Annotated in this window: 44 protein-coding genes, 1 other RNA gene and 1 CRISPR repeat array (1 of these 46 running past the window's edge); of the genes, 29 read left to right on the forward strand and 16 right to left on the reverse strand. The window is 31.5% G+C overall.

Annotated features, from left to right (window positions below):
- The 6 genes from PP176A_RS10860 to PP176A_RS10885 all read left to right on the forward strand — a co-directional run.
- A protein-coding gene (locus tag PP176A_RS10860) for an NUDIX hydrolase (RefSeq protein ID WP_071140498.1) crosses the window boundary here: on the forward strand, positions 1-182 show its end. It extends 322 nt beyond the left edge of the window; only the last 182 of its 504 coding nucleotides appear in the window; its start codon lies off the left edge, out of view; it ends in the stop codon at positions 180-182.
- A gap of 102 nt (positions 183-284) precedes the next feature.
- Positions 285-998: a GNAT family N-acetyltransferase gene (locus PP176A_RS10865; protein ID WP_071140542.1), complete on the forward strand. Its 714-nt coding sequence runs from the start codon at positions 285-287 to the stop codon at positions 996-998.
- A gap of 444 nt (positions 999-1,442) precedes the next feature.
- Positions 1,443-3,122, forward strand: a complete 1,680-nt coding sequence (gene abc-f / locus PP176A_RS10870; RefSeq protein WP_071140499.1) for a ribosomal protection-like ABC-F family protein — start codon at positions 1,443-1,445, stop codon at positions 3,120-3,122.
- A gap of 47 nt (positions 3,123-3,169) precedes the next feature.
- A complete protein-coding gene (locus PP176A_RS10875) occupies positions 3,170-3,412 on the forward strand; it encodes a hypothetical protein (protein WP_071140500.1) in 243 nt (80 codons plus the stop codon).
- A 59-nt stretch (positions 3,413-3,471) separates the two neighbouring features.
- The gene (locus PP176A_RS10880) at positions 3,472-3,954 is read left to right on the forward strand and encodes a peroxiredoxin (RefSeq protein ID WP_071140501.1); all 483 of its coding nucleotides are present in this window, start codon (positions 3,472-3,474) and stop codon (positions 3,952-3,954) included.
- Between the two features lie 102 nt (positions 3,955-4,056).
- On the forward strand, positions 4,057-4,605 hold the full coding sequence (locus PP176A_RS10885) for a hydrolase (RefSeq protein WP_071140502.1): 549 nt from the start codon (positions 4,057-4,059) through the stop codon (positions 4,603-4,605).
- Between the two features lie 20 nt (positions 4,606-4,625).
- Here the strand turns inward: PP176A_RS10885 and PP176A_RS16255 are convergent, their stop codons facing one another.
- The gene (locus tag PP176A_RS16255) at positions 4,626-4,793 is read right to left on the reverse strand and encodes a hypothetical protein (RefSeq protein ID WP_159429062.1); all 168 of its coding nucleotides are present in this window, start codon (positions 4,791-4,793) and stop codon (positions 4,626-4,628) included.
- A 204-nt stretch (positions 4,794-4,997) separates the two neighbouring features.
- Between PP176A_RS16255 and PP176A_RS10890 the strand changes: the two genes are divergently transcribed.
- The 10 genes from PP176A_RS10890 (at position 4,998) to PP176A_RS10935 (ending at position 16,514) form a co-directional block, all read left to right on the forward strand.
- The gene (locus PP176A_RS10890; RefSeq protein ID WP_071140503.1) at positions 4,998-5,471 is read left to right on the forward strand and encodes a GNAT family N-acetyltransferase; all 474 of its coding nucleotides are present in this window, start codon (positions 4,998-5,000) and stop codon (positions 5,469-5,471) included.
- Positions 5,472-5,872: 401 nt separating this feature from the next.
- Positions 5,873-6,568 carry a CRISPR-associated endoribonuclease Cas6 gene (locus PP176A_RS10895; protein ID WP_071140504.1) on the forward strand — a complete coding sequence of 232 codons (696 nt, stop codon included), beginning with the start codon at positions 5,873-5,875 and terminating at the stop codon, positions 6,566-6,568.
- An 18-nt stretch (positions 6,569-6,586) separates the two neighbouring features.
- Positions 6,587-8,332 carry a type I-B CRISPR-associated protein Cas8b/Csh1 gene (gene cas8b, locus PP176A_RS10900; protein ID WP_071140505.1) on the forward strand — a complete coding sequence of 582 codons (1,746 nt, stop codon included), beginning with the start codon at positions 6,587-6,589 and terminating at the stop codon, positions 8,330-8,332.
- A complete protein-coding gene (locus PP176A_RS10905; protein ID WP_234958910.1) occupies positions 8,310-9,275 on the forward strand; it encodes a type I CRISPR-associated protein Cas7 in 966 nt (321 codons plus the stop codon). The genes cas8b and PP176A_RS10905 overlap by 23 nt, the downstream gene beginning before the upstream one ends.
- Before the next feature lie 4 nt (positions 9,276-9,279).
- Positions 9,280-10,035 (forward strand): type I-B CRISPR-associated protein Cas5b, encoded by a 756-nt coding sequence (gene cas5b / locus PP176A_RS10910; protein WP_071140506.1) that lies wholly within the window; start codon positions 9,280-9,282, stop codon positions 10,033-10,035.
- Between the two features lie 55 nt (positions 10,036-10,090).
- Positions 10,091-12,685, forward strand: a complete 2,595-nt coding sequence (locus PP176A_RS10915; protein ID WP_071140507.1) for a CRISPR-associated helicase/endonuclease Cas3 — start codon at positions 10,091-10,093, stop codon at positions 12,683-12,685.
- 15 nt (positions 12,686-12,700) lie between these two features.
- Complete coding sequence (gene cas4 / locus PP176A_RS10920) at positions 12,701-13,195, forward strand: CRISPR-associated protein Cas4 (RefSeq protein ID WP_071140508.1); 495 nt, start codon at positions 12,701-12,703, stop codon at positions 13,193-13,195.
- A gap of 24 nt (positions 13,196-13,219) precedes the next feature.
- Positions 13,220-14,221 carry a type I-B CRISPR-associated endonuclease Cas1b gene (gene cas1b / locus PP176A_RS10925; RefSeq protein WP_071140509.1) on the forward strand — a complete coding sequence of 334 codons (1,002 nt, stop codon included), beginning with the start codon at positions 13,220-13,222 and terminating at the stop codon, positions 14,219-14,221.
- 3 nt (positions 14,222-14,224) lie between these two features.
- Positions 14,225-14,509 (forward strand): CRISPR-associated endonuclease Cas2, encoded by a 285-nt coding sequence (gene cas2, locus PP176A_RS10930; protein WP_071140510.1) that lies wholly within the window; start codon positions 14,225-14,227, stop codon positions 14,507-14,509.
- 179 nt (positions 14,510-14,688) lie between these two features.
- Positions 14,689-15,571: a CRISPR direct-repeat array (repeat unit 30 nt; unit sequence GTTGAACCTTAACATAAGATGTATTGAAAT).
- 25 nt (positions 15,572-15,596) lie between these two features.
- Complete coding sequence (locus PP176A_RS10935; RefSeq protein WP_083381920.1) at positions 15,597-16,514, forward strand: ketopantoate reductase family protein; 918 nt, start codon at positions 15,597-15,599, stop codon at positions 16,512-16,514.
- Between the two features lie 266 nt (positions 16,515-16,780).
- On the opposite strand, the gene PP176A_RS10940 is transcribed toward PP176A_RS10935, so the two are convergent.
- The 7 genes from PP176A_RS10940 to PP176A_RS10970 all read right to left on the reverse strand — a co-directional run bounded on the left by PP176A_RS10940 (position 16,781) and on the right by PP176A_RS10970 (position 26,732).
- Positions 16,781-17,830, reverse strand: coding sequence for a flavodoxin family protein (locus tag PP176A_RS10940; protein ID WP_071140511.1), 1,050 nt, complete (start codon positions 17,828-17,830; stop codon positions 16,781-16,783).
- Complete coding sequence (locus PP176A_RS10945; protein ID WP_071140512.1) at positions 17,827-19,077, reverse strand: lactate dehydrogenase; 1,251 nt, start codon at positions 19,075-19,077, stop codon at positions 17,827-17,829. Before PP176A_RS10945 ends, PP176A_RS10940 begins: the two co-directional genes overlap by 4 nt.
- Before the next feature lie 9 nt (positions 19,078-19,086).
- Positions 19,087-23,910 carry a cytidyltransferase gene (locus PP176A_RS10950; protein WP_083381921.1) on the reverse strand — a complete coding sequence of 1,608 codons (4,824 nt, stop codon included), beginning with the start codon at positions 23,908-23,910 and terminating at the stop codon, positions 19,087-19,089.
- Positions 23,911-23,915: 5 nt separating this feature from the next.
- Positions 23,916-24,782 (reverse strand): L-serine ammonia-lyase, iron-sulfur-dependent, subunit alpha, encoded by an 867-nt coding sequence (sdaAA, locus tag PP176A_RS10955; RefSeq protein ID WP_071140514.1) that lies wholly within the window; start codon positions 24,780-24,782, stop codon positions 23,916-23,918.
- A 4-nt stretch (positions 24,783-24,786) separates the two neighbouring features.
- The gene (gene sdaAB, locus PP176A_RS10960; RefSeq protein ID WP_071140515.1) at positions 24,787-25,455 is read right to left on the reverse strand and encodes an L-serine ammonia-lyase, iron-sulfur-dependent subunit beta; all 669 of its coding nucleotides are present in this window, start codon (positions 25,453-25,455) and stop codon (positions 24,787-24,789) included.
- A gap of 72 nt (positions 25,456-25,527) precedes the next feature.
- Positions 25,528-26,172, reverse strand: a complete 645-nt coding sequence (uppS, locus tag PP176A_RS10965) for a polyprenyl diphosphate synthase (RefSeq protein WP_071140516.1) — start codon at positions 26,170-26,172, stop codon at positions 25,528-25,530.
- A gap of 161 nt (positions 26,173-26,333) precedes the next feature.
- Entirely contained in the window at positions 26,334-26,732 is a 399-nt protein-coding gene (locus tag PP176A_RS10970; RefSeq protein WP_071140517.1) for a PspC domain-containing protein, read from the reverse strand.
- 153 nt (positions 26,733-26,885) lie between these two features.
- Here PP176A_RS10970 and PP176A_RS10975 point away from each other — a divergent pair, with 153 nt between their 5' ends.
- From PP176A_RS10975 to PP176A_RS10995, 5 genes are all read left to right on the forward strand, one after another.
- Positions 26,886-27,317, forward strand: coding sequence for an FHA domain-containing protein (locus PP176A_RS10975; RefSeq protein WP_071140518.1), 432 nt, complete (start codon positions 26,886-26,888; stop codon positions 27,315-27,317).
- 13 nt (positions 27,318-27,330) lie between these two features.
- A complete protein-coding gene (locus PP176A_RS10980) occupies positions 27,331-28,578 on the forward strand; it encodes an FtsW/RodA/SpoVE family cell cycle protein (protein ID WP_071140519.1) in 1,248 nt (415 codons plus the stop codon).
- Positions 28,562-29,971, forward strand: coding sequence for a peptidoglycan D,D-transpeptidase FtsI family protein (locus PP176A_RS10985; protein ID WP_071140520.1), 1,410 nt, complete (start codon positions 28,562-28,564; stop codon positions 29,969-29,971). Before PP176A_RS10980 ends, PP176A_RS10985 begins: the two co-directional genes overlap by 17 nt.
- A gap of 40 nt (positions 29,972-30,011) precedes the next feature.
- A complete protein-coding gene (pepF, locus tag PP176A_RS10990) occupies positions 30,012-31,808 on the forward strand; it encodes an oligoendopeptidase F (protein ID WP_071140521.1) in 1,797 nt (598 codons plus the stop codon).
- A gap of 294 nt (positions 31,809-32,102) precedes the next feature.
- Positions 32,103-32,936 carry a polysaccharide deacetylase family protein gene (locus PP176A_RS10995; RefSeq protein ID WP_071140522.1) on the forward strand — a complete coding sequence of 278 codons (834 nt, stop codon included), beginning with the start codon at positions 32,103-32,105 and terminating at the stop codon, positions 32,934-32,936.
- 86 nt (positions 32,937-33,022) lie between these two features.
- Here the strand turns inward: PP176A_RS10995 and PP176A_RS11000 are convergent, their stop codons facing one another.
- The gene (locus PP176A_RS11000; protein WP_071140523.1) at positions 33,023-33,838 is read right to left on the reverse strand and encodes an NAD(+)/NADH kinase; all 816 of its coding nucleotides are present in this window, start codon (positions 33,836-33,838) and stop codon (positions 33,023-33,025) included.
- Positions 33,839-33,944: 106 nt separating this feature from the next.
- On the opposite strand from PP176A_RS11000, the gene PP176A_RS11005 reads away from it, so the two are divergent.
- Positions 33,945-34,844, forward strand: coding sequence for an RluA family pseudouridine synthase (locus PP176A_RS11005; protein WP_071140524.1), 900 nt, complete (start codon positions 33,945-33,947; stop codon positions 34,842-34,844).
- 12 nt (positions 34,845-34,856) lie between these two features.
- Here PP176A_RS11005 and PP176A_RS11010 read toward each other — a convergent pair whose 3' ends face one another.
- Positions 34,857-35,453, reverse strand: coding sequence for a hypothetical protein (locus tag PP176A_RS11010; protein ID WP_071140525.1), 597 nt, complete (start codon positions 35,451-35,453; stop codon positions 34,857-34,859).
- Positions 35,454-35,589: 136 nt separating this feature from the next.
- Here PP176A_RS11010 and PP176A_RS11015 point away from each other — a divergent pair, with 136 nt between their 5' ends.
- Positions 35,590-35,880 carry a hypothetical protein gene (locus PP176A_RS11015; RefSeq protein ID WP_071140526.1) on the forward strand — a complete coding sequence of 97 codons (291 nt, stop codon included), beginning with the start codon at positions 35,590-35,592 and terminating at the stop codon, positions 35,878-35,880.
- Between the two features lie 73 nt (positions 35,881-35,953).
- Here PP176A_RS11015 and PP176A_RS11020 read toward each other — a convergent pair whose 3' ends face one another.
- Positions 35,954-37,678 (reverse strand): carbon starvation CstA family protein, encoded by a 1,725-nt coding sequence (locus PP176A_RS11020; protein ID WP_071140527.1) that lies wholly within the window; start codon positions 37,676-37,678, stop codon positions 35,954-35,956.
- Between the two features lie 838 nt (positions 37,679-38,516).
- On the opposite strand from PP176A_RS11020, the gene ftsH reads away from it, so the two are divergent.
- Together ftsH and ssrS are read left to right on the forward strand one after the other, a co-directional pair.
- The gene (gene ftsH, locus PP176A_RS11025) at positions 38,517-40,271 is read left to right on the forward strand and encodes an ATP-dependent zinc metalloprotease FtsH (RefSeq protein ID WP_114219307.1); all 1,755 of its coding nucleotides are present in this window, start codon (positions 38,517-38,519) and stop codon (positions 40,269-40,271) included.
- 84 nt (positions 40,272-40,355) lie between these two features.
- Positions 40,356-40,532: non-coding RNA, 6S RNA (gene ssrS, locus PP176A_RS11030), on the forward strand.
- A gap of 186 nt (positions 40,533-40,718) precedes the next feature.
- On the opposite strand, the gene ltaE is transcribed toward ssrS, so the two are convergent.
- Entirely contained in the window at positions 40,719-41,762 is a 1,044-nt protein-coding gene (ltaE, locus tag PP176A_RS11035; RefSeq protein ID WP_071140529.1) for a low-specificity L-threonine aldolase, read from the reverse strand.
- Positions 41,763-41,956: 194 nt separating this feature from the next.
- Here ltaE and PP176A_RS11040 point away from each other — a divergent pair, with 194 nt between their 5' ends.
- The 4 genes from PP176A_RS11040 (at position 41,957) to PP176A_RS11055 (ending at position 45,317) form a co-directional block, all read left to right on the forward strand.
- On the forward strand, positions 41,957-42,631 hold the full coding sequence (locus PP176A_RS11040) for an NAD(P)H-hydrate epimerase (RefSeq protein ID WP_071140530.1): 675 nt from the start codon (positions 41,957-41,959) through the stop codon (positions 42,629-42,631).
- A gap of 90 nt (positions 42,632-42,721) precedes the next feature.
- Positions 42,722-43,420 carry a response regulator transcription factor gene (locus tag PP176A_RS11045; RefSeq protein WP_071140531.1) on the forward strand — a complete coding sequence of 233 codons (699 nt, stop codon included), beginning with the start codon at positions 42,722-42,724 and terminating at the stop codon, positions 43,418-43,420.
- A complete protein-coding gene (locus PP176A_RS11050; RefSeq protein ID WP_234958912.1) occupies positions 43,417-44,490 on the forward strand; it encodes a sensor histidine kinase in 1,074 nt (357 codons plus the stop codon). Before PP176A_RS11045 ends, PP176A_RS11050 begins: the two co-directional genes overlap by 4 nt.
- A gap of 155 nt (positions 44,491-44,645) precedes the next feature.
- Positions 44,646-45,317: an ABC transporter ATP-binding protein gene (locus PP176A_RS11055; RefSeq protein ID WP_071140532.1), complete on the forward strand. Its 672-nt coding sequence runs from the start codon at positions 44,646-44,648 to the stop codon at positions 45,315-45,317.
- 61 nt (positions 45,318-45,378) lie between these two features.
- On the opposite strand, the gene PP176A_RS11060 is transcribed toward PP176A_RS11055, so the two are convergent.
- The 4 genes from PP176A_RS11060 to PP176A_RS11075 all read right to left on the reverse strand — a co-directional run bounded on the left by PP176A_RS11060 (position 45,379) and on the right by PP176A_RS11075 (position 49,407).
- Entirely contained in the window at positions 45,379-46,623 is a 1,245-nt protein-coding gene (locus PP176A_RS11060; RefSeq protein ID WP_071140533.1) for an adenosylhomocysteinase, read from the reverse strand.
- Between the two features lie 75 nt (positions 46,624-46,698).
- Complete coding sequence (cysK, locus tag PP176A_RS11065) at positions 46,699-47,610, reverse strand: cysteine synthase A (protein WP_071140534.1); 912 nt, start codon at positions 47,608-47,610, stop codon at positions 46,699-46,701.
- Between the two features lie 3 nt (positions 47,611-47,613).
- A complete protein-coding gene (locus tag PP176A_RS11070; protein ID WP_071140535.1) occupies positions 47,614-48,762 on the reverse strand; it encodes a bifunctional cystathionine gamma-lyase/homocysteine desulfhydrase in 1,149 nt (382 codons plus the stop codon).
- Positions 48,763-48,783: 21 nt separating this feature from the next.
- Positions 48,784-49,407: a class I SAM-dependent methyltransferase gene (locus PP176A_RS11075; RefSeq protein WP_071140536.1), complete on the reverse strand. Its 624-nt coding sequence runs from the start codon at positions 49,405-49,407 to the stop codon at positions 48,784-48,786.
- Between the last annotated feature and the right edge of the window lie 112 nt (positions 49,408-49,519).

A 49,519-nucleotide genomic window follows, 5' to 3' on the forward strand; every position in this document is an offset into this window, starting at 1 on the left:
TATGGGATTTATATCTTGTCAGAATAGATATGAGTACTGAAAATTTTGTACTTCAGAAAGATGAAGTAGATGAGGTAAAATGGGTTACTTCCGCTGAATTTAAGCAAATGTTGAAAAGCGGGATTTTGTTTGAATATCCCGAGATATATGAAGTGTTTTCATATGTGTGTCAAATAAATTGAGGGGAGTTGTGAGAAATTATTTTTGGATTATCAATCTTGGAGAAATTGAACAGACTTTTAAAATAAAATTTGATTAGATTAAGAAAGAAGAGTGCATATGATATGGAAAATATAAATAATATTTTGAATTATTTACAAAAGGATTTAGTTAAAAATATAAATATGATAAATTTTATGAATGATTACCCTGTTTTTTATATTGAAAGAGTAGGGAATTCCGTTATTGCTAAGGGAAGAAGCGATAGAAATTGGGTTTATATAAGTTCCGATTCAAAGGAAGAATTGGAAGCCGTAAAAGAAAAATTAAAGATTGACGATAAATGCTTTGCAATAATAGAGGACTGGATGATTCCTATTTTAACTAAAGGAAGTAAAATCAAATGGGAATTATCTACTACGAGATTTTTTGTTCCGGAAGATATATTGTTGCCGGATATTAAACATGTTACATCTGATTTAAAAACAGATGATGCGGATTTTATTTATCAAAATTCCGATTACAAGGAATACATATCAGTTGAATATGTTAAGGATAGAATTAAAAAAGGATTAAGCTCGGGGATACACAGTTCCGGAAAGTTAGCAGCTTGGTGTATAACTCAGGATGACGGAGCGGTAGGCTTTTTACATGTTCTTCCCGAATACAGAAAAAAAGGTTATGGAAAATCTGTAACTTTGGATGTTATCAAGAAAATAAGGAATGAAGGTAAATTACCCTTTGCCCATATTGAACAGGAAAACGAAAATTCTATAAAGCTTGCCAAGTCCTTAGGATTTAAAGAGGACAGAATTGTAAATTGGTTTGAGATAGAATAAGAGCAAAATGGTTTAATTTATTGATTTATTATTAAAATCATGATAACATAAAGTTATAAATATAGGAGGTACAAATCGGTGAGAATACATATAAGCGTTATATATTATGAAAACTCAATAAGATGTTTTTATATATAAGGTTTATATGTCCGTTTCTGTATGATATATATATTAGATATTGAAAAGAGGACTATGAACTTGTGTGTTCATAGTTTTTACATTTTTTGTAAAAAAGTTTCTATCGAGGTATAAACAAATTAAGGAATCTTTTTAAAACTCATTAGGTCAAATATATATTAGGGAAAATGAAACTTTCTTATGGGTTATAAAAAAGGGTTTCTATGAAAGTGTTAATTGAGGGAAAGTAAGATTTTTATATTAGTTACAAAATACAGTTATAGATTGTGAATCTATAACTGTATTTTTTTGGGAGGAGATAAATATATGTTATTGGAGATAAAAAATGTATCAAAGTCAATTGGAGACAGAGAATTGTTAAAGGATATTTCCTTTAAATTATATAAAAACGACAAGGTTGGATTAATAGGCAAAAACGGAGTTGGCAAGACTACACTTTTGAAGATAATTACTTCTCAAACAGAAAAGGATTCGGGAAGTGTTAAAATTAACGGAAGATGGGGATACTTGCCTCAGAATCTTTTTTTACGGAACGATAAGAATTTTGAATATGTTAATCAGATTGTCAATAAAAGTGAAAACTATGGAAGGCTTCTTGAATTGCTTAGAAAATTTGAATTGAATGGTGCTGAAAATCGTCCTATAGAAACTTTGAGCGGAGGAGAAAAAACTAAATTATATATTATAAAGCTTCTTCTTCAGAACCCCGACATACTTATAATGGATGAACCTACAAACCATTTGGATTATGAAACAATTCAATGGCTTGAAAATTTTATCAAAAACTTCAAAGGGGCAGTTTTCATAGTGACTCATGATAGGTATTTCCTCGATAATACCGTTTCAAAAATATTTGAATTAGAAAATAAAACCATAAAAAAATATAGTGGAAATTATACTTTCTATTATAATCAAAAAAAAGAGGAAACGGAGAGAATAAAACTTGAATATCATCAATATATAAATAAAAGAAAAGAGTTGGAGAAAGCGGCAAGGAAACATATGGAAAAATCCAAGAGATACAATAATATGTCCCAAAATGATTTCCAAAGGCATAAGTCTGCTAAGGTTGCTAAAAGATCAAAAGCTATAATATCAAGAATTAAAAATATGGAGGAAAAAGAAAAGCCCTTCGTACCTAAAAATATTAATGTCAAGTTCAAAAGGGGTGAAGAAAAAACCGGAGATATTTTAATTAAAGGGAGAAAGTTGTCAAAATCCTACGATAAGGTACTGTTTAAAGATATAAACTTTGATTTGTATAAGAATAAAAAAGTAGCTGTTATAGGGAAAAACGGAGTGGGAAAGAGTACTTTTCTTAAAGGAATAATAGGAAAAATAAAAATTGATGGGGAAATTTATATATCCCCGTCGGCAAAGATAGGATATTTTTCTCAGGAACTTGAAAATTTGGATATGGACATGACAGTATTAGATAATTTGAAGAAGATTTCCTTCGATGAAAGTTCAATAAGAAATATTTTAGGAAGTTTACTTTTTAAAGGAGACGATATCTATAAGAAACTTTGGGATTTGAGTTACGGAGAAAAAGTCAAAGTTTCCTTTGCCGAAATACTTCTTGAGAAAACCAATGTTCTTATTCTCGACGAACCTACAAATTTTCTTGACATTCCTACAAAGGAAATAATAGAAGATGCCCTTTCGAGATATGACGGAGCAATATTATTTGTTTCTCATGACAGATATTTTATAAATAAAATGGCTCAGGAAATATGGGAAATGAGCAATAAAGGATTTACTAAATATGACGGAGGATATAATTACTATATTGATAAAAAAAGTCGGCTGAATACCAGTAATAGTGATATTAATAAAAAAGAAGAACTTTTCAAACTGGAAATGGAACTTTCTTATATTTCTTTTAAAATCAGCAGTTGTAAAGAAGAGGAGAAGACTGAACTGGAAAGAAAATATTTTGATGTTGTAAAAAAGATGAAAGATATTAAAGATGATTTAAATAAATGAAATTATTCCATGTGTTTTCCCAATGAATCAGAGGGAGTGGATCAAAGGTGACGATAAGAAGGATATTTGATTTTGCGTTAATAAATGTTTCGGTTCCTGTTTTGGCTGTCTGCATTATTTTATTTATCATAGGGATAATAGTTATCAAAACGAGGTACAATAAAATGCCTATTTGGTGGAAGACAGTTGTTGTGGCTATTGTAGGCTTCACAGCATCCATATTGATAGTAGTCATGATATTGATAATAAGTTTTTATTCAATTGGGCTATCTGCATTTTTACCTTCTTAATATTTAAGTTTTATTTACCTCAAAACAGGGTAATAGTTTAATGAAATGAGGTGAATTTTATGGATGAAAATATTAAAACTGTTGTGGGAGAGAAAGCTCTGGATTTCACTTTTAAATCAAAAAATAATGATGATATGAAACTTTCTGATTTTATCGGCAAGAAGAATGTGATCCTTTATTTTTATCCTAAGGATAATACTCCAGGCTGTACTCTTGAAGCTATGGATTTTACGGATTTATATCCTGAATTTGAATCAGCGGATACTGAGATTTTAGGAATAAGCAGAGACAGTGCAAAATCTCATGAAGGTTTTTGCAACGATTTAGGCATTCCATTTCCATTGATTAGTGATGAAAGCGGGGAAATACACAAACTATATGGTGTACTTAAGCCAAAGGGTGGTAAGGAAGAAAACGGCTTTTCAACTGAAAGAAGTACATTTATAATAGACAAAAAAGGAATATTGGTAAAGGAATACAGGAAAGTAAAAGTAGCGGAACATGCCAATAATGTTTTAAAATTTGTTAAAAACAACTTGTAATCTTAATATTTCAATCACATATGAGAGAGTATAATAACATTGATATTGCTGATTATCAATGTTATTATACTTTTGTAGAGAAAATTGAAGGAGGCATGAAAGGTGAGCAAATTTAATTTAGATACGAAGGATGCTGTTTTATTTATTATTGATATTCAGGACAGACTTGTAAAGGTTATGAAATATGGTAAACAAATAATTGACAAGACAAATATTTTGATTTCGGCTTCGGAAGAACTGAAACTTCCTATAATTTATACGGAACAATATCCTAAGGGATTGGGCGGTACAGTTCCTGAACTTCAGGAAAGATTAGAGACAGCTAAGAAATTTGAAAAGGTAAATTTTTCGGCTTATCTTGAAGAAGTCAAAAAAGAGCTTGAAAATACAGGCAGAAAGAAGATCATAATTACGGGGATGGAAACCCATGTATGTGTTTTTCAGACTGCAAGGGATTTAATTGAAAACGGATATGATGTGTTTATTGTAAGTGACGGAGTTTGCTCAAGAACCAAGGAAGATTACAAAAACGGCTTATCTCTGATGAGAGATATGGGAGCTGTAATAACGAATACTGAAACGGTAGTATTTGATCTGTTAAAGAAAGCAGGAACTCCTGAGTTTAAAGTAATCTCTAAGCTGATAAAGTAGGTGCCTAGACTGGGGAAATTTCAATAATGTTTGCATATATTCATTAAGCAGACGAGCTGCCTCTCAAGCTCGTCTATATTGCTGCGGCCTTCAAAATGAGGCATCGGTCCCCCATATTCCAATGTGATATTATTTGGATTAGTCAATCCAAGAACCCATTCCAATAATTTATAGTCTTCATCCTGCATTTCGACATGCTTATCTCTTAGCCCTTCTTTACTGTTTAAGACTCCGACTACATGTATTTCTTTTATTTTTTTTAATAATTAGAAATTATATCTTCCATAAATGTTATGACTGAATTTATAGTAATTATATAACTACAGTCTTTATTATTTATGATAAAATAATGAAAGATACTGATTCGTTTGATATATAGGAGAGTGATTAGATTGAAATTAGAATTCGGAAAACTTACACAAAAGAATGCAGTTATAATTGCTGATGAGTGGAAATATCCGGGCATTTATTCATTTTATGATATGACTGCTGATGAAGATGACTATAATGAATTAATAGACCCAGATATGCGAGGAGAAACGTATTTTGAGGTACTTAGCGGTTGTGAACTTATTGGTTTTTTAACTTTAAATATTAGTGAAAATGTTGCTGATATTGGTATAGGTATGCGCCCGGATTTAACAGGAAGGGGTTTAGGAACGGAATTCATGTCCTCATGCCTAAATTTTATAACCGAAAAACACACAAATATTAAGGCAATAACTTTATCCGTAGCTTGTTTTAATATACGTGCAATAAAAGTCTACAAAAAATTGGGCTTTAAAGAAGAATATTATTTTGACCAACAAACAAATGGGGGCAATTTTAAATTTGTTTCTATGAGAAAAGATGTTTTTTTGGAGTGATGAAATTTGCAAAATTCAAGTTTTATAAGTATAATATATATTAATAAATTTATAAAGATAGTTAGGAAAATAAATATAAAATTTGGGAATAATAGTTGTTAAGAAATTTTATTTAAATGATAATATATAATTTAGTGTATTTGAACCTTAACATAAGATGTATTGAAATATATTTTTTGTTTGATTAAGTAAAAAGTTGAACCGTAACATGAGATGTAGAAAAATAAGAAGAAAAGAAATATTTTATTTTCAACTTAAAAAATCAATATTATTTGTTTGATAAATAATAACGACAGGTATATAATTAATTTAAGTTAAAAAAATTATTTATATAAACATTATATAGCAATTTAATGAATAAGTATTCAAAATTTATTAAACAAATGAAGGAAGGTGAAAATATGAAAGTATATGAATTTAAATTGAAAGTTTATGTTCTTGAAAACATGAACAGCAAAAGGTCCCTGGAGTACATATCGCAACTAATCGATAAAAGTTTTTTAAAAAACAAAGAGCTGTCTGATTTTCATGAGGAAAACGCATTTAAAAATTATGTCCACAATAGTTTTTATCCCGTGGAAAAGTCCAAAATTTATCAAAAGGGAAATATATATACCATAATAATCCGAACAGTAGACGAAAGGCTTGCCGATCATTTCGAAAAATATTTGGCAAATGAATATACAAGATATTTAAAAGCATTAACTGTTGAGAAAAATATTATTCCTGACAAGGGAATAATAGAGAAAATTTACAGTATTACTCCCGCAGTTGCAAAATTTGAAGAAGGATATTGGAGAAAAAGTGAATCGATTGGAAATTACGAAAAAAGGCTGGAGGAAAATCTGGTAAAGAAATATAACGATTATTTTAATAAAAAAATAGAAGAAAATTTTGAACTTTTTACATTCTTAAAATTTGATAATATGAAGCCCATTGCATCCGAATTTAAGAATATACAGCTTTTGGGAGACAAGCTTACCCTTTATGTTGCTGAGAACAAAATGGCTCAGAAATTGGCATATTTTGCTTTAGGAGTAGGGATATTGGAATTAAATTCCAGAGGATTTGGATATGTAAATTGTAAATGGCTTTAAAAGAGAGGAGGTGAAAACGTGCTTAAGGATTGTGTAGATACATTTAAGAAAATATATGAAGAAAAAGGTGACAAAATTATAATTGATAATTATGTATTGTCTGAAGGAAGTTATATTTTAGTGGATGATAAGGGAGACATTGAAAAGATACTTGAAGTAAATAAAGAAGATGTAGACAGAAATGACAGTATGTATTATATTTTTGCAGAAATGGATTATCTGTCAAGATTGCCGGATATGAACAAGCCTGTAGATTCCAAAAAAGTAATACACAGTAATAATTGTTTTTCTTTTTTTATTAAAAAACCCAATATAAATCCTAAAAAACTTACTGACGAGATTATAGATAACTATTACAAAAATATTTTATATCCTGAAAAAAAATATGATGGGAAAAAGAAAGAGATGTATTTGAATATAGAAAAAAAACATGGAAAAACAGATGACAAAATTATAGAAAAGAATAAAAATTGGATAAAGAGCAGGATATATAAAATAATCGAAGAAGAAAATATAAAAAACGATAAAAATTATCTGAAGATATTTTTTAAAGCTGATATGGAACAGTATAAAATTGAGAGTGAAAAATATATAATTCCTAATATCTATAATGATGTCAAGTATAATATAAAAATAGGCAATGAGGTATTAGGGCTTCCAAACGATAATATGGGACTTAACTCCAAAAAACCTTATCTTGAACATAGAACACGAAAAAATAAGCTTCCCTATTTGATTTCGGAAGAAGAGGTAATATTGCAGAAAAAGTTTTTTGATTATTTGATGAATTATGCTTCTCAGGGGAGAACCAATATATATATAAGTGATTCTAATATTGAATGCCTGGCAAATGATGAATCTCCTAATGATGAATTTTCAGGGTATTTTTTAAAGATACAAAAGGGAAAAGAAGTGGAAATTCAGGATTTTGATGAAATAATTTTATATGAAAAGAAGATTAAAAATTTAAACATCGAAAATGTCCTATCCATTAAATATGAAGGCAAGCAACAGAACTTAAATAACTACGGACCTCTTGAGAATTGGAAGGATTTAAGAAGTGTGATAAATGAAGTATATTTTAGCAAGTACTTAACTAATAATTATTTTACCAAACCGAAAGATATGAAAGTTTATGATCCTGAAATAGAAAGAAATATTCTTAGGTATAGGAAGGCATTTTTTGACTGGCTTTATAAAGGGAATGAAAAGGTTATAAAACAAGTTTTCCCTCAAGTATCCATGAATTTAATAGAGAATTCCATTTGCAACGGCTATATTTTAAGAGCAAAAGAGCAGTTTAATTTGAGAGAATCGATAATAAAATATTTTGGAGGTGTGGAAAATATGGGAGATATTTTAAAAAATTTATCAGATAAGTTGAGAGAAAAAATAAGCAGCAATCCTAGAGGGGAAATAGATAAAGATGAAGAATACTATTTTGCCGTAGGACAGCTTGTAAGTTATTTAATATCTAAGAATAAATCAAATAAAAAGATGCATTCCCTTATAAATCCTATATTGAATTGCAGTACAGATGAGAAACTCAAAGATGAGCTTAGAAAATTGTTTACTAAGTATAATTATGATATTTGGAAGAAAGATAAGAGATTCAATAATTTATATGGTATGGTTATCGGTTATGTTCCGGAAAAGGATGGAATAATAAAGGATATTTTAATCGGAGGTTATTTATACAGCAATTTATTATATGAAAAAGATAAAGAGGAGGTAAAGGAAGATGGAAAACAAGAGCATGAATAAAAGAGTTTACGGGGTAATAGGGATAAAATCAATTATGTCCAATTGGAATGCGGATTTCAGCGGTTATCCCAAATCCATATCTACCGGGGAAATATTCGGAAGTGACAAGGCCCTGAAATATCCTATGAAAAAGATGTGGATGGATCAAGGAGAAAAGATTCTTTATATCAAATCCCTAAAGATGGAGGAAGATAAAAAAGGGAAAAAAGAGTTAAGGCCTAAATCCTTGGAAGAGAGATATGAGGAGATATTTTCCGTTCCTAAATTAAAAGATGAAGATAAAAGGGAAGTCGTTCAAAATCTTTTTACTGCATTAGACGTTAAAAATTTTGGGGCCACTTTTGCGGAAGAAGGTAACAATATTTCCATAACCGGAACCGTTCAAATAGGACAGGGATTTAACAAATATGATAAGACTTCTGTTGAAGAACAGCAGATATTGTCACCATTCAGAGTGGAGAATGAAAAAAATAAGAGGGATGAAGAAGAAGCAAAGTCATCTACTCTTGGTACGAAAATAGTCAGCAGTGAAGCTCATTATTTTTATCCCTTTGTTATAAATCCGGCTTCTTATAATGATTATATAAAATTGGGAGTTACAGAAGGATATACGGAAGAAGATTATAAAAAGTTTAAAGAAGCAGCTCTTGTTTCAGCCACTGCCTTCAATACAAATTCCAAAATAGGCTGCGAAAATGAGCTGTCAATATTCATAGAAACGGAATCGGATCTTTATTTGCCTGATATAACTCAATATATTGAATTTGAAAAAGGCGGAGAAAAAGATATTATAAGATTTTCCAAAGAATTAATAGATCTTATCGACAAATTATCTGATAAGATAATCAATACAGAAGTATATTATAATTCTTTAAAGATTCACATTGACAAAAACTTTCCCAAAGCAAAATATTATAATATTTTTACAAGAGAAGAGCTGTAAAACCATGGACGGAATTAAATTTTTGCTAAAAGGGAGGACAGCCTTTTTCAAAAAGCCCGATGTGAATACTTATTTATATTTTACTTACGGAAATATTCACAAAATAGCATTACTGGGGATAATAGGGGCTGCGATGGGATTTAAAGGGTATACCTTTCAAGATGAAAAAACTTATCCTGAATTTTACGAGAAGCTAAAGGATTTGAAATTTTCGGTTGTACCTGACAATAATCCCGGAGGGTTTATTCCCAAAAAGATTCAGACTTTCAATAATTCCGTAGGATATGCTTCTCAGGAATCGGGAGGAAATCTTGTAGTAACGGAACAGTGGCTGGAAAATCCAAGCTGGGAAATTTATATTTTGATTGATGACAATCCATATATAGATGAAATTAAAGACAGGCTTTTAAATGGAAAGTTTGTTTATCTGCCTTATTTGGGAAAGAATGACCATTTTGCCGATATTTTAGATACAAAGTTGGTAAAATTAGAAGAAGTATCTGATTTTGACAGGTTGGATAGTTTGTTTTTAAAGGATTATTTTGAAATTTTGGATAAGGCTGATGCGTTTACAGGAATATTTAATGAGGATTATAAAGAAGAAAAACTGTGGAAATATGAAGAAAAGCTGCCGGAAAAATTGGATGAAAATACAAATCAATACATTACAAAAAGATATGTGTTTACCAATATGAACGTAAAACCCAAAAAGAAATGTCCGGTTTTTTCGGATGGAAATAAAAATTTATTTTTTTCTTAGAAATTATCCCCCACTGTTTTGGTGGGGGAGTATATCTTAGAGGGGTGGTTTACGTATGATTTTTGATGGAGTAAAGTTATTTGATATGGATAAGTTTATTCCAAATAATGAAGATATATATGCTCATTTGAAGGAAGATAGGAATAGAAAAGATGATATTAAGGAGAAATTAAAAGAGCATTCGGATTTGGCATATTCATATTTTTTGAAGTTATGTGAAGAGAAAAAATTAAATGGGGTATTTAAAAATCTTGAAAATGTTTTTTTTGGCAAAGATGAATATGACGGAATAAAATTGTGGGAAGAGATGGTTTGTAATGAAATATATATGCATGATTTAGGGAAGATAAACAGCGGATTTCAGTATAGAAAAATGAGAAACAAAAAATATGAAAATAAACCTACAGAAGATTCGAAACATTCAATGCTTTCGGCCTGTATATATTTTGACTATTTTTTTAAGAAAATAAGAAAATTTATAGGCAATATAGAAGAAAATAAAAATTTATGCAGTACTCTTTTGACCTTTTTGTTTCTTAATTCCTATATAATATCAAGGCATCACAGCTCTTTTGACGACTTGTATGAATTCGGCGAAAAGTTTCAGGAAAGTTATAAAAAATATAGAAACAATAAAATAATTTATGAAGACTATAATGTTGATTTTTTTGCTACTGAAAATCATGTTAAAGCTGTATTTAAATTATGCGGTGATTTTTTGAAGAATTATGATAAATCTCAACCTTGGAATTGTATGAATATATATGTCTATACAAAATTTGTTTACTCACTGTTAGTTGCTTCGGATTTTTATTCAACCTCAGAGTTTATAAATGGCAATGAAATTAAGAAATTTGGAACGATTAAAGATGTGGACAGGTTTTATGATATATATAAGGAAAATAAAAATTATAAAAGTATAAGGCGATATGAGAAATGTATAAACGGAGAAGGTATCAAACCTTATAAAGATGGGGATATCAATGAATTAAGAAGCAGTATGTTTTTGGAGGCAGAAAAAAATTTAGAAAATCATTTAAATGAGAATATATTTTATCTTGAAGCCCCGACAGGCAGCGGTAAAACTAATACTTCTATTAATTTGGCTTTTAAAATGCTAAAAAATAATTCTAATTTAAATAAAATATTTTATATATTTCCTTTTAATACTTTAGTTGAACAGACGAAAAAATCCCTTAATGATATTTTCAAAGGCAATAAAGATATACAAAATGATATAACGGTGGTTAACTCTATTACTCCCATAAAATTAATTGATGAGGAAGAGGACAATAAGTTACATTTAAAGGGCTCCTTAAAACAGGAGATAAATTATGAAAGAGCGGTATTGGACAGGCAGTTTTTGCACTATCCGATTGTACTGACAACTCATGTAGGATTTTTTAGTCATCTTTTCGGTAATGAAAGGGAAGAGGTTTTTCCTTTAGTTCATTTGGCTAACAGTGTAGTTATTCTTGATGAAATTCAGAGTTACAGAAATGATATCTGGAAGGAAATAATATTATTTTTGAAAAAATATACGGAAATTTTAAATATAAAGATAATAATAATGTCCGCAACTTTGCCGAAGCTTGATAAATTGACGGATACGAAAGAAGAATTCGTATCTTTGATTGAAAACAAGGATAAATATTTTAAAAATCCACTGTTTAAAAACAGAGTGAAACCCGATTATTCATTATTAAATGTCAGTGAAAATTTATGGGACAGGTTAAAAGAAAAGTTAATTGAGGTAGCTAAAAGTACAGATAAAAATATAGCAATAGAGTTCATAACAAAAAAATCGGCGGAAAAATTTTATGATGAATTGTGCGAAGATAAGAGATTATCAGGTAAGAAAATATTACTGCTGACAGGTGATGATAACAAGTTTGAAAGAAAGAAAATAATTAATGCTGTAGATAAAGAAAATAACATAGTTCTTGTTTCAACCCAGATAATTGAAGCAGGAGTGGATGTGGATATGTATGCGGGTTTTAAGGATATTTCAATATTGGATTCGGAAGAACAATTCATGGGGCGTATAAATCGTTCGTGCCTAAAAAAGATGGCAGTAGTGTATTTTTTTGATTTGGATAAAGCTTCTACTGTTTATAAGAAGGATTACAGGAAAGATTCAAGTGTTACTTTGAAACAGGGCTATATCAGAGATATTTTGGAAAATAAAGATTTTGATAAATTTTATGAGATAATAATGAGAAGGATAGAAGAAAATTTAAACAGAGAAAACCCAGACAATATAAAGAACTTCAGAGAAAGTATAATAGAACTTAATTATAGGATTATTTCTAAGAGGATGGAGTTGATTTCAGATGATATGAAAGAATACACAGTTTTTATTAATAGAGAAGTGAATTTGGAGAAGAAAGGAAAGTTAATAGGGAGGGAAGTGTGGCAAGAGTATAAAAAAGTATTGATGGATAAAAACATTGGATATGCTGAGAAAAAAGTTAAATTATCTGAAGTAATGGAAAAAATGAGTTATTTTATATATAAAGTAAGATCATTAAACGTGTCATATAATGATTTAATCGGAGAAATATTTTATTTGGAAGACGGAGAAAAGTATTTTGAAGACGGAAAGTTTAAGAGAGCATTGTTGGAAGAGGGTAATTGTGATATTTTGTAATATGGAGGAAAACTTATGAAAGTTAACGGAACGATGATAAATTATTATTTTCACTGTAAACGTCAGTGTTGGCTTTTTGCCAACAGAATTAATTTGGAAGACAATAGCGAAGATGTCCATATAGGAAGAGTTCTCCATGAATTAAAATACAACGGAAATGAAAATGCCGAAGTTTCCATAGAAAATATAAAGGTAGATAAAATTACTAATGATTATCTTGTTGAAATTAAAAAATCCGATGCAGATGTAGAAGCAGCAAAATGGCAGACTCTCTTGTATTTAAAAATTTTAAAAGAGAAGGGGATAAATAGGAAAGGAAAGATTGAGTTTATTGAAAAAAATAAACAGAATAAAAAAGTTATTACATTAGAACTTACAGGGGAAGAGGAAAATAAATTAAATGAACTGGAGAATGAAATAATCGAATTTGTTTCATCGGATAAATTGCCGGACCCGATATATAAGCCAAAGTGTAAGAAATGTGCATTTTATGAGTACTGTTTTATTTAAGGTAAGAAAAGGAGGAAAATACCATTGGGTAAGCATACAAGATATATTATGTCTATGGGAGAATTGAGCAGAAAGGATAATTCCATTCTTTTTCGAAATGAAAAGGGAAATAATTATATACCTGTTGAAGATACAAGAGAAATATATTGTTTAAATGAAATAAGTATGAATACAAAGTTTTTAGATTTTGCTTCAAGGGCGGGAATAGTCATTCATATTTTTAATTATTACGGAAATTACAGCGGAAGTTATTATCCTAAAGAATATTTAGTAAGCGGAAATCTTACCATCAAGCAGGCAGAAACATTTTTATATAAGAGGGAGGGGATAGCAAAAGCTATTGTATTAGGTATCGCAGAAAATATATATGAAGTTTTATATCATTATTATAAACATGGCAAAAAAGAGTTGAAGGAATTTTTATATTGGCTGAAAGAGGATATCCCGAATTTTTTAGATAAGGATTTGGACATCAAGCATATTTTGTTCATTGAAGGACAGATATGGATGAAGTTTTATGATAGTTTTAAATATTTCCTTCCTGAGGATTTTGTAATGAACAAAAGAGTAAAGAGGCCGCCGGATAATCCAATAAATGCTCTTATTTCTTTTGGAAATTCAATATTTTATAGCAGAACTATAACCCAGATATATAATACTCATTTAAATCAAACCATAAGCTTTTTACATGAACCGAGGGAAAGCAGATTTTCTTTAAGTTTAGATTTATCTGAGGTATTTAAACCTGTTGTGGTTTATAAGAGTATATTTGAGTTAGTAAATAATAGAAAAATACAGGTTGATAAACATTTTGTAAAAAAATTCAATTACTGCTTACTTAATGATTCAGGTAAAAAAATATTTATTGAATCTATCGAAAACCGATTCAATAATGTATTTGAACATAAAATATTAAAACGTAAAATCAGTTATGAAACTGCGATTAAACTTGATGGGTACAAGCTTATAAAATATTGTATGGAAGGGAAAAAGTTTAAACCCTTTAGTTTGAAGGAGATGATGTAAGCGGTGAAGATATCCAATTATAACTATGCTTTTCTTTTTTATGATGTAAATGAAAAGAGAGTAAACAAAGTATTTAAAGTTTGTAAAAAATATTTTAAACACCATCAAAAATCTGTTTTTAGAGGGAATATAACACCATCAAATTTAATCAAGTTAACTGCAGAACTAAAGAAAATTATAAATTCCAAGGAAGATTTCATATCGATCATTAAGTTAATGAATGAAGACAGTTTTGACGAAGAAACCATAGGGACCAATTATAATGACAGTGAATCATTAATCTTATGATTTTTCCCAACCTGATTTTCAAGTTTATATAATTCCAGGTATTGAAAAATGAATATTTTGTGAATATAATATATGTATAAATAAAATTATAAAAATCGGTTGGGAAAATAAATATAAAGTTGAGGAAATAGCAGTCGTTGAGAGATTTTATATAAATGATGAACGTGTAATTTGATGTAGTTGAACCTTAACATAAGATGTATTGAAATAGTCGATGCAAGCTGGTTATTCCTAAAAAAGATGAGTTGAACCTTAACATAAGATGTATTGAAATTTAGCAGATACACCAGCCCTCTTATATGCAGATTCGTTGAACCTTAACATAAGATGTATTGAAATCGCCATCGCCATTTATATCAACTTCGGCTATACAAGTTGAACCTTAACATAAGATGTATTGAAATGACAGAAAACGGGGAAATAGTGGAGGGAATAACAAGTTGAACCTTAACATAAGATGTATTGAAATTCACACAGCTGAAATATTGTTACGGCGGTGATATAGTTGAACCTTAACATAAGATGTATTGAAATGCATATGAATTGAAGGTTTCCATTTTAAATATTCTTGTTGAACCTTAACATAAGATGTATTGAAATATTGATTAATAATGCCAATATGATGTTTGGGGGTTGGTTGAACCTTAACATAAGATGTATTGAAATATTAACTCTTTTGCTTCTTCCTGAGTTAAATCTATGGTTGAACCTTAACATAAGATGTATTGAAATTAAATATTGCCAACAATTTCTATCTCGTAATTTTGAATGTTGAACCTTAACATAAGATGTATTGAAATCTACTCATTCTTGCTCATCCTCCTCTAATTCAATTGTTGAACCTTAACATAAGATGTATTGAAATAATGTATCCTTGTTTGTATAGCCACGGTTGATATAGTTGAACCTTAACATAAGATGTATTGAAATCCGGTACTGCTAACTACTTCGCCGATTTTATCCATTGTTGAACCTTAACATAAGATGTATTGAAATTTCCAACTTGTATAGGCATGGGTTTTCTTAATTTAAGTTGAACCTTAACATAAGATGTGCTTATATTTATAAATATGAGGAGTGAACTATTGTGAAAATAAAAAATGTTGCAATGATTGGGATGGGGGCAATTGGAACTGTATATGGTAGTTTTCTTTATAAAAAATATGGTTCGGATTTTGCTGTGATAGCAGGGGAAAAGCGAAATATAAAGCTTAAGTCGAAAGGAATTACTCTAAATAACAATACATTTTATCCTTTGGTGTTATCACCTGATAAAAAAGATATTAAATATGATCTGATAATTTTTTGCGTAAAAAATTATCAGCTTGATAAAGCAATCGATGATGTACATAATTTTATAGGTGAAAACACGATAATACTCACCATTCTTAACGGAATTACTGCCAGAGACAGAATATTGTCAGCATATCCGGATAATAAAGTTCTTTATGGCCTGTCTACGCATATGAATGCTGTGAGAACACCTGAAGGTGTTTTTAGTACAGAGTATGGAGAAATTCAATTCGGATATGGTGACAATACAGTAATTGCACCGGAAGTACAAGCTGTGCAAGAATTATTAAATGAAGCGGGAATTAAAAATAAAGTTTTTCCTGACATGATAAGAGCAATGTGGAAAAAGTTTATGCTGAATGTTGGAGTAAATCAGGTGACCGCAATTACCAAAGCATCATACGAAAAGGTGGCGAGTGTTAAAACAAATCTTATCCTGTACAAAGAGGCTATGATGGAAGTGCTGAAAGTCGCCCAAGCATCGGGTGTTGATTTGAGAGAAAAAGATGTTGAAGAACTTATGGCGTCAATAACAAGCCGGCTTTCTGCTAAGGAGAAAACTTCTATGTTGCAGGATGTTGAGGCAAAACGTAAAACGGAAGTCGATTATTTTTCAGGACTTGTTGTTGAAATGGGGGAAAAGCTTAGTATACCAACACCTGTAAATCATGTCCTTTACTGTCTTATTAAGTCTATTGAAGAACTATATTAACATTAACAGACTTTTATTATATCAGAATAAAAATTTTTTGGCTATACATAGAAAAATAATCTGTCCCCATCCCTAAATATATTGGTTTTAACATAAAGCAATACGGAAGAGATGGCATAGAAATGCAAAAAAGACAAATGAAACGTCCGAGACCACTGATAAAGTCGTTATTTTTAAAAATTACTCCAGCAAAAATGTGGATTTGTGGATATAAAAAATTAAAAAATCGGACTTTTTCACTGGTCCCGAAACGTCCCCATGTCCTCCTATTTTTTTATTTCTTTCATTATGTTTTCGGCAAACCATTTTGCTTTTTCTTCGATGTTGGGCACATCTTTTATGGAATCTTTATTATTGGCCGTAGCCATTAAAGAGAAATACGGAGGCAGCCTGAAAGTCTTGTTTAGATTTAAACTGCTTATAATTTGCTTAGCCACAATATCGCTTCCTGAATATCCTGATACAATTATGGAGAACAAAGTTTTATCATAAAATTTTGTTCTCCTGAAAAGTGCGGTTAGTCTGTTAATAACAGCCATTATATTAGCCGAAACGGAGTCATTATAATTAGGACAGATGAATACCACTGCGTTTGATTGAAGAAGAGCGGGATAGACCTCTTCAACTATTATTCCCCCATAAAAGCAGCTTACTTGCTGGCCGTAATGTTTACAAGTTTTATAAGGACAACCTTTGCAGTCATATATTGTTCCGTTTCCTATGTGAATTTCTCTTATTTTACATGAATTTAAATTTCTTTTAACCATGTTCCAAAGAAGAAGACTGTTGGAAGTTCTCCAGTTACTGGAGTAAATTATTAATATTTTAGGATTTTTTATAGGGCTGATATTGTCTTTGAAAAACCTTTGTCCCAATTCATAGCAAGAATTTAGGCAAATATTTTCCAAAGAATCATTATATATACTTTTCATAGGAATAAAATTTTCTAAATTTCCTGTTGCTTCAACTAAAGGCCTTCCTATAAATCTTAAACCTAATTGATTTCCGTGGAATATTATATTCTGAGCAGCACTCCTTGTATACAATTCCGTATTACTATGGGTTAAAACTATTCCCTGGAAGCCAAATAGGGAGGAGTTCCCCATAGAATATAGTTTAGAAAATATATTTGAAAGATTATTGCTAAATCCTATATTATTGACTTCAAGAGCAAATATGATCTTTCCCTGCCTTAATGATGAAACATGGTTTTCATCATTGATTATAACGGGATCTCTATCCTGAATAACGGCTTGAATCATCTTTTCCAACATAAAGGAAGGCTTTTCGGGAATAATTAAAAATAAATCATTCATATTATTTTCACTAACCTTTCATAAGCGGATTTAATCTTACTAAACAGAGGTTCAGGTAAATTTAATTTTTCTACTTCAATATTATTGTTTATGAGCCTGCATTTTGCTCCGATATAAGCTCCACCCATATAAGTTGAACCGTAAAACCAATCTCCACTCATTGTTGATAACAGAGATAGTGCACCTGAAGACAAACTGGGAGCAATATATGGCTTATATCCCAAACTTCTTATTTTTAAATTGGCATTCTTTGTTTTTTCCGTTAATAGATTAGACAGATTTTCATTATAATTTTTGATGCTGTCCGCTACTATTAATCCTTCTCCATGAGGGCCAAAAACTCTTCCTTCATTTAAAAAATGTTTTGTTTTTTCGTCCATTTCGGCATAAAAAGCTGCTCTTCCGTTCATAACGCCCAGCCCGTATCCGATGACTTTATCGGCAGGAATTCCTTCAAAATCTAAATTTCCATATTCATCCTTATTGCTTTCAAGAAATGCTTTTTTGCATAGAAGGTCTACGGGATCTGATATTACAGCAAATATACCCTTAAAATGTTTTTTCCGTGCCATATAGGCATATTCTTTTATAATGGCTGAATTGCCGTTGAATTGAACCATTCTGACGTCGCCCGCTTTGCTGTTTGTGGGAGGCACACCTTTTGATGCACAAAATACAAACATGTCACAATCAAATAAACTCTCTATATCTATTCCTTTGACCATAGGAAATTTTTCGTTAGAAAAGGCTTTCCGCACCTGGTTCATTTCATATTCCCATCTTATTTTATTATTTTCGTTTCTGTCACATATTCCTATTTTTTCGATAAGTTCTCCTCCTAAAAGTTTCAAACCGATAAGCAGAGTACTTCCTACATCTCCTAAGGCTAAGATATTCACCTTCCATTTGTTATGACTTTTTTCCTCTAATAATTCGGACCAATGGGGATAATTTGTATTAATTGAAATTATATTTCCGTTATAGATATCTTTTATAAGCCATTCAGGCAGAGAATACTCTTTTTCTTCTTTAATGTCGAGTATTATATCGATATCTTCCCTTTCTGATAAAATAAAATCAGGATGGGAAAGGGAAAAGCTTCTCCTTGAGTAGAGAGGATCAGATTTTTTCAAATAGTAATATTTATTTTTATTTGCTATAAATTCATCAAGGGAAACCTTTTTAAACATACTATACTCATAAGTTGAAAATAAGTATTTATTTTTATACTTATAATAATTAAACATTAAAATCTCCTACCTTTTAAAGATATTTTTTAACCTGTTCAAATGTTCTAAGTCCCTTTTAACATATACTGAAGGACTAAGATTCATATCATAATCCATATTAATCCCTATATCTGGGCATCTGGGTGTCTGTATTACTTCTTTTAACCTTTTTAATGTTAAGTTTTTCTTATTTATATCTTGATAAACTTCTTCAACTTTTTCAAGAATTTCATAAGTATTTTTAAGGCAAACTTCCGACAGATTATATATATTATCCTTTGATGTGTTCTTAATAAAATTCGGAGAAACATAAGGTAAAATTAAATTAATGCTTGGTATCAGATTTTTATCCAATCTGTTTTTTATTTGAACCATATCTCCTCCTAAGAAAGGATATTGAGCACTTTCATTAAACCACAGCTTAAGATTCGGGATAAAATAAGCGCAACTTACATTTAGATTTCTCATATCCGCTATTTCTTTTCCTCTTCCGGATAATATACCTACAATGATTTTTTCAATCTTAATATTTGAACCTCTGACTAATGGTTCCAGCACCTTGATTCGATATCCCTTATGGAGTAGGTCATCTACAAGAATTAAAGGTTTGTTAAAAGAACGGAGTACTTTTATTTGATTTTCCAGACTTAAATAGTTAGGAAAAGCACTTATAGAAAAATTTTTTATATCAGAGTCAAATATTTTTTCAGTATGGATAGTTTTTGTTATAGTATTTGGTAAAATACATCCGTTAAGAATAGAACCAAAAGGTGCGCATATACAGGGACCTGATTGCCTGGACTGTTGGGATGCCGAAGAAACTTTATTTGTATCACATATTTGTTGTATTAACTTACTGTATATCATATCCTTACTGAAAGAAAGAAGCAGTTCCCCAGGATATAAATTTACAATTGCTTTTTTTAATTCATTTCTTTTTTCTTCTATGACTTTGTTTATGTCTTTGTTTTCCCTGAAGATTTCCTTTAAAGAGTCCTCTATGTCTAAATCTAATGTTGAGGGATTATTCATGTCTACCATAAATATAGGTTTCCCGTTATAGGAACGAACGGATTTTGCAAAACCCAAAAGAGGAAGAATATTTTCAACCATTTTCTGCCATTGAGTATTATTCTTATATATACAGTAGTTATAATCATCTGAAACGAGAAAAGCTAAAGTTTCGTTAAGGATAGTTTCTATGAGGACTTTACTATTGTTTTTAGCGTATATTCCATCTAATACGACAATTCTGCCCTTGGCGTTTTTTCTTATTTCTTCAGTTAAATTGCTGTTCTGAAATTCATCGAATATCATACTGCTTTTTAACCAGTGATACAAAGAAAAAGCTAAAACATTTTTGTTTTCCGAATCTTTTATAACAAGAACTCTTGTTTCAGATTTATTTTTTATATTTTCCAAGAATGTGATATCAATATTTTTCCCAATAGAACGAATTATATCTTCAATAAGGGATTCACCCAAGGATTCATATACTTTCACTTCAAAGGTTTTCTGCTGCACTAATGTCTTGTATTGAGGTTCTTTTACATAAAGGCCTAATTTAAATATATATTGTTCTGCCACGGAATCTATTAATTTTGAAATATCCCTGTTTTTGTCAATACTTTCCCTTATCTTGGTAGAGCTTATGTCTTCGTATTGAGGAGGAAGAGAAAGCCTTACAACATGCCCCTTAATCTTTTTTATTTTTTCTTCCAATATTGAACTTTGATTTTCCTCAGAGATATAAGTCTCCCTGTTGAATATTATATGGGGAAATTTGTGTATCGGGCTGTTGTTTTTATAAGATGAAGCATTAAGTATAACGTCTGAACCAATAACTATATAGACATCAGAATCGGGAAACAAATTTTTAAGCTTATTTAAGTCCTTACTATTATTGAGACCTATGGGAATTTCTGATGGAAATAAATAAATATCCAATTCTTGAGCAATAGACATTCGCATTATATTTATTCTGAAAGAGTGAGGCTGAGTTCTCTTTGACCAAGAAAATTCATCTACAGCCAGATAAACTTCAAAGCCCATATCTCTGATTTCCATGGCAATTTCCTTATGACTGAGGGTGAAGGGATCAAAGGTACCGGGAAAAAATGCAATATTTTTCTTCCTTTTCAGGTCTATTTCACCATAATTAAATTCATAATCCGATATAAACCTGTATATATAATTTAAGGAAGCGGAATTGTTCAAGAATAGGAACTCGTTTTCTTCTCTCTTTGTTAAAAGAGTAAGGATTTTTTTGGATACTAACAGAAATATATCGTGTTTTTCATTTAAAGTTAACTTTGAAGAACCGAAGATATCCGTTCCCAGGACTCTGAAAGCATAAGTACTTATTTCAGGATTAAAATTAGCCATTTCCATTAATAATATTCCCAGGAGCCTTTTCAATCTTTTTCTGTTTACTTTTGTTTCCTCTTTAAAATTATTCCCGTAACTTTTATAATTTTCAATTGCAACTCCTACGGTCTTTAACAATAAAATAGCGATTTGAACGTTGGACTTCTTTATTTCTATTTCCATATCATCAATAAGTTCGTCTAATTCTATTGGTCTTAAGTATAAAATTATTCGGCCTAAATATTCCGGTATATATTTTGTGAATTGATAGCTTTGCATTTCGAGAGCTCTGGATAATTCAATAACTATATCATTTCGTTGGTCGAGAGTGAGAAAGTTAAAAATTTTGATCAGGGTTTCTCCCGCATAATTTCTTACCCTTTCAACAGCGCTTACTTTAAGAAGATTGCAAAAATGCATGGCAGTATGGAGGCCGTTAGGATCAGATGATTTCATCAATTCTTCATATAGAATATCAATGTTTATTTTTTTATTTATCCAAGAAGTAGCGGTTTTTAAATTGTTGAAAAATATATCCGACATGATATCCTTATGGCGAGCGTAGGAATTTTTATAAGTGTTGATGATATTATCTCTTAATGCTAACTTATCAGCTATTTTTACTCTCAAAAAATCTTCGGCTATAGAGGAAGAGGGCGCATAGTTTTCTTCCATATATTCTTTTAAAGCCGGTATAAATTTATTATCATTTTTCAAATAAGGAGATAAATCTTTGATAGAATCCCAAGCCTGAAGTCTTATCTCGAAATTTGGAGATTTTATTTGCTCGATTATATATTTAGAAATTTGTGAAAGCTCGGTTCTGTTTAAACTTTCAAATGGAATATATTCTACGGTTTGAAGAAGATAAAATTGCTGAGTCTCCGATAAAATCAAATAGTTATTATAATATGATATCAATACATCCGCATAGGATTCATACTTACTTTTATGACAATGCAAAAATAACGAATTTATAACATTCTTAATATTATAAAGCCATTCTTCCTGAAAATCCTGAATTTTATGTTCCGGAAATAATATTAATTTTATAGCATTGTTTAATATATCTGAACTTTTAAGCTCAAAAGTATCATTATTTACAGATTTGGGAGTTTCTTTTCGATATTCTTCGTCATAGGAGCCGATTAAAATTCCTATGAGCTGAGCAGCTTCTTTTCTTATGGCTTCTTCCTTATGAAGAAGTAAATCATATAAGAAATAGAGAGTCTTAATCTTTTGTTCCTGAGTCAGATAAGTGGAATATTCGTAGAAAATTTGCAAATAAGTACTGAGTTTTTGCCAGTTGTATTCGCTTCTGGCAGATTCAAGGATATTGTTAAATGATTGATTGTTCATAAGTTTATTCATTAAGAAAATATTATGCTCAATAGAAAAATATTTTAAATTCTCTACGATTTCTTTTTCCTGCATCAGCGAAAACAGTTTAGGTTCAGGTTTTTTAAAGTTCTTCTTAGCCGTCTCGGTATTAACTCCCAGACTTTTCATGAAGTTTTCAAAATCCTTAAGCTTTGAATAAACTTTCCTGTATCTTTTCTCTTTTTTTTCATCGACATTATCCAATTTATTCAAAATTACATCAAAGGCTTCATCTAAAGTGTATATATGTATATGATTAACTCCATCTGTATTTTTGCTTTTTACCCTGAAATCGGAATATATGAGTATCAAAGATTCTACGGGGAGATTTTCTAATTCCAAATCCCAGGTAGAATGATTTGTTGCTATATGGCCTATGGTATTTATGGAAAATTGTTTGAACCATTCATCCGTATAATAATAATGAAGGTAAGCTACCCTTTTTTCTTCTCCTTCTTTCAGTCCGTATTTTCCTATATCATGGCCTATACTTGCTCCCGCTATTATTCCAAGATCTAAAGGTATCTCAAGATTTTTTAACTGTCTTGATAAATATAAACTTAAATTATTTACACCGGCAATATGTTCTATAGTGTTATGTCCGGTGATACACTGGTCCAATTTCATTAATTCATAAATCCAATTTTTAAAAAATATTTCCTTAAAGTGAAAATATTCAGGATTTTTAATATTTTCCTCTTCCTCTTTGGTCAAAAAAGAAACAGGATATTTGTGAAGAAAACTTTTTTTATTGTAAGATATCTCATATTTACAGAATTCCCTTAAAATATAAAGATAAGCAGAAATCCAATTATCATAAGAGTGATTAAAATCAATATTTATTTTTTGAGGAAATGACTTATATAAGATCCAATCATATATGTATTTAAGGCATTCCTCTTTATCAAAGGAAAAGTGATCTTTGATATAATCCCAAAATAGGTCCAATAAAGATGAAGGATCAACGGAAAAATTAGCTAAGGAACGATTTAAGCTTCTCTTAAAAGAATCGGCTTTAATATATTCCAATAATTCATCTTTTCCATCAATATCAGATTGTTGGTTTATTATGTTGAACATGGAATTATAAACTTCCTCATACATGATTACTATAATAACCTCCTTTTTAATTCCTCTCCTGTGGGAGTGGCAGCCAATCCTCCCAGGGCAGTTTCTTTAAGAGAAGTGGGGAGCTCCCTTCCTACTTTATACATAGCATCGACAACTTCATCAAAAGGAACAATACAGTCAACTCCTGATAAAGACAAATCGGCAGATAAAAACGCATTTATAACTCCGGATGCATTGCGAATGATACATGGAAATTCTACCAAACCGGCTATGGGATCACACACAAGTCCCATTACGTTTATCAGAGAAAAACTTGCTGCATTTAAACACTGCTGTGGAGTTCCGCCGAGCATTTCGACTATTCCGGCTCCCGCCATAGCACTTGCTGTTCCGCATTCTGCTTGACAGCCCCCGTAAGCCCCTGAAATAGTAGCGTTTTTTGCGATTATTTCTCCGATTCCTGCCGCAGTAAACAAACCATTTATCATATCTTCCTCCTTAAGATTAAATTTTTCTTTTACGGTAATTATAGCTCCGGGGAGTATTCCGGAAGCGCCGGCAGTAGGAGCGGCTACAATTTGTCCCATAGATGCGTTTACTTCAGATGTAGATAAGGCCCTTGCCATTGCAGAAATAATAGTATCTCCGCATATGGTTTTTCCGGCATTTTTATATTCTTCTACCTTTTTTGCATATCCTCCTGTAAGACCGCTTATGGAGTTTATTTTTTTATTCAATCCTGATGAAGAAGAACTTATCATTATATTTAAAATTTTTTTCATTTCATTTTTTAATTCTTCACCGGATATATTTGAAGAAGAACATTCTTTTAAAATGACAATTTCATATATTTTTTTATTTTGTTCCTTACATAACTTAAGAAGCTCTTTTCCGTTGTTAAACATTACTTTACCTCCTAACCGGATTTATAATATTTCCGTATATTATTTCTTCACCTGCGGATATTTCATCTAATATTTTCTTATCCATAAAATTGTCGGTTTCAACGATCATAGTAGCATTTTTATCGAATCTTGAAACCTTCATATTTGCAATATTAATATTATTATATGCAAGTATAGTACCCACTTTACTTATTACTCCCTTTTTATCAGGATATTCTAATATAAGGGTAGGTGATTCTCCGGTGAGTTCAACTTTGTTTCCGTTTATATCAGTGATTAATATACTTCCTCCTCCTATGGATGAACCTATTATATAAAAATCCCTTTTATTGTCTTTATGAAATACTATTTTGACAGTATTAGGATGTTCATAACCTAAATCAGTTTCGTAAAAGTTAAATTCAATTCCCTTTTCTTTTGCTATAATAAAAGAATCTTTTAGTTTCTCGGAAGAGGGTTCCATGCCAAGTATTCCGGCGACCAGCGCTTTATCTGTACCATGGCCTTTATATGTTTTAGCGAAAGAGCCGTGCAAATAGAAATCTACTTTATCAAAATCATCTCCATAGATTTCTTCCGAGGTTTTTCCTAATTTTGCTGCTCCTGCCGTATGAGAACTGGAAGGTCCAATCATTATAGGACCTAATATATCAAAAATACCGTATTCTTTCATCTTTAACACCTCTTTTATGATTTAATTTTAACATTAGAAGTAAAAGATATCAATAAAAAAAAGAGGATAAGCCTATCCTCCCAGAGTAATATCCTGTTTATCATACCATTCCAATGCATTATAGAAATGTTTTGGAGTGAATTCGGGCCAGTATTCATCTATTATATATAAGTCTGAATAAACAGACTGCAAAGGTAAGAATCCGCTCAATCGTCTTCTTCCTCCCCATCGAATAATCAGATCTATTCTTGATATTTCTCTTGATCTAATCAAATCCATCATATTTTTATCTTTTTCGTTAGAGGCAAAACAATCATTTAGATCCCATTGCCAACCGTAATTAACTAAAAAATTTATTTTTGTTTTTCCATTTCCAAAAGTTTGCCTTTTAATTGTATAGGGAATTAATTCCCGAGGAAACATGGGAGATTCCGTATTGCCAACTATGAAGAGGGAAGCATTTTCTTTCGACAACATTTTTACTGCATCAATGCAGGCTTGAGTAAAAGCTACTCTTTGAAATTTAGGCCTTTTTGTATTATCAGTGGTAAATCCGTAGTAAGTGATTTCATTTATTCCCTCTTTTTCGCATAATTTGAAGAGTTCCAATCCTGGCTTTAATCCCATGTTATATCCCTTTTCCTTTGTCATTCCATTTTTTACTGCCCATCTTCTATTTCCGTCCGGAATAATACCGATATGATTTGGTATCCTCATTAATATCTATCCTCTCTTAATATTATATTTTTATCTATTATTTCCATATTCTAATAATTAAATTCTTTTTTCTTCTTATAGTCAACAGGAAAGTCTCATTTTTTCTTAATATAAGCCGAAGATAAATAAATTTCAGAAAAAGGTAGATATGCTTATATTTATTATTGTTTTCTTTGAGTATATATAATATATATTCCTGCAATAATCAATAATATAGGCCAATATCTGCCTATATTAAACCATTTGGCAGTGAACCAAGGAAATAATTTTTTGATAAGCATAAAAGAACCAAAGATTATTAAAACAATTCCTATAAACGAGGAATTATTCTTAAAAGTATTGTCATCATCATCACCATAATAAATAACATCGCTGTCCCCTTGGGGAATAACCAGAGCGCATATAAAATAAGCAATAATAGCAAAACCGGCTGTAACGAAAGCGAGTATAATCCACAACAATCGCATTATAGATGGATCTACGTTGAAGTATTCACCCAATCCGCCGCAAACGCCGCTTATTATTTTATTATCTTTGGAACGATAAATTTTTCTTGCCATATCAATTCCCCCTTATTTTCATTTTATTATTATATTTTATCAGATATAATAATAAAAGTGAATTTAATATAATTTATTAATACCCTTTATTCACAATATATTATCATTGTGGTAACATTATATTTAAGAAAATGATTATATGGAGGATAAATTATGTATAATATCTTATCTTTAGTATTTAAATATCTTTTCATTTTTGTTATTTATTTTTTTATGATAAACATTATTAGGCTTATTTATTTAGATATTAAAGGAATAAACATGACTACATTTGATAAAAATACTTATTTAAAACTTATAAACAGGAAAGAGGCCTTGCCGTTTAAAGTAAAAGAATATTATTCTGTTGATGACGGAGTTTCAATTGGAAGGGGAAATCAAAACAATATAGTTATTAAAGATCAATATATCTCAAAACAGCATCTGAAAATTGTAAAAGATGAAGATGAATATTATCTGGAAGATTTGAACAGTGCTAATGGCAGTTTTGTTAACGGGCAAAGGGTTATGGATGTAATAAGAATTAAAAACGGAGATAGAATAAATTTAGGGCAAGTGGAATTCTTATTTGTAAATAAGGATTAATGGGGTGAAGAAAATGTTTGATAAACTTGTAAGTTATAAAGTTCCGAGAAATTTTTTGGTTCTGTTTGATTTGATGGCATTGCTTCTTCTTTTTATATATGAGAAGGAGAATTTAGATGCATTTACTATGATTTCAGCTATATCCATGGTATTTATAATATATATATCAAATTTTATTCTTATAAAGATATCTACGGGAGACAATTATATATTTCTTATTGCTACTATGCTTATAAGTATAGGGACAGTAATGATATACAGAATAAATCCTGAAATAGGAATAAGACAAGTGATATGGGTTAGTATGGGAGTGTTCGCTTTTTTCCTGTCTTATATTATGACTAAAAAAATTAAAAGATTGAATAAGCGGATGAAATTATATTTAGGTATTTCATTAGGACTTTTCATAATAACCCTTGTATTCGGAAGAAATATAAATGGAGCCACCAACTGGATTAAGGTAGGAGGATTTAATTTCCAACCGTCGGAAGTTATAAAGCTACTTTTTATATTTTTCCTTGCCTCTTATTATTCCAATATAGAAAAATATAAGAAGAATTATAGAAATGGTTATTATGTAATTTTGGTAGTTTATATATTTATTGGTTTTTTATTCATGCAAAGAGATTTAGGAATGGCTGCGTTGTTTTACTTAATCTTTCTTGGAATACAATACGTATATGAAGATAATAGGAAACTGATATTGTATAATGTTCTTTTTTCTTTGGTGGGAATAGTCCTTGGTTATACTTTGTTTGACCATGTGAGAATAAGAATTGCAACTTGGCTTGACCCGTGGAAGTACATTGACAATAAGGGGTACCAGATTACTCAATCTCTGTTTGCTATAGCAAGTGGGGGATTTTTTGGAACTGGAATTGGACTTGGACACCCGGATTTTATTCCGGCGGTTCATACGGACTTTATTTTCTCCGCAATATGTGAGGAAATGGGTGTATTTACCGGCATGGCAATAATCATGCTGTTTCTTATACTTGTATACAGAGGGTTCAAGATTGCTTTCAGCCAGGATGATAAATTTTTTCAGATAGTGGCCTTTGGGATAAGTATATTATTTGGATTTCAATCATTTATAATATTCGGCGGGGTTATGAAGCTCATACCTTTAACAGGGATTACATTGCCTTTTGTAAGCTATGGGGGAAGTTCTCTCTTGTCCAGTTTTATTGCTTTGGGGGTACTTCAGGTAGCATCAGAAGAAATAGAACAGGAGGAAGTAGAAGATGAAAAAAGAGCTTAAAAGAATGATAAGAGTATTTGTGTCAGTATGTATTTTATTTGTAAGCTTGATTGTATACTTAAGCTATTTTCAGATTGCTGATGCTAAAGATATTAAAAATAACAGTTACAATAAAAGATTATGGATAGACGAAGAAAGTATATTAAGGGGAATGATACTTGACAGAAATGGGAAGATATTAGCTTATAGCAAGAAAACGGGCGAAGAAGAAATTGCTAAAAGATATTATAACTATGGCAGTTTATATAGTCATATTATAGGTTACAGTTATAGAGAATATGGAAAATCAGGCCTTGAAGCCACATATAATAATGAATTGTTGAATCTAAAAGATAATGCAGCCTTAAATGAGATTCAAAAGATGATTAAACCGAATGGGGAAGGCAATTCGATAAAACTTACCGTTGATCATCATATTCAGGAATATGCCAAAAGCCTTCTCAAAGGTAAGAAAGGCTCTGTAATAGTTATGAATCCCAAAACCGGAGAAATATATGCTATGGTCAGCCTGCCTGATTTTGATGTTTCTACTTTAAGAGAGAATTGGAAAACTATTGTTGAAAACCCTGACAGTCCATTTTTGAATAGAGCTACTATGGGACTTTATGAGCCGGGTTCTACCTTTAAAGTTTTAACCTCGATAGCTGCCTTGGAAAATTTTGATGAGGATAAAGTAATTGATTGTAAAGGTTCGGTTAAAATAGACGGCTACACATTTAAGGATTATAACGGAAAGGGTCATGGAAGAGTAGATCTTCAAGAAGCATTGGTTGAATCCTGTAATGTCTATTTTACCCAGATCGGAGTGGAAATTGGGAAAAATAAACTTGGAGAAGTGGCAGAAGACTTTTTTATTAATAAAAGTATTCCTTTTGATTTGTCGGTTAAGAAGTCAAGTTTTCCGTTTAGAGAAAATATTTCTACGACCGAATTGGCTGCTTCAAGTATAGGTCAGGGAAAGGTAAGAGTGACTCCTTTAAATATGGTTATGATAGCCTCGGGAATTGCTAACGGAGGAAATATCGTTAAACCTACTTTGGTTAAAGAGGTAATTTCTCCTGAGGGAAAAGTAATAAAAAGTATTGAACCTCAAATTCTTTCCCAAGGAGTAGATGGATTTACCGCCAATAAAGTAAAGAATATGATGGTAGAGGTAGTTAAAAGAGGAACCGGGACCAGAGCTCAAATTAAAAATATGAGGGTTGCTGGTAAAACCGGAACTGCCGAAAATTCTACAGGGAAAACTCATTCTTGGTTTATAGGATTTGCTCCTGCAGACGATGCTAAAGTGGCTGTAGTTGTATTACTTGAAAGTGATGGCTCTACCGGAGGAAAAAATGCTGCACCTATTGCTCAAAAACTAATGGTTGAAACTATGAATACCATTAATTAATAAATTATAAATATTAATTTATAAGGGGAGGTAACATTATATGGGAAAAATTAAATTGCAGGAAAGAGAAGAAATTCCTGTAGAATATACTTGGGATTTAGAGTCCATGTATAAAAACGAAAAAGAATGGGAGAAGGACTGTGAAAAAGTCAAAAATCTATCGGAGGACATTTTTAATTATAAAGGGAAAATTTTAAGCAGCAGTAAAGTGCTTTTAGAAGTCCTGAAAAAAAGAGATGAATTATATAGGATTGTTTCCAAAATATTTTCTTATGGGAATATGAAATTGGATGAAGACAGCAGAAAGAGCAAATCCCAGATTTTGTATAATAAAGGGTTAGGTTTATATGTGTATGCTCAAGAAAAGACATCTTTTATAGTTCCGGAGATACTTTCCGCTGAGAAAGACGAGTTGAAGGGATTGTTAAAAGAAGAAGGACTATGTTTATATAAACAATATTTTGACGATATATTCAGAAGCAAGAAACATGTTCTTTCTACTGAAGAAGAAACCTTATTGGCTCAAATGGGTGAAATCGCAGACTCCCCTGAAAATATTTTTTCGATGATGAGCAATGCCGATATTAAATTTCCGGTTATAAAGGATGAAGAAGGGAAAGATGTAGAGATAACACATGGAAATTTTATACCGTTGTTAGAAAGTAAAGACAGAAATGTAAGAAAAGCAGCTTTTGAAGGATTATACACTACGTATAATAAATTTAACAATACTTTTGCTGCAATGCTAAACGGGAATGTAAAAAAGAATATATTTTTCGGTAAGGTAAGAAAATATCCCTCGAGTTTGTCTGCTTCTTTAGACCAGAACAATGTAGCTGTTGATGTTTACGATAATTTAATTAAATCCGTTCATAATAATCTTAAATTCATGTATAAATATATTGACATAAGAAAGAAAGCATTGAATGTAGATGAACTTCATATGTACGATTTATATACTCCCATAGTTAAAAATATAGATATAGAGATTCCCTATGAAGAAGGAAAGGACATAGTGTTAAAAGGCCTTGAACCCTTAGGAAGCGAATACAGAGACATTGTGAAGAAGGGATTTAAAGACAGATGGATAGATGTATATGAAAACAGAGGCAAGAGAAGCGGAGGATATTCCGGCGGGTCCTATGATTCAAAACCATATATCCTCTTAAATTATAAGGATACGCTGAATGATGTGTTTACTCTTGCTCATGAGATGGGCCATTCGCTGCACAGCTATTTTTCGAGGGAAAATCAGCCCTTTATCTATGGAAATTACAGCATATTTGTAGCGGAAGTAGCTTCTACATGTAATGAAGCTTTGCTTATGAATTATTTGCTTAATAATACCCACGAAAAGGAGAAAAAGTTATATTTGCTGAATCATTATATGGAACAATTCAGAACTACACTTTATAGACAGACCATGTTTGCGGAATTTGAGAAAATTATATATGAAGAAGTGGAAAAGAGCGGCTCATTGACAGGAGAATATCTGAATAAGACATACAAGGAATTAAACGAAAAATATTATGGCCCAGGGATAGTGGTTGATGATTTAATTGCAAACGAATGGGAGAGGATACCTCATTTTTATTATAACTTTTATGTGTTCCAGTATGCTACCGGATTTTCTGCTGCCATATATTTATCACAGATGATTCTTAAAGAAGGCAAATCCGGGGTGGATAGATATTTGAGGTTTTTAAAAAGCGGAAGCTCGGATTATCCGATTAATGTATTGAAAAATGCAGGAGTGGATATGACGACAGAGGAACCGGTAAATAATGCCTTAGCGTTGTTCGGAAAATTAGTTGACGAGATAGATGAATTGATATAGATAAAAGGATAGGATGGTGAAAAGCAAGCCGTCCTATTTTTTTATGAATTACAGAGAATGATGAAAATATAGTCGGATCGGTAAAAACCTTAATTTTGGGATCCTTACAAAATTGTCAAGAAATTGTAAAGGTTTTATAAGATTTATCTGATATAATGTGTGTGAGGAGATGGGAAAACAAAGCTAAGTAGTGGAGAGATAATTATAAAAGGGGATCATCATATTGAAGTGATTTTAAAATAAGGAATTCTTAGAAACCGTATAATAATTAAATACGAAAGGGATAATGTAGTGATGAAAAAATTAGTATATATAGTTTTAATTCTGATATTATTAACATCAGCAATTATAGTTACTGAAGATGGAACAGCGAAAGCTGTTATGTTGAAGAAAAAAGATAATATTATACCTATACTTATGTATCATCATGTAGTAAAAGAAGGCAATAAAACAAACAAGATAACTTTAACTACTGGAAGGTTTAGAGAAGATATGGAGTATTTAAAGAAAAAAGGTTATGTTACTATATCTTTTAAAGAATTAATTGATTGTTATGAAGGCAAAACAAAATTTCCTAAAAAGCCTATATTGATAACACTTGATGATGGTTATGAGGATAATTATAAAAATGCTTACCCCATATTAAAGAAAAATAATATGAAGGCTACTATGTTTGTAATAGGTTCGAGAGTTGGAATAACCAATTTCAATAATGATAGTAGATATTCCTATTTTTCTTGGGGTCAAGCTAAAAAGATGTACCAATCCGGTCTTATAGAGATACAGCCTCATTCCTATGATCTTCATAATTATAAATATAATTCTAAACATGGACAAGGCGTACTGCCAGAGAATGGAGAAAATAAAAAAGAATACTATAATAGATTTTTGAAAGATACAGAAAAAGTAACGAAACTCATTAAAGCCCATGTAGGATGTAAATCTTACGTTTATGCTTACCCATATGGTAAATATACCTCAACGAATGAGGAAGTACTAAAAAGGCTAAACTTTAAAGTTACTCTTACAACTAAGAGTAAATATGCGGATATATCTAATGGACTATATGGATTAAAAAGAATAAATGTGCCTGATCGTAAGAAACTTAAGGAGTTGCTCTTATATTGACTATGTTATCATATTTAGAATTATTTAAATAGGTTTCGAAAAAAGGCTTCTTTAGCATATTAATGCTTTAGTGGAAGCCTTTTTTATTATAAGAACTTGCTCTTTAAGTTGTTCCAATACATATCCTTATCAAAATTTAATTTATATATCTTTTTTTTGGACATTGTAAGGTTTATTTCCGTGATATTGTCGTATCTGTTTTCAACTCCGTCATTCATTATAAGAATGGAATTTTCATATTTAAATTCGGGTTTTACGGTTATAGTCATGTTTCCCGGAATTACCGTGCTGTTGGGAAGCGAACGATAAGCCTTAGAACTTATGGGAGATAAAGGAGTTATTTGTAGCGCTTTCAATAAAGGATAAACTATACTTCCTCCACTCGAAAAGTTATATGCGGTACTTCCCATGGGAGTGGAAATTATTATACCGTCTCCGCTAAACATTTCCAAATGATTATTATCGATAAAAATTTCTAAATGAACTACTTTTGAAGCTGTTCCCTTTACAACAATTTCATTAATTCCAAGCAATTTAATAATTTTTTTATCTATTAAAATCTTAGATTCTATCAAATATATTTTTTCGGTAAAATATTCCTTCTTCATATATTTTTCAATGAAAGTATCAATGTCCTCCGGAAGTATTTCCTGATAAAATCCAAGGTGACCTGTATTTACGCCTATAAATGGGATATTAGGGAAATTGTATTTATGTACGGATCTTAAAAAAGCCCCGTCTCCGCCTATGCATATATTTAATTCCGCCTGAGAATTATAATCTTCAGAAACCAAGAAACCATTTTCATTAAGTTTAATTTTTAAAAGGTTAAAAACTTTTTTTGAATCCAGATTGTCGTTATAGAGGATATTAATCCGTCTGCCCTTTTCAAATTTTTTCAAAGGAATACCTCCCTAAAATATGATTCTGTAAAAGTAAAAAAAATTTGATATAATAAATATAATTATATTATACAATAAAACTATCAATAATTGGAGGATTTATTAAATGAAGTTTTTTCATGAAAGTGACAGTGTAGTTTTATTTCCGGTGGAAGAGAATGGGTTAACCATAGACGATGTCCTTATTAAAAATCAAATATCCGTAAGATTGATGAGAAAGTTAAAAAAGGAAAAAAGAATAATATTTAACAATAAATTTTCACAGAAAAATGAGAAGGTCAAAATAGGAGATGTGGTAGGAATATTTATGGAAGATGAAATCGATAATATTGAACCGGAAGATATACCCTTAGATATAATATATGAAGACTTTGACTTACTCATTATAAATAAACGTCCGCATATTGTAGTCCATCCTACTCCTAAATGTATAAGCGGTACCCTTGCCAATGGAATCAGTAGTTATTACATGAAAAAGGATATACATAAAAAAATTAGATTTGTAAACAGATTAGATATGGACACTTCAGGTATAATAATAGTTGGGAAAAATCCCTTTGCTCATCAGCAAATGGCTTTACAACTTGAAAATGATATGATTGAAAAGAAATATTTAGCGGTGGTAGAGGGAATTGTAAAAGAAGATGAAGGGACAATAGATATTCCCATTGGCAAAGAAGAGAAGGATATACTGAATAAAGTTATGAATAACGGAAAAAGATCAATTTCAAAATATAAGGTTTTAAAAAGATATAGGGAAAGCACATTTTTGGAAGTTCAGATACTTACAGGTAAAAATCATCAGATAAGAGTGCATATGAATTATATAGGGCATCCTATTATCGGAGATTCCCTTTATTATAAAAGAAGTTCATTTATAGACAGACAGGCACTTCATGCTTGGTCAATAAAATTCAGCCATCCCAGATACAAAAATATTGTGGAATTTAAGGCTCCGCTTCCCGAAGACATGAAATATTTAATTGAGAAACTTAAAATGAATTAAATGACTTTAATATTATTTATCTTCGGAGGAATCCTTTTTTTGAGTATCCAATGTTTGCATTAACTCAAACATTTTAACCATTTGCGTAATCTTCTTCTTCTCTTTTTCATCTCTTCCTTCCAGCATAACCTCTATTATTTTTTCAAGGCTATTGGAATTGTTGATACCATCGGGATTTGATAAGAAAGTTTTCAATACGGAGGCCAATTTTTTGTATTTATCGATATTTAATATTAATTCCATTCCATTTCCTATTTCTTTTGCATCATCGTAAGAGACTTCCCTTTTTAGAGTAGATAATATGTAATTAATTCTTTCGTTTTTGTTATTAACATCCGCAACTTTAATATCATAGAAATTATCTTCTTTTTTTATAAACTCAACTGTTTCATAAACTTTTACTATTTTTTCCGTAATAAAAAGAGATTTATTAATGGCTGGGATCATGTCAGGTGGAAAATAGGGACTAATTTTTTTCAAGATCTTGATTTTTTTATGAGTGGAAGAAATATTTAGGGAAAAAGAATCCTGAAGATTTGTTTTATTGAAATCATTTTTATTCCCTTTCAGAAACATTAAAAGAACTAATAAAATTAACAGTTCATCCAATATAATTCCCTCCTTATTGAAAAGGATCACTTTAATATATTATGCAGATGAAAACAGAATGTTTACTATTATTTATATGTAATATCCGTAGATATTCCTTCATAAGATTAGAGTATAAAATATGGGAGGAATGAAGATGGAAAGTAATGAAGATTTAAAGAATATAATTGAACAAATGAAAGATACGAGTCCTACAGAAGAGCAGATAAACCAAATTAGAGATATGGCTGAAGATTACTCAGATAAATCTGAAGATGAAATATTCTTTGAAATAATAAAGATTAATAAACAAATGAAGGAGACAATGGGAGAGGATGAATATAATAAACTTATTGAAAAGCTCAATAATATAAGACCTTTATTAGATGCCGAACAGAGAGAAAAACTGGATATGGTATTGAAAACTATAAAGAAGGGTAATCAGTAACGAAATTAAATAAAAGGACTAAGGTGAGATTTGTATTTTAAATAAATCTTCTTAGTCCTTTTATATTAAGAACTTATGAGGCTTTCTGAGCTTTTAGTTTTTTTGGAACAATTATGAGTGCGTTATATGTTTCAACTGCAACAAGGACTGAAAGTATGATTAATATCATTGAAACAATCGGTATTGACGGGTGCCCCTGCCCTTTGACCCATCCGTTAATTACATCTCTGACTAATGCCCAATTTGACATTATGAACATTATTGAAGCAGGTATGAAGGAAACAAGCCATGCCTTCGATTTACTATTTGTTTTGAAGAGCCATACCGTAACACCAATTAAGGCAAGTGCAGCTAAAAGTTGGTTTGATGCGCCGAATGTATTCCAGAATGTTTTCCATGCGGGTATAGCATTACCGTTTGCATCAACCATTGTTTGGAATATAAAGAAAATAGGGATGCCGGCTGTAAGCAATGTGCCTATAATTTTACCTTTTAAATCTTTCCAACCGGTAAGTTCCTGTATAATGTAACGGCCAAGTCGTGTACATACATCCAATGTATCATAAACAAATGTAGTAAAGGCCATAAGTCCAAAACTTACGCCGTAAACTCCCGGGATACCTATAAGTTCCAAGAAGCTGCCTATTCCTGATGCATAAATAAAGTTTGGCGCTTTTGAAACCATAGGAGAATCCTTAGATAGGATCATGAGACAAGCAAGAGAAACTACTGCAACCATACCTTCAAGTAACATTGCCCCGTATCCTATAGGTTTAGCATCACTTTCTTTTGCCAACTGCTTAGAAGTTGTACCGGATGAAACAAGAGAATGGAATCCGGAACAAGCACCACAGGCTATGGTAATAAATAATACGGGAAACATTGGGAACCAGAAGCCGCTACCAATACTGCCGTCTGCAGCAAGATTTGTAAAAGCGGGGAATTGTATGTGGTATCCGCCAAAGATTATACCGATTGCAGCAGCAATAAGGGATGCATAAAGGAAATATCCTCCTATAGCACCACGAGGTTGTAAAACTAACCACATTGGTAAAATAGATGCGATGAAACAATAAATTAAAATAAGAACTCCCCATACTTTTTGCTGAAGAAGGATATCAGCAATTGGCAATGAAATCGGTATATAACGCCCTGCCCAAATTGCAACTCCAACAAGAGGAAGGAATATTAAAAGCGCGATATTTTCTTTAAGCTTGGTATATTTCATTAGAAGTCCCATAATTATTGGCAGAATAAGATAAAGAATGGATGAAGCTGCAATTGCGGCACCTGCAACTTGTTCTCCCGATTCAAGTTCTACGGTACCTACAAATGAACTCGCAGTAATATCTGTAAACGCAACAATAATATATACGAGAGTTATCCATATAAAAAGCATAAAAAGCAACCATGCCCGTTTTGAAACATTCGTTCTGATTACTTCAGCAATTGATCGTGCTTTATGCCTTACAGATGCTACAAGAGTACCCATATCGTGAACGCCGCCAATAAAGATTGTACCTATAAGGATCCACAGAAGGGCGGGAACCCAGCCGAATATAGTACCTGCAAGAATAGGACCGTTTATGGGACCTGCTGCTGCTATAGCCGAGAAATGCTGGCCCATAAGCATACTCTTTTTTATAGGGACATAATCTTGTCCGTCGTTTAATTCAACTGCCGGTGTTTTGATTGAATCGTCTAATTTAAAAATTTTATTTGCCAAGAACTTTCCGTAGGTAATATATGCTATATAGAAAATAATAGCTGCTCCAACAACAACGATTAATATATTCAAAATACTCACCTCTCTCAATTAATTTTTATAACCCATAGGGAAATCATGTTTTTCCTTACATAAATGGGTTTCAAAAAAAGACTTCCTTAATAATTGTGCATATTCTAAATTTTGATATTGAAATATAGTAGTGAAAATATTAACATAGAAAAATATATTATAAATCACCATTTAAGAAAATTAATTTTAAATATGTTATAATGAAAAGTAATGTCTGTTTATACTTATTAGAATAGGATTATTTCTGTTAAAGAAAAATAATTTCTAAGATAGTTAGATTTTAAAGTGGTGTCAAAATATATAGAAGAGTATATATAATGGTATAGTTGTTTAGTTATAATATATTGATATTACATATTGGTACTAATTTCAAGACAACGATTTCCTATCCTCCGAATATTAAAGCTGGAAGAAAGAGCGACTTTTTTTCAATACTTGACTTTAACAGTGTGGACATTTCGTCACCTCCTTAAAATATATTGGATGGACATGCTCTATATAAAAGGATTGTCCTCTCTTAACCACTTTAATATAAGAGATTATTATTTTGAGGTAAGTTCTATATACAAAATATAATTTTTATTGAAATAAATACAAATATTATCCTTTAATCATATATAAATGTTACTAATTTTATTATAATACAAAAATTTCAAAAAATAAAGGGATTATCAAAATATTTTGATAACATATTAATTGAACTGATAAGGTTACGGGTCAGGTTATTTAGTTACTTTATTTCCTATCATTCCATATGTAGGTAATAGACATAATAGTAAATTAATGCTATAATTTATTTATATTTACTTATATTATATAGATGTAGGAGGAATATATGATGAAATTGGACAAGAAGGTAAAAGTTCTAATGATTGTCATAATTTCTATGGCTCTGATTTCAGGCATATTTGTATATATAAATAAAGAAAATCAGTACAAAGAGACATCTTATAAAATTTTCTTAGAATATGTAAACAAGAATATGGTTGAAAGAGTTGACTTAAGCGATGAACCCAGAATTACAGGCAAATTAAAAAACGGAGAGTATTTTATAACTGATAATCCAAGAACTGAAAACTTTAAAGAATATCTTTTAAAAAATAATATCAAGGTAATTGAGACTAACGGTAGTTTGGTGACATTGCAAAGCGTTTTCTTCTTTTTGGTTATTGGTGCGGTAGGGGTAGCTGCCTATTTTATGAATAATAATGCATCAAAGCAGGCTCAAAAGGAAATTGAAATAATGTCGGACATGGAAGATATAGAGAATAACTCAAATGTAGTAACATTTGCTGATGTAGCAGGGAATGAAGAAGCAAAAGAATCGTTAAATGAGCTGGTAGATTTTCTTAAAAACCCTGAAAAGTACGGAAGATATGGAGCAAGAATGCCAAGAGGGGTTCTCCTGTATGGACCTCCGGGAACGGGCAAGACGTTATTGGCTAAGGCTTTGGCAGGGGAAGCAAAAGTACCGTTTTTTGCAGTATCGGGTTCGGATTTTATACAGGTTTATGCAGGCCTGGGGGCCAGCAGGATAAGAAGCCTTTTTTCAAAAGCAAAACAAAAAGGAAAAAGTGTTGTATTCATCGATGAAATAGATGCTCTTGGGAAGAAAAGAAGAGGAAATGTGGGAGGCGGAAGCGAGGAAAGCGATAGGACCCTTAATGCTCTTTTAACTGAGATGTCGGGATTTAGAGAAAATGAGGGGATCATAGTTGTTGCTGCAACAAATAGAATTGATACCCTTGATGAAGCCCTTCTAAGACCGGGAAGATTTGATAGACAAATAGAGGTAGGACTCCCTGATATAAATGCCAGATATCGAATATTAAAACTCCATGGAGAAAAGAAGCCTTTAGCTCCGGACGTAGACTTGAAGAAAGTTGCTCAAGAAACCGTATATTTTAGCGGAGCCAAATTGGAGAATCTCATGAATGAATCGGCGATGATGGCGGCGAGAGAAAATGAAGATTTTATTACTATGAACCATATAAACAGAGCTTATTATACAGTCCTTGTAGGAGAAGAGAAAAAGGATAGAAGCTGTATATCAGCCAAAGATAAAGAAATTACGGCTTATCATGAAGCAGGACATGCCCTAGTTACAAAAATGGTTTCAACACTGAACAGAGTTACAAAGGTAAGTATCATTCCGAGCACAAAGGGCATGGGCGGATTCAGTATGAATATTCCTCCAAACAGAATGTATCAAAGAAAGAAGGACATTGTAGATAACATAATGATTGCCCTCGGAGGAAGAGCAGCGGAGGAAATAATATTTGGAAAAGAAAATATTACTACAGGTGCTTCTAATGATCTAAAAAAAGCTACGGAAATGACTTTATCCATGGTTGGAAGTTTTGGAATGGATGAAGAAGCAGGGCTTATAAATTATGAGGTGCTTTTGGAAAATAAAATTGGTAATAACGATGAATTGGTCAAAAGAGCGGGAAAGCTAATAGATGGCTTTTATGAAGAAACGATGGATATAGTGACAAAAAATATAGATAGATTACAAAAACTTGCTGCTGAATTATTAGAAAAGGAAATGTTAGAAGAAAAAGAGATAAATGAGATTATTTTACAAGATTAATATTTTATTTAACCGCAAAAGTATATTTATTCCAACACTTATTACTTGCAGTATAATAAAAAAGAGGTTATAATATAAATAGAAACGTTTCTGCGATGTACGTAAGCCTATATAATTCAACCGACATAAGACATATGGGAGTCTTTAGTTCAACAGTCTATAACATGCCTCCTCTGAGTGGAAGTTAGAAGCTGCTGACAGATACCCACCTTTTAAAAGGCGGGCGTGAATTAGCTGGGAGTACGGCACCGCGGGATATAAAAATCCTTCGAATTATATCGAAGGATTTTTATTTTGTAATCCATAGGAAAGCTTATACTTCAACGGAAGTATAACGAATAAATATTGATTAAAAAAGAACTTTCCGTAAATGAGTTTCAAGAAAGGCTACCTTATAATGTTTCGATAGAAGCTTTTCTTATAATCCATAGGGAAATCAAGATTTCCTTAATATAAATTTCCCGTTAAGTGGGCTAGTTCTTTTATGGAATTAATAACAAAACCTATATCTTCTTTTGTAATTCCTGCGTGAGTTACGAATCTGTATTCTCCATCTTCAGCTTTATTGATTTTGATATTTTTCTCATACAGCTTATTTATAAAAGTTTTTTCCGGGATTATATTATCCTTCATTTCAAAGAAAATCATATTTATATCATTTTTATCAAACCTTACATTTATTCCGGGAATTTTAGATAATTCCGAAGCAAAATATTTTGCATTTTTATGGTCTTCTTCAAGTCTTAAAGTCATCTTTTCAAGGGCAATTATACCGGCTGCAGCAATTATTCCGGCTTGTCTCATTCCTCCTCCCATAAGTTTTCTGTTTTTTCTTGCTTTATCTATAAATTTTTTACTTCCTGCAACCATTGAACCTATAGGTGCTGCTAAACCCTTTGAAAGGCAAAACATAACCGTGTCACAGTATTTTGCTATATCCCTTGCGTCTACTCCTAATGATATAGCTGCATTAAATATTCTTGCTCCATCCATATGAACAGGTAAAGAATACTTTTCAGCTATTTTCTTTATTTCTTTGAGATTATCAATTTTGATTACCGCTCCACATCCATGAGCATTTTCTATGCAAATAAGCCCTGTTTCAGGCTGATGTATATCATCTTTTCTTATTGCTTTTTCGACATCTTCAGGAGACATAGTTCCATTTGTTGTATTAAGAGTTCTGAGTTGTACTCCAGCTATTACGGCTGATGCTCCGACCTCATGAACTACTATATGGTTTTCCTTTCCGATTATGACTTCCTGACCTCTTCTTGTATGCGTCAAAAGGGAAAGCTGATTACCAAAGGTTCCGCTTGGAACGAATAAAGCGGCTTCTTTTCCTACCTTTTCAGCAGCTATTTTTTCAAGTTTATTTACTGTTGGATCATCTCCGTAAACATCGTCTCCAACTAAGGCATTGGCCATTGCTCTTCTCATTTCGTCTGTGGGCATGGTTACGGTATCGCTTCTTAAATCAATGGATTTCATATATTTACCACCCTTTTATTAATCAATATTTTAATATTTCTTATTATATCATTATTTAATAAAATAGGGCAGGGGTTTTTATGGCCCATATGGAAATCAAAATTTCCTGTAATGAGTTTAAAAAAGGCTTTTTTAATTTTATGTTTTTATAGTATATAATATAGTCAGAATATAATTACAAGGAGGGATTAGTTATGATATCAGTTTCCGGAGAAGAGATGAAATTAATTGATAAATATTGTATTAAAAATTTAGGCATTCCGGGAATAGTTCTCATGGAGAATGCAGCATTGAAGGTATTGAAGAATATAGAAATGAATAAATATAACACTTTTGTCATTGTATGTGGAGTTGGAAATAATGGTGGGGACGGATTGGCATTAGGAAGACACCTAATGGTACAGGGGAAAAAGGCTCGATTTTTTATACTTGGTAATATGGATAGGGGAAGCAATGATTTTTCTGTTAATTATAATATAATCAAAAACATTAATGGAGATATTGTTCATATCAATAGTGATGAGGAATTATCTTTATTTAAAGATTCCATAATCGATTCAGATATAATTATTGATTCCATATTTGGAACGGGACTTACAAGAAATGTTGAAGGCATTTTTAAAGACGTTATTTTATCTATAAATAAAAGTGAAAAGTATGTTATATCAATAGATATACCTTCAGGCTTAGACGGAAATACAGGTAAAATTTTAGGAATTTGTGTGAAGGCTTCTAAAACTATTACCTTTCAGTTACTGAAAAGGGGATTGATGGGTATGGAAGAGCTTGCCGGAGAAATAATAGTTGAACCTATAGGAATACCTAATATGGTTATTGACTCCGTATTGGGAGAAAATTTGAAAAAATAATATTTTTAAATATAAAATTCTATCTTATAAATAGTTTAAATGGTTTTTTAATAAAGATGATGGATTAAGAAACGGGGAAAGGGTGAAATTATGAACAATTTAATAAATATATTATTAGTTGAAGATGATGATTCCCTAAACCGAGGGATTAGTTTTAAGTTAAAAAAGGAAAAGTTTAATGTTTTTTCCGCTAAATCAATAGAAGAAGGCAAAAAAATTTTTAATGAAAATTCAATAGATCTTATATTATTGGATATTGGTTTACCTGATGGAGATGGTTTTCAGTTTTGTAAGGACGTCAAAAAAATAAGGGATGTTTTGATCATATTTCTTACAGCTTGTGTCCAAGAAGTGGACATAGTTAAAGGATATGATTTGGGGGCAGATGACTACGTTACCAAGCCTTTCAGTTTGATGGTCCTTATATCAAAGATCAATGCCGTATTAAGGAGAAGAGAAAAAAGGGGAGCAGAGAAAATTCGATGTAAGGATATTATATATTATCCTGGGAATATGAAAATTTTTGTAGATGGGGAAGAGGTGTTTTTAACGAAAACAGAACTTAAACTATTTAAATGCTTCATAGATCATCCTCATCAGGTAATTATAAAAGAACAGTTTTTCAATGAAATATGGGATGGGGATGGGAATTTTTTAAATGAAAGCACTCTTCCTACAAATATTAGAAGGCTCAGAGAAAAAATTGAGCAAAATCCTTCTGAACCACAATATATAAAAACAGTACGAGGATTGGGTTACATTTGGGCGGAGGAGTGTTTTAAAGAATGATGATATTAAGAAAAGATCCGATTGTAAAAAAAATATTCATTGTTTTTACGGTAACAATTATTGCCTTTGGAATTGCAATGATCTTTAATAATTACTTTTTTATAGAAGAATTAGGGGATAATGGAGTAAAAATTTCCGCGGTTTACGGATTCATGGTTAAAAGTATAATTATTGTGGTTTTAATGATAGTTATAAGTATTTCATCATTCATATATGTATTGAAACGTATAATAGGCGAACTCGACAAAATATCCTTTGAGATAGACAGGATAATGGATGGAGATTTTTCTGCTGTTTCGGATACCAACGAAGAGGGGATACTGTCAAGGATAGAATTTCAATTTTTTCAGATGTCAAGGAGATTGCAGATAAATTTAAATGAGATAAACGATGAAAAAGAAAATGTCAAATCACTGGTAACCGATATTTCTCATCAACTAAGGACGCCTCTGTCATCTATAAAAGTGTTCAATTCGTTATTACTTGAGAATGGGATTAGTAAAGAAGAGGAAGAAGAGTTTTTAAACAGGATAAAAAATGAGGAAGATAAACTTGAATGGCTTCTGAATTCTTTAACTAAGATTTCAATGATGGAAACAGGATTGATTCAGTTAAAAAAGAAAAAGGATAATATTAAATCTACAATAATCGAAGCAGTTAATGGCATTTATTTAAAAGCCTCGGAAAAAGGCATAGATATAAAAATGAACAATTTGCAGGATATTTATATTTGCCATGATGCCAAATGGACAAAAGAGGCTATATTTAATGTTCTCGAAAATGCTGTGAAATACACTGATGAAAATGGAGAAATAGATATTTCTATAGAGAAATTGGAGAGTTACATAAAGATAGATATAGACGATAACGGCATAGGTATTCCATCTAAGGATATAAGAAAGATTTTTGACAGATTCTACAGAGGAAATTCGGAGAGGGTTAGAAAAACTCAAGGATCGGGCGTGGGATTGTATCTTACAAGAAAAATACTGGAAGAACAGGGCGGAAGTATAACGGCTTTTTCAAAAGAAGGACAAGGCAGTGAATTTACAATATTAATGGTTTTATAAGTTTTTACTTTAATTATCACTGCAAAACTGTAAATTCCATATGATATAATCAATACCACAGCTATTATATTATTGTGCAGCTTGGGATATTCAGAGGCTTATTCGATAATTGGGTTTAGGGACGGATGATAATTATAAGGGAAAGGTGAAGCTAAATGAAGATATTAGAAACAAAATCTTTGAAAAAGTATTATGGGAAGGGCGAAAGTTTAGTAAAAGCATTGGACGGAGTAGACCTATCTGTAGAAGAAGGAGAATTTGTTGCAATAGTAGGTTCTTCAGGTTCCGGCAAGACGACTCTTCTTCATATGATGGGAGGATTGGACAGGCTTACGTCTGGAAGGGTGTTTATAGATGGGAAGGATATATATTCTATGGATAATGAGAGTTTAACCATATTTAGAAGGAGAAAGATAGGATTTGTTTTTCAATCCTATAACCTGATTCCTGTGTTGAATGTATGGGAAAATATAATCTTACCTATAGAGTTTGATTTAAAAGTTGTAGACGAAGAGTTTATAAAAGAAATTATGAGAACTTTAAATATTATCGGGAAAAAGGATGCTTTCCCTAATGAATTATCAGGAGGACAGCAACAAAGAGTTGCGATAGCAAGAGCTTTAGCTACGAGACCTTCCATAGTTCTTGCAGATGAACCTACAGGGAACCTTGATTCAAAAACGAGTTTGGAAGTGTTGAATCTTTTAAAGCAATCCATAAAAAAATATCACCAAACCTTAGTAATGATAACCCATGATGAAAGGTTAGCCCAAATGTCAGACAGAATAGTAAGGATTGAGGACGGAAAATTAATCAATGAAGAATAATTAGAAGTAAAAAAAAGAAGCCCCTCATAGAATTTTGCTTTCTATTCTGAGGCGACCTCTTTTACCAGCTTTTTAAATATTTTTCTTGTTCTTCTGTAAGACGGTCAATTTCTATTCCCATTGATTTTAATTTTGTTGTTGCTACTTCTTTATCTATTTCATCCGGAACATCATATACTTTGTTTTCCAATTTTCCTGCATTATTTATTAAATATTTTATGGACAGAGCTTGAATGGAAAAACTCATATCCATTATTTCTGCCGGATGGCCGTCTCCTGCAGCGAGATTAACTAATCTTCCTTCAGCAAGAAGGTTTAATATTTTTTTGTCCGGCATTACATATCCTGTAATATTTTTTCTCATTTCCCGCTTTTCTATGCTCATTTCTTCAAGATCCGGTTTCCAGACTTCACAGTCAAAATGTCCGGCATTGGCCATAATAGCACCATTTTTCATCAACTTATAATGCTCCTTTGAAAGAACTTTCATATCACCCGTTACAGTTATAAAAATATCTCCTATTTTTGCAGCTTCTAAGGAAGGCATTACTTTAAAGCCGTCCATATGAGCTTCTATAGCTTTAATAGGATTGATTTCACAGATTATGACTTTGGCGCCGAGGCCCTTAGCTCTCATGGCAACGCCTTTGCCGCACCATCCGTATCCTATTACCACTACATTTTTACCTGCAACTATAAGATTTGTCGTTCTCATTATTCCGTCCCAGACGGACTGACCTGTACCATATCGGTTGTCAAAGAGATATTTACAATAAGCGCCATTAGCAGAAATCATGGGGAATTTTAATTTGCCTTCTCTTTCTCTTGCTTTAAGCCTTAATACACCTGTAGTAGTTTCTTCCGAACCTCCGATGATATTTTTAATAAGTTCCTGTCTTGTTGTATGGAGTAAATTAACCAAATCTCCTCCGTCATCAAGTATTATATTTGGTTCGATATCTAACGCGGAATTTAGATGATTATTATATTCTTCAGAAGTGGAGTTATACCAAGCATATACTTTCAGGCCGTCCTCAGCTAATGCCGAAGCCACGTCATCCTGAGTAGAAAGGGGATTACTTCCTGTTACCGTTACATCCGCTCCTCCCGCTTTAAGGACTTTAGCCAGATAGGCTGTTTTTGCTTCCAGATGTATGGACATGGTTATTTTTTTCCCTTTAAGTGGCTGTTCTTCCGTAAATTTTTTTTCAATAAATGATAATACCGGCATATAGCCTTTTACCCAATCTATTTTTTTATGTCCCGATGGTGCCAAATTTATATCCCTAATTAAATTTTTACGCATTTATTCTCCTCCTGACTTTCTAAGAATAACTTGTATATCTGAAATATTATCACATAAAATACAATTTTAAAATAATCAATATATATTTTTGCTAAAATATCTGTCTCCTCTATCGGGCAATACGACCACTATATTCCCTTTGTTTATAGTTGAAGCCAATTTTAATGCCGCACTTACGGCAGCTCCCGAAGACGATCCCACGATTAATCCTTCTTTTTTTGCCAATTCCTTTACCATGTCAAAGGCTTCATTGTCATTAACCTTTATAAAACTGTTTACTAAAGTCATATCAAGGGTGTCCGGAATAAAATCGTTGCCTATACCTTCAATTTTATAACTTCCTTTGGTACCCCCACCTATTATGGAGCCTTCCGGATCTGCAATTATTCCCTTTATATTTGGATTTTTTTCCTTGAGATATTTGACTATGCCGGTGAAAGTGCCTCCGCTTCCTGCTCCTGCTATTAGATAATCTATTTTGCCATCCAATGCTTCATATATTTCCGGTCCCGTAGTTTCATAATGAGCCAACGGATTTGCAGGGTTTTCAAATTGGTTTAAAGAAACGGAATTATTGATGGTACTTAATAATTCTTCAGCTTTTTCTATAGCTCCTTTCATTCCTTGTTTCTCAGGAGTATTTACTATTTCCGCCCCAAAGGCTTTCATAAGCAATTGTTTTTCTATGGAAAATTTTTCTGGGACCGTAAATATTACTTTGTATCCTTTATTTATTGCGGCCAAGGCTATGCCTAATCCCGTATTTCCGGCAGTTGGTTCTATAATAGTGGAACCCTTTTTTAAAATCCCCTTTTCTTCAGCTTTTTTAATCATATATATGCCGATTCTATCCTTTACGCTTCCTCCCGGATTGAATATTTCAAGTTTAGCGAAGATATTTACTCCTTCCTTGACAGAAATATTATTTAATTTGAGTATCGGTGTTTTTCCAACCAATTCTTTTATATCGTTATAATATGACGGCATTATTTATACCTCCTTGCTTGATTCCAAGCTTTCTTTCAGGTCATTGATCAAATCTTCTTTATCTTCGATTCCCACGGATAATCTTATTAAATTATCCGTTATACCGACTTTTTGTCTTATCTCATAGGGAATAGCAGCATGAGTCATAGATGCAGGATGGCATACAAGAGATTCTACTCCTCCGAGACTTTCGCCAAAGGTTATAAGAGAAAGATTTTTGAAAAACTTTTTATAGTTATATTCCCTTCTGAGAACGAAGGAGATCATTGCTCCGTAGCCATCGGCTTGCTTCTTTTGTATATCATGTCCCGGATGTTCTTTAAATCCCGGATAGTATATTTTTTCTATTTCAGGTCTGCCCTTTAAAAATTGTGCGATTGATCTTGCATTTTCATCGTGTCTGTCCATTCTTACTGAAAGAGTTTTTATTCCTCTTATAAGTAAAAATGAATCAAAGGGACCGAGAATTCCTCCAGTGGAATTTTGTATAAAATGTAATTTTTCTGCCAGATCTTCAGTATTTACCACTGCAAGTCCTGCCACCAGATCGCTATGACCTCCAAGATATTTTGTGGCACTATGGATTACTATATCGGCGCCTAATGGAATAGGCCTTTGCAAATATGGAGTCATGAAAGTATTATCAACTATAGTGAGAATTTTATGTTTTCTTGCTATCTTTGCTGCCTCCTCAATATCAGTAATATCCATAAGAGGATTCGTAGGAGTTTCGATATATATAGCTTTCACATTTTTATCGATGTTTTTTTCTACTTCGTTAAGATTTGACGTATCAACTATTTTATATCCTATATTAAAATTATTAAATATTTGGTTAAGAACTCTGAAAGTTCCGCCATATACGTTATTTGATATTATAATCTGATTCCCTGACTTGAATAGGGAAAGTACTGCTGTAATTGCTGCCATTCCTGAGGCGAATGCAAAGCCTGCATATCCCTCTTCAAGGTCGGAAATAAGTTTTTCTAACGATTCTCTTGTGGGGTTTCCCGTCCTTGAATATTCATAACCTTTATTTATGCCAAATTCGGGTTGCTTAAAGGTAGATGTCTGATAAATAGGTATGTTTACAGCACCTGTGAATTCATCCCCATCTTTTCCTCCATGAATCAATAACGATTTTATTTTCATTTTTTCCTCCTCATATTATATTTATTTTGTTGCCGCCGCTATGAATATACCTGTTTCCGTGTATTCGCCCTTACTGGAATATCCCTTGCATCTTAAGTCCGTATTTTCTATATTGATATCAGTGAACTTTGCCTCTTTAAGCCATGCATAAATGGTATCATTTGAAAAACCCAACCATTCGTCAAACATTTCTTCTCTTGCCCATTCTCCGTTATGTTCAGTTACATCTGATATTACTAATTTGCCTGATTTTTTCAGTACTCTGTACATTTCATTTATAGCTTTCTTAGCATCTTTAATATGATGAAGTGCCATGTTTATAAATACGGCATCTAATGATTCATCAAATAAAGTAAGGTTATCAAGAGAGGAGTTCAGAGGGTAGATATTTTTCAAATTTCTCTTTAATGCTTCTTCTTTTAATTCTTTGAGCATATTTCTTGAATTGTCAACTGAAAATACTATATTTGAGTCATCAGCAAGAGCTAATGAAATAAAGCCGGTTCCGCAGCCTAAATCAGCAACTACCTTATCCTTTATATTTACTTTTGATAAAACTTTGTATTTTAGTCGTTCCTCAAAGTATTCACTTCGTATTACATTCCATTTTTTAGCTACAGTGTTGAAATATTGTATTGAATTCATAAGTACACCTCCTTTAAATTTGAAGACTTATATACAAAAAACAAAAACTTCCGCCTCTATTTCTTAGAGGCGGAAGTAAATTCCACGGTTCCACTCTAATTATTATATATAA

Origin of the sequence: Sporanaerobacter sp. PP17-6a (assembly GCF_900095615.1) — a bacterium.
GTDB classification, from domain to species: domain Bacteria; phylum Bacillota; class Clostridia; order Tissierellales; family Acidilutibacteraceae; genus Acidilutibacter; species Acidilutibacter cellobiosedens.

Coding starts and splice junctions, on each gene's coding strand:
- PP176A_RS10865 (WP_071140542.1), top strand. CDS start 285: ATGGAAAATATAAATAATATTTTGAATTATTTACAAAAGGATTTAGTT.
- abc-f (WP_071140499.1), top strand. CDS start 1,443: ATGTTATTGGAGATAAAAAATGTATCAAAGTCAATTGGAGACAGAGAA.
- PP176A_RS10880 (WP_071140501.1), top strand. CDS start 3,472: ATGGATGAAAATATTAAAACTGTTGTGGGAGAGAAAGCTCTGGATTTC.
- PP176A_RS16255 (WP_159429062.1), bottom strand. CDS start 4,793: ATGCAGGATGAAGACTATAAATTATTGGAATGGGTTCTTGGATTGACT.
- PP176A_RS10895 (WP_071140504.1), top strand. CDS start 5,873: ATGAAAGTATATGAATTTAAATTGAAAGTTTATGTTCTTGAAAACATG.
- PP176A_RS10905 (WP_234958910.1), top strand. CDS start 8,310: ATGGAAAACAAGAGCATGAATAAAAGAGTTTACGGGGTAATAGGGATA.
- cas5b (WP_071140506.1), top strand. CDS start 9,280: ATGGACGGAATTAAATTTTTGCTAAAAGGGAGGACAGCCTTTTTCAAA.
- PP176A_RS10915 (WP_071140507.1), top strand. CDS start 10,091: ATGATTTTTGATGGAGTAAAGTTATTTGATATGGATAAGTTTATTCCA.
- cas4 (WP_071140508.1), top strand. CDS start 12,701: ATGAAAGTTAACGGAACGATGATAAATTATTATTTTCACTGTAAACGT.
- PP176A_RS10940 (WP_071140511.1), bottom strand. CDS start 17,830: ATGAATGATTTATTTTTAATTATTCCCGAAAAGCCTTCCTTTATGTTG.
- PP176A_RS10945 (WP_071140512.1), bottom strand. CDS start 19,077: ATGTTTAATTATTATAAGTATAAAAATAAATACTTATTTTCAACTTAT.
- PP176A_RS10950 (WP_083381921.1), bottom strand. CDS start 23,910: ATGTATGAGGAAGTTTATAATTCCATGTTCAACATAATAAACCAACAA.
- sdaAA (WP_071140514.1), bottom strand. CDS start 24,782: ATGTTTAACAACGGAAAAGAGCTTCTTAAGTTATGTAAGGAACAAAAT.
- sdaAB (WP_071140515.1), bottom strand. CDS start 25,455: ATGAAAGAATACGGTATTTTTGATATATTAGGTCCTATAATGATTGGA.
- uppS (WP_071140516.1), bottom strand. CDS start 26,172: ATGAGGATACCAAATCATATCGGTATTATTCCGGACGGAAATAGAAGA.
- PP176A_RS10970 (WP_071140517.1), bottom strand. CDS start 26,732: ATGGCAAGAAAAATTTATCGTTCCAAAGATAATAAAATAATAAGCGGC.
- PP176A_RS10975 (WP_071140518.1), top strand. CDS start 26,886: ATGTATAATATCTTATCTTTAGTATTTAAATATCTTTTCATTTTTGTT.
- PP176A_RS10980 (WP_071140519.1), top strand. CDS start 27,331: ATGTTTGATAAACTTGTAAGTTATAAAGTTCCGAGAAATTTTTTGGTT.
- PP176A_RS10985 (WP_071140520.1), top strand. CDS start 28,562: ATGAAAAAAGAGCTTAAAAGAATGATAAGAGTATTTGTGTCAGTATGT.
- pepF (WP_071140521.1), top strand. CDS start 30,012: ATGGGAAAAATTAAATTGCAGGAAAGAGAAGAAATTCCTGTAGAATAT.
- PP176A_RS10995 (WP_071140522.1), top strand. CDS start 32,103: ATGAAAAAATTAGTATATATAGTTTTAATTCTGATATTATTAACATCA.
- PP176A_RS11005 (WP_071140524.1), top strand. CDS start 33,945: ATGAAGTTTTTTCATGAAAGTGACAGTGTAGTTTTATTTCCGGTGGAA.
- PP176A_RS11015 (WP_071140526.1), top strand. CDS start 35,590: ATGGAAAGTAATGAAGATTTAAAGAATATAATTGAACAAATGAAAGAT.
- ftsH (WP_114219307.1), top strand. CDS start 38,517: ATGAAATTGGACAAGAAGGTAAAAGTTCTAATGATTGTCATAATTTCT.
- ltaE (WP_071140529.1), bottom strand. CDS start 41,762: ATGAAATCCATTGATTTAAGAAGCGATACCGTAACCATGCCCACAGAC.
- PP176A_RS11040 (WP_071140530.1), top strand. CDS start 41,957: ATGATATCAGTTTCCGGAGAAGAGATGAAATTAATTGATAAATATTGT.
- PP176A_RS11045 (WP_071140531.1), top strand. CDS start 42,722: ATGAACAATTTAATAAATATATTATTAGTTGAAGATGATGATTCCCTA.
- PP176A_RS11050 (WP_234958912.1), top strand. CDS start 43,417: ATGATGATATTAAGAAAAGATCCGATTGTAAAAAAAATATTCATTGTT.
- PP176A_RS11055 (WP_071140532.1), top strand. CDS start 44,646: ATGAAGATATTAGAAACAAAATCTTTGAAAAAGTATTATGGGAAGGGC.
- PP176A_RS11060 (WP_071140533.1), bottom strand. CDS start 46,623: ATGCGTAAAAATTTAATTAGGGATATAAATTTGGCACCATCGGGACAT.
- cysK (WP_071140534.1), bottom strand. CDS start 47,610: ATGCCGTCATATTATAACGATATAAAAGAATTGGTTGGAAAAACACCG.
- PP176A_RS11070 (WP_071140535.1), bottom strand. CDS start 48,762: ATGAAAATAAAATCGTTATTGATTCATGGAGGAAAAGATGGGGATGAA.
- PP176A_RS11075 (WP_071140536.1), bottom strand. CDS start 49,407: ATGAATTCAATACAATATTTCAACACTGTAGCTAAAAAATGGAATGTA.